Raw genomic sequence first — 57671 nt, 5'->3', positions numbered from 1 at the left:
CGGAGAAGGAGGTCCGTTTCTTATGGACTCGCAAGACCCGCAGCAAGATCCGCAAGACCCGCGACAGGATCCCCAGGATCCGCGGGACCCGCAGTCGTCCGATGCGCGGCCCGTTCTCGAAGCGCCCGACATCGCCCGCGTACTGACCCGCATCGCCCACGAGATCGTCGAACGCGCCAAGGGCGCCGACGACGTGGTGCTCCTCGGCATTCCGACCCGGGGCGTCTTCCTCGCCCAGCGGCTCGCCGCCAAGCTCGCGGAGATCACCGACCGCAAGATCCCGGTCGGCTCGCTCGACATCACCATGTACCGCGACGACCTGCGCATGCACCCGCCGCGTGCGCTGGCCCGCACCGAGATCCCCGGTGACGGCATCGACGGCCGTCTGGTCGTCCTCGTCGACGACGTGCTCTTCTCCGGCCGGACGATCCGCGCGGCCCTCGACGCGCTGAACGACATCGGCCGCCCGCGCGCCGTCCAGCTCGCGGTCCTCGTCGACCGGGGCCACCGCGAACTGCCCATCCGCGCCGACTACGTCGGCAAGAACCTCCCCACGTCGCTGCGGGAGACGGTCAAGGTCCAGCTCGCCGAGGAAGACGGTCGGGACACCGTCCTGCTCGGTGCGAAGCGGACCGCCCAGCAGTAGCACGCGCGCGTGCGGCCCCGTGCCGTACGTCCCTTCGCGATGCCCCTGACTGCCCGTAATCTCCCGAACTGCCTTACGGAGCCTGAAAGATGCAGCGTCATCTCATCTCGGCCGCCGACCTCACCCGTGACGACGCCGTCCTGATCCTCGACACCGCCGAGGAGATGGCCCGGGTCGCCGACCGGCCGATCAAGAAACTGCCGACCCTGCGCGGCCGTACCGTCGTCAACCTCTTCTTCGAGGACTCCACCCGCACCCGGATCTCCTTCGAGGCCGCCGAGAAGCGCCTCTCCGCGGACGTCATCAACTTCACCGCCAAGGGATCGAGCGTGTCCAAGGGCGAGTCCCTCAAGGACACCGCCCAGACGCTGGAGGCCATGGGGGTCGACGCCGTCGTCATCCGGCACGGCGCCTCGGGGGCCCCGTACCGCCTGGCGACCTCCGGCTGGATCGACGCCGCCGTGATCAACGCCGGGGACGGCACCCACCAGCACCCCACCCAGGCCCTGCTGGACGCCTTCACCATGCGCCGCCGCCTCGTCGGCCGGGACGCCGGACTCGGCCAGGACCTGTCCGGCAAGCGGATCACGATCGTCGGCGACGTCCTGCACAGCCGGGTCGCCCGCTCCAACGTGGACCTGCTGCACACCCTCGGCGCCCAGGTCACCCTCGTCGCCCCGCCCACCCTCGTACCGGTCGGCGTCGAGACCTGGCCCTGCGAGATCTCGTACGACCTCGACAGCACGCTCGCCAAGTCCGACGCGGTGATGATGCTGCGGGTGCAGCGGGAGCGGATGAACGCGGCGTTCTTCCCGACCGAGCGCGAGTACTCGCGGCGCTACGGCCTCGACGGCGACCGCATGGCGCGGATGCCCGAGCACGCCATCGTGATGCACCCCGGCCCGATGGTCCGCGGCATGGAGATCACCGCGGAGGTCGCCGACTCCGACCGCTGCACCGTCGTCGAGCAGGTCGCCAACGGCGTCTCCATCCGGATGGCCGTGCTGTACCTGCTGCTGGGCGGGAACGAGCCCGCCGTCACCCACACCCGCACCACCGAGGAGAAGTAAGACGATGAGCAAGATCCTGATCCGTGGTGCGAAGGTGCTGGGCGGCGAGCCGCAGGACGTCCTGATCGACGGCGAGATCATCGCGGAGATCGGTGTCGGGCTCTCCGACGAGGACGCCGTGGTCGTCGAGGCCGACGGCAAGGTGCTCCTGCCGGGCCTGGTCGACCTGCACACCCATCTGCGGGAGCCCGGCCGCGAGGACTCCGAGACCGTGCTGACCGGCACGCGCGCGGCGGCCTCCGGCGGCTTCACGGCCGTCTTCGCCATGGCCAACACCTTCCCCGTCGCCGACACCGCCGGTGTGGTCGAGCAGGTCTACCGGCTCGGCCAGGAGCACGGGTACTGCGATGTGCAGCCCATCGGCGCCGTCACCGTCGGCCTGGAGGGCAAGAAGCTCGCCGAGCTGGGCGCCATGCACGAGTCGGCGGCGGGCGTGACCGTCTTCTCCGACGACGGCAAGTGCGTCGACGACGCCGTGATGATGCGACGGGCCCTGGAGTACGTGAAGGCCTTCGGCGGCGTCGTCGCCCAGCACGCGCAGGAGCCCCGGCTGACTGAGGGCGCCCAGATGAACGAGGGCGTCGTCTCCGCCGAGCTGGGCCTCGGCGGCTGGCCGGCGGTGGCCGAAGAATCGATCATCGCCCGGGATGTCCTGCTCGCCGAGCACGTCGGCTCCCGTGTCCACATCTGCCACCTCTCGACCGCCGGGTCGGTGGAGATCGTCCGCTGGGCGAAGTCCCGGGGCATCGACGTCACCGCCGAGGTCACCCCGCACCACCTCCTCCTCACCGACGAACTGGTGCGCTCGTACAACCCGGTCTACAAGGTCAACCCGCCGCTGCGCACCGAGCGCGATGTGCTGGCGCTGCGCGAGGCGCTCGCCGACGGCACGATCGACATCGTCGCCACCGACCACGCCCCGCACCCGCACGAGGACAAGGACTGCGAGTGGGCCGCGGCCGCCATGGGCATGGTCGGCCTGGAGACGGCGCTGTCCGTGGTCCAGGAGACGATGGTCGAGACCGGTCTGCTCGACTGGGCGGGCGTCGCGGACCGCATGTCCGTCAAGCCGGCCGAGATCGGCCGGGCGGCCGGTCACGGACGTCCCGTCTCGGCAGGTGAGCCCGCCAACCTCACGCTCGTCGACACGGCATACCGTGGGTCGGTGGATCCCGCGGGCTTCGCCTCGCGCAGCCGCAACACCCCCTACGAGGGCCGCGAGCTGCCGGGCCGTGTCACGCACACGTGGCTGCGGGGCAAGGCCACGCTCGTCGACGGGAAGCTCACGTGACACCTCTCATTCTGTTGGCCGCCGAGAAGGAATCGGCCGAGGTCACCGACTGGGCCGCGCGGATCGGCTGGGTCGTCGGACTCGCCCTCTTCGTCGCCCTCGTCTACTGGCTGATGCGCGAGGGCTGGAAGTGGCGCGGCACGCTCCAGAGCGACCTGCCGGAGCTTCCCACCGCGCCGGACCAGCCCGGTGAAGTCAGACTGGGCATGAGCGGCCGGTACCACGGCTCCACCACCGCCGGGCAGTGGCTCGACCGGATCGTGGCGCACGGCCTGGGCACCCGCAGCCGGGTCGAGCTGACGCTGACGGACGCGGGCCTGGACGTCGTACGCCCGGGCGCCACGGACTTCTTCGTCCCCCTCGCGGCCCTGCGCGAGGCCCGGCTCGACAAGGGCATCGCCGGCAAGGTCCTCACCGAGGGCGGACTGCTGGTCGTCACCTGGGAGCACGGCGGCAGGCTGCTCGACTCCGGATTCCGCTCCGACCGCGCGGCCGAGCACAACGAGTGGGTCGCGACCCTGAACCAGATGATCAACAAGACGGAAACGGAAGGCGCACGATGACGACCTCCACCCGGGGAGCCACCAGGGTTCCCGCCGTACTCGTCCTGGAGGACGGCCGGATGTTCCGCGGCCGTGCCTACGGGGCCGTGGGGGTGACCTTCGGCGAGGCCGTGTTCTCCACCGGGATGACCGGCTACCAGGAGACCCTCACCGACCCGTCGTACCACCGCCAGGTCGTCGTCATGACCGCCCCGCACATCGGCAACACGGGCGTCAACGACGAGGACCCCGAGTCGAAGAAGATCTGGGTCTCCGGATACGTGGTCCGCGACCCCGCGCGCGTGCCCTCCAACTGGCGCTCCCGGCGCTCCCTGGACGACGAACTGCGCGCCCAGGGCGTCGTCGGCATCAGCGGCATCGACACCCGCGCCCTCACCCGCCACCTCCGTGAGCGCGGCGCCATGCGCGTCGGCATCTTCTCCGGCAACGCGCTGCCCGACGAGGGCATCATGCTCACCGAGGTCCGCGAGGCCCCCGAGATGAAGGGCGCGAACCTCTCCGCCGAGGTCGCCACCAAGGAGACGTACGTCGTCCCCGCCATCGGCACCAAGAAGTTCACCGTCGCCGCCGTCGACCTCGGCATCAAGGGCATGACCCCGCACCGCATGGCCGAGCGCGGCATCGAGGTGCACGTACTGCCCGCCACGGCCACGGCCGAGGACGTGTACGCCGTCAACCCCGACGGCGTGTTCTTCTCCAACGGCCCCGGCGACCCGGCCACCGCAGACCACCCCGTCTCCGTCATGCGGGCGGTCCTGGAGCGCGGCACCCCGCTCTTCGGCATCTGCTTCGGCAACCAGATCCTGGGCCGCGCGCTCGGCTTCGGCACCTACAAGCTGAAGTACGGCCACCGGGGCATCAACCAGCCGGTGCAGGACCGTACGACCGGCAAGGTCGAGGTCACCGCGCACAACCACGGCTTCGCCGTCGACGCCCCGCTCGACCAGGTCTCCGAGACCCCCTACGGCCGCGCCGAGGTCTCCCACGTCTGCCTCAACGACAACGTGGTGGAAGGGCTCCGGCTCCTCGACCGGCCGGCCTTCAGCGTCCAGTACCACCCCGAAGCGGCAGCGGGCCCGCACGACGCCGCCTACCTGTTCGACCGCTTCGTATCCCTGATGGAGGGCCAGCGTGCCTAAGCGCACCGATATCCAGTCCGTCCTGGTCATCGGCTCCGGCCCGATCGTCATCGGCCAGGCCGCCGAGTTCGACTACTCCGGCACCCAGGCGTGCCGCGTCCTGCGCGCCGAGGGCCTGCGCGTGATCCTCGTGAACTCCAACCCGGCGACGATCATGACCGACCCGGAGATCGCCGACGCCACGTACGTCGAGCCGATCACCCCGGAGTTCGTCGAGAAGATCATCGCCAAGGAGCGCCCGGACACCCTCCTGCCGACCCTCGGCGGTCAGACGGCTCTCAACACGGCCATCTCGCTGCACGAGGCCGGGACGCTGGAGAAGTACGGCGTCGAGCTGATCGGCGCCAATGTCGAGGCCATCAACAAGGGCGAGGACCGCGACCTCTTCAAGGACGTCGTCGAGGCCGTCCGCGCCAAGATCGGGCACGGCGAGTCCGCCCGCTCGGTCATCTGCCACTCCATGGACGACGTGCTCGCGGGCGTCGAGACGCTCGGCGGCTACCCCGTCGTCGTCCGCCCCTCCTTCACCATGGGCGGCGCCGGCTCCGGCTTCGCGCACGACGAGGAGGAGCTGCGCCGCATCGCGGGCCAGGGCCTGACCCTCTCGCCGACCACCGAGGTGCTCCTGGAGGAGTCCATCCTCGGCTGGAAGGAGTACGAGCTGGAGCTGATGCGCGACAAGAACGACAACGTCGTGGTCGTCTGCTCCATCGAGAACTTCGACCCCATGGGCGTCCACACCGGCGACTCGATCACGGTCGCGCCCTCGATGACGCTCACCGACCGCGAGTACCAGATCCTGCGGGACATCGGCATCGCCGTCATCCGCGAGGTCGGTGTCGACACCGGCGGCTGCAACATCCAGTTCGCGGTGAACCCCGAGGACGGTCGCGTGATCGTCATCGAGATGAACCCGCGTGTGTCGCGGTCGTCGGCGCTCGCCTCCAAGGCGACCGGCTTCCCGATCGCCAAGATCGCCGCGAAGCTGGCCGTCGGCTACACGCTCGACGAGATCCCGAACGACATCACCGAGCAGACCCCGGCCTCCTTCGAGCCGACGCTCGACTACGTCGTCGTGAAGGCCCCGCGTTTCGCCTTCGAGAAGTTCCCGTCCGCCGACTCCTCCCTGACCACGACCATGAAGTCGGTCGGCGAGGCCATGGCGATCGGCCGCAACTTCACCGAAGCGCTGCAGAAGGCGCTGCGGTCGCTGGAGAAGAAGGGCAGCCAGTTCACGTTCGTCGGCGAGCCCGGCGACAAGGCGGAACTGCTGCGCGAGGCCGTCCGGCCCACCGACGGCCGCATCAACACCGTCATGCAGGCCGTCCGCGCGGGCGCCACGCCCGAGGAGGTCTTCGAGGCCACCAAGATCGACCCGTGGTTCGTCGACCAGCTCTTCCTGATCAAGGAGATCGCCGACGAGCTGGCCGCCGCCGACAAGCTCGACCCCGACCTGCTCGCCGAGGCCAAGCGGCACGGCTTCTCCGACCAGCAGATCGGTGAGATCCGCGGACTGCGCGAGGACGTCGTCCGCGAGGTCCGGCACGCGCTGGGCGTGCGCCCGGTGTACAAGACGGTCGACACGTGCGCCGCCGAGTTCGCGGCGAAGACGCCGTACTTCTACTCCTCGTACGACGAGGAGACCGAGGTGGCCGCGCGCGAGAAGCCCGCCGTGATCATCCTGGGCTCCGGCCCGAACCGCATCGGCCAGGGCATCGAGTTCGACTACTCCTGCGTCCACGCCTCCTTCGCGCTCAGCGACGCGGGCTACGAGACCGTGATGGTCAACTGCAACCCGGAGACCGTCTCCACGGACTACGACACCTCCGACCGTCTGTACTTCGAGCCGCTGACCCTCGAAGACGTGCTGGAGATCGTCCACGCCGAGTCGCTGGCCGGCCCGATCGCGGGCGTCGTCGTCCAGCTCGGCGGCCAGACCCCGCTGGGCCTGTCGCAGGCGCTCAAGGACAACGGCGTCCCGGTCGTGGGCACCCCTCCGGAGGCCATCCACGCCGCCGAGGACCGAGGCGCCTTCGGCCAGGTCCTCGCCGAGGCCGGGCTCCCCGCGCCGAAGCACGGCACGGCGACCACCTTCGCCGGCGCCAAGGCCATCGCCGACGAGATCGGCTACCCGGTCCTGGTCCGTCCGTCGTACGTCCTCGGCGGACGCGGCATGGAGATCGTGTACGACGAGGCCCGCCTGGAGTCGTACATCGCCGAGTCGACCGAGATCAGCCCCTCCCGGCCGGTCCTCGTCGACCGCTTCCTCGACGACGCGATCGAGATCGACGTCGACGCCCTGTACGACGGCCACGAGCTCTACCTCGGCGGTGTGATGGAGCACATCGAGGAGGCCGGTATCCACTCCGGAGACTCGGCGTGCGCGCTGCCCCCGATCACCCTCGGCGGCTTCGACATCAAGCGCCTGCGCGCCTCCACCGAGGCCATCGCCAAGGGCGTCGGGGTACGCGGTCTGATCAACATCCAGTTCGCGATGGCCGGGGACATCCTCTACGTCCTCGAAGCCAACCCGCGCGCCTCCCGCACGGTCCCCTTCACCTCGAAGGCGACCGCGGTACCGCTGGCCAAGGCCGCCGCCAGGATCTCGCTCGGCGCCACCATCGCCGAACTGCGGGCGGAGGGGCTGCTTCCGGCGAACGGCGACGGCGGTGAGCTGCCGCTCGACGCGCCGATCTCCGTCAAGGAGGCCGTCATGCCGTGGTCGCGCTTCCGCGACATCCACGGGCGCGGCGTCGACACCATCCTCGGTCCGGAGATGCGCTCCACCGGCGAGGTCATGGGCATCGACTCGGTCTTCGGCACGGCGTACGCCAAGTCGCAGGCCGGCGCGTACGGGCCGCTGCCGACCAAGGGGCGCGCGTTCATCTCGGTCGCCAACCGCGACAAGCGTTCGATGATCTTCCCGGCCCGTGAGCTGGTCGCCCACGGCTTCGAACTGCTCGCCACGTCCGGCACGGCCGAGGTGCTCAGGCGCAACGGCATCAACGCCACCGTCGTCCGCAAGCAGTCCGAGGGCACCGGCCCGAACGGTGAGAAGACCATCGTCCAGCTCATCCACGACGGCGAGGTCGACCTCATCGTCAACACCCCGTACGGCACCGGTGGCCGCCTCGACGGCTACGACATCCGTACGGCGGCCGTGGCCCGGTCCGTGCCGTGCCTGACGACCGTCCAGGCGCTCGCCGCGGCCGTCCAGGGCATCGACGCGCTCAACCACGGCGACGTGGGCGTCCGTTCACTGCAGGAACACGCGGAACACCTGATCGCGGCCCGCGACTAGCAGCCCAGAGGGGGACACCGGAAACGGTGTCCCCCTCCGCATGAGGCTCACCGAGGCTCCAAGAGGACACTGACTCATGTACAAGTTTTTCTTCCGTCTGGTTTTCAAACGGATGGACCCGGAGGAGGCCCACTACCTGGCCTTCCGCTGGATCCGCCTCGCCGCCCGCGTCCCCGTCCTGCGCACCTTCGTCGCGGCCGCCCTGGCACCCCGCTACGAGGAACTGCGCACCGAGGCGTTCGGACTGCGCATGCACGGCCCGTTCGGGCTGGCCGCCGGCTTCGACAAGAACGCCGTCGCGATCGACGGGATGTCGATGCTCGGCTTCGACCACATCGAGATCGGCACGGTGACGGGCGAGGCCCAGCCCGGCAACCCCAAGAAGCGGCTGTTCCGGCTGGTCCCCGACCGCGCGCTGATCAACCGCATGGGCTTCAACAACGAGGGCTCGCTCGCCGTCGCCGCCCGCCTGGCCTCCCGTACGCCCGTCTTCAGGACGGTCGTGGGCGTCAACATCGGCAAGACCAAGGTCGTCCCGGAGGAGGAGGCCGCCGGGGACTACGTGAAGTCCACCGAGCGCCTCGCGCCCTACGCCGACTACCTGGTCGTCAACGTCTCCTCGCCCAACACGCCCGGGCTGCGCAACCTCCAGGCCACGGAGGCGCTGCGCCCGCTGCTGACGGCCGTCCGTGAGGCCGCCGACCGCACGGTCCGCACGCGCCGCGTCCCGCTGCTGGTGAAGATCGCGCCGGACCTCGCCGACGAGGACGTCGACGCCGTCGCCGACCTCGCCGTGGAACTCGGCCTGGACGGAATCATCGCCACGAACACCACCATCGCGCGCGAGGGACTCGGTCTGACATCCGAACCCTCCCTGGTGAAGGAGACCGGCGGTCTCTCCGGCGCCCCGGTCAGGGACCGCTCCCTGGCGGTCCTGCGCCGCCTCTACGCGCGCGTGGGCGACCGGATCACCCTGGTGGGCGTAGGAGGCATCGGGGACGCCGAGGACGCCTGGCAGCGCATCCTGGCGGGCGCCACGCTGGTCCAGGGCTACAGCGCCTTCGTCTACGAGGGCCCCTTCTGGGCGCGCGCCGTCCACAAGGGCCTCGCCGCCCGCCTCCGTACGAGCCCGTACGCCACCCTCGCCGACGCGGTCGGCGCCGATGTGAGGAAGACCGTATGACCGAGTCCTTCGGCGCGCGGCTGCGCCGTGCCATGGACGAGCGCGGGCCGCTCTGCGTCGGCATCGACCCGCACTCCTCCCTGCTCACCGACTGGGGCCTGAACGACGACATCGCCGGCCTGGAGCGCTTCAGCCGCACGGTCGTGGAGGCGCTGGCGGACCGGGTGGCCGTCCTTAAGCCGCAGAGCGCGTTCTTCGAGCGGTTCGGCTCGCGCGGTATCGCCGTACTGGAGAAGTCCGTCCAGGAGGCGCGTGCGGCGGGCGCGCTGGTCGTCATGGACGCCAAGCGCGGTGACATCGGCTCCACCATGGCCGCCTACGCCGAGACCTTCCTGCACAAGGACGCGCCCCTGTTCTCGGACGCGCTGACGGTCTCGCCCTATCTGGGCTACGGCTCCCTGAAGCCCGCCGTGGACCTGGCCCGCGAGAACGGCGCCGGACTGTTCGTGCTGGCGCTCACCTCCAACCCGGAGGGCGGCGAGGTGCAGCACGCGGTGCGCGCCGACGGGCGGAACGTCGGCGCGACCATCCTGGCGCACCTGGCCGCCGAGAACGCGGGGGAGGAGCCCCTGGGGTCCTTCGGCGCCGTCGTCGGCGCCACGCTGGGTGACCTCTCGTCGTACGACCTGGACATCGACGGACCTCTCCTCGCGCCCGGGATCGGTGCCCAGGGGGCGACGCCGGCCGATCTCCCGGCGGTCTTCGGTGCCGCCGTGCGCAATGTGGTCCCGAACGTCAGTCGGGGTGTCCTTCGTCACGGTCCCGGCATCGTCGCTCTGCGTGACGCCTCGGATCGTTTCGCGAACCAGATCCGCACCGCTACGGCGTAGCCCGAGACCTCCGATGAGTGCCCGAGGGGCGGGAACCGGACGGCTTGAGTCTGAATACATTCTCAAATCCGGGCCGATATGCCGGTAATGTCCGACTCCAGGGAGGCTGACCAGGACTTTTCCGCTGTTCTCGCTGACTCTGGCGGACTTGGCCGCTAGTCTCCGAGCAGGGTGAACGGGCAAGCGTGTTGCTCGTGGCTCCCCAGGTGTGGGGCGACTAGGTTCCTCACCGGTCCGTATCCGACAGTTCGACATCCGAGGTGACGTAGGCGTGGCTCTTCCGCCCCTTACCCCTGAACAGCGCGCAGCCGCGCTCGAAAAGGCCGCCGCGGCTCGCCGGGAGCGGGCCGAGGTCAAGAATCGACTCAAGCACTCCGGCGCCTCCCTGCATGAGGTCATCAAGCAGGGCCAGGAGAACGACGTCATCGGCAAGATGAAGGTCTCCGCGCTGCTCGAGTCCCTGCCGGGCGTGGGCAAAGTCCGCGCCAAGCAGATCATGGAGCGACTCGGCATCTCCGAGAGCCGTCGTGTACGCGGCCTCGGTTCCAACCAGATCGCTTCCCTGGAGCGTGAGTTCGGCAGCACCGGTTCCTGATCCCCGGGTCCTCCGGGTAGGGAGTCCCGGGCAGTCCGGGATTGCTGGAATAATCGCTGCATGAGTGAACGTCCGCGGCTGACCGTGCTCTCCGGCCCCTCCGGGGTCGGCAAGAGCACGGTCGTCGCCCATATGCGCAAGGCACACCCCGAGGTCTGGCTCTCGGTGTCGGCGACGACCCGCAAGCCGCGCCCCGGCGAACAGCACGGAGTCCACTACTTCTTCGTCACCGACGAGGAGATGGACAAGCTGATCGCCAACGGCGAACTGCTGGAGTGGGCCGAGTTCGCCGGTAACCGCTACGGCACTCCCCGGGCCGCCGTGCTCGAACGCCTGGAGCGGGGCGAGCCGGTCCTGCTGGAGATCGACCTCCAGGGCGCACGGCAGGTCCGCGAGACCATGCCGGACGCCCAGCTGGTGTTCCTGGCTCCGCCCTCCTGGGAGGAGCTGGTGCGCAGGCTCACCGGGCGGGGCACCGAACCGCCCGAGGTGATCGAACGCCGTCTGGAGGCGGCCAAGATCGAGCTGGCGGCCGAGCCGGAGTTCGACGTGACCTTGGTCAACACCTCCGTCGAGGACGTGGCCCGCGAGCTGCTAGCCTTGATGGATGTTGTGTGATCACGGCCTCTGTCCGTTTTCTGTGATCACGACCGATCTTTTCCCATCCATCGGAAGGTAGAGCGTGTCCTCTTCCATCTCCGCGCCCGAGGGCATCATCAACCCGCCGATCGACGAGCTCCTCGAGGCAACCGACTCGAAGTACAGCCTCGTGATCTACGCGGCCAAGCGTGCTCGCCAGATCAACGCGTACTACTCGCAGCTCGGCGAGGGTCTCCTCGAGTACGTCGGTCCTCTCGTCGACACCCACGTGCACGAGAAGCCGCTCTCGATCGCCCTGCGCGAGATCAACGCGGGTCTGCTGACGTCCGAGGCCGTCGAGGGCCCCGCGTAAGTCATATCTGCAGATCGCGGTAGGTTTTTCCACAGGCCCGGCAGTGCTCCTGCCGGGCCTGTGGTGTGTCATGGAGTCGGACGTGTACGGAGTCGGACGTTTTCCGAGTGCGGGGAGGCACAGTGGGCAAGCCGAAGGTCGTTCTGGGGGTCAGCGGTGGGATCGCCGCCTACAAGGCGTGCGAGCTGCTGCGCCGGCTGACCGAGTCCGGGCATGACGTGAGGGTCGTGCCGACCGACGCCGCGCTGCACTTCGTCGGCGCCGCCACCTGGTCCGCGCTCTCCGGCAACCCGGTCTCCACCGAGGTCTGGGAGAGCGTCCACGAGGTGCCGCACGTCCGCATCGGACAGGAGGCCGACCTCGTGGTCGTGGCCCCGGCGACCGCCGACATGCTGGCCAAGGCCGCCCACGGCCTCGCCGACGACCTCCTCACCAACACCCTCCTCACCGCCCGCTGCCCCGTCGTCTTCGCCCCCGCCATGCACACCGAGATGTGGGAACACCCGGCCACCCAGGAGAACGTGGCGACGCTGCGCCGCCGGGGCGCACTCGTCATCGACCCCGCCGTGGGCCGGCTGACCGGCGTCGACACCGGCAAAGGACGCCTGCCGGACCCCGCGGAGATCTTCGAGATCTGCCGCCGGGTGCTGGCCCGGGGCGTCACCGAGCCCGACCTCGCCGGCCGGCACGTCGTCGTCACCGCGGGCGGCACCCGCGAACCCCTCGACCCGGTCCGCTTCCTCGGCAACCGCTCCTCCGGCAAACAGGGCTACGCCCTCGCCCGTACGGCCGCCGCGCGGGGCGCCCGGGTCACACTGATCGAGGCCAACACCGGACTGCCGGACCCCGCCGGCGTGGACGTCGTCCGGATCGGCACGGCGGTCCAGCTGCGCGAGGCGGTGCTCAAGGCGGCACCGGACGCCGACGTCGTGGTGATGGCGGCCGCCGTGGCGGACTTCCGACCCCGGACGTACGTATCCGGCAAGATCAAGAAAAAGGACGGTCAGGAGCCCGAGCCGATCGTCCTGGTGCGTAATCCGGACATCCTCGCGGAGATCTCGGCGGACCGTCCCCGGCCGGGTCAGGTGGTCGTCGGTTTCGCCGCCGAGACCGACGACGTCCTCGCCAACGGCCGCGCCAAGCTGGCACGCAAGGGATGCGATCTGCTGGTGGTGAACGAGGTGGGGGAGCGCAAGACCTTCGGCTCCGAGGAGAACGAGGCCGTGGTGCTGGGAGCCGACGGCAGCGAGACCCCGGTGCCGTACGGCCCGAAGGAAGCCCTGGCCGAAACGGTGTGGGACCTGGTCGCGAACCGGCTCGACTGACAGTGCCATTCGCGTCACGTCTCGCTCGAACCTCGCACATTGGGGCGTGGCGACCCTGGCGGACAGCGACGGCCATTGGGCAGAATGCACGTGCCGCAGGTCACAGGGCTCCCGAGAGGCGAGACAGGTGACCCGGTGGCGGAGCCCGACCGATAAACTGTTCTCGGACGACGCCGGGCGCAGCCCCCGAGCACGTCCGCCAATGATCAGCCAGCAGCCGCTGCAACCCCAGGGAGCGTTGTGTCCCGTCGTCTGTTCACCTCGGAGTCTGTGACCGAGGGTCACCCCGACAAGATCGCTGACCAGATCAGCGATGCCATTCTCGATGCGCTCCTGCGCGAGGACCCCACGTCCCGTGTCGCAGTGGAGACGCTCATCACGACCGGCCTGGTGCACGTGGCCGGAGAGGTCACGACCAAGGCGTACGCGCCGATCGCCCAGCTGGTGCGCGACACCATCCTGGACATCGGCTACGACTCGTCGAAGAAGGGCTTCGACGGCGCCTCCTGCGGTGTGTCGGTGTCGATCGGCGCGCAGTCCCCCGACATCGCGCAGGGTGTGGACACGGCCTACGAGTCCCGGGTCGAGGGTGACGAGGACGAGCTGGACCGCCAGGGCGCGGGCGACCAGGGCCTGATGTTCGGCTACGCCTCGGACGAGACGCCGACGCTGATGCCGCTCCCGATCTTCCTGGCCCACCGCCTGTCGAAGCGCCTGTCCGAGGTCCGCAAGAACGGCACCATCCCCTACCTCCGTCCCGACGGCAAGACCCAGGTCACCATCGAGTACGACGGCGACAAGGCGGTCCGTCTGGACACGGTCGTCGTCTCCTCGCAGCACGCGAGCGACATCGATCTGGAGTCCCTCCTGGCCCCCGACATCCGCGAGTTCGTCGTGGAGCCGGAGCTGAAGGCCCTCCTGGACGACGGCATCAAGCTGGACACCGAGGGCTACCGCCTGCTGGTCAACCCGACCGGCCGCTTCGAGATCGGTGGCCCGATGGGCGACGCCGGACTCACCGGCCGCAAGATCATCATCGACACCTACGGCGGTATGGCCCGCCACGGTGGCGGCGCCTTCTCCGGCAAGGACCCGTCCAAGGTCGACCGCTCCGCCGCGTACGCGATGCGCTGGGTCGCCAAGAACGTCGTCGCGGCCGGTCTCGCCTCGCGCTGCGAGGTCCAGGTGGCGTACGCCATCGGCAAGGCCGAGCCCGTCGGACTCTTCGTCGAGACCTTCGGCACGGCCAAGGTCGACACCGACCGGATCGAGAAGGCCATCGACGAGGTCTTCGACCTCCGTCCGGCCGCCATCATCCGCGACCTCGACCTGCTCCGGCCCATCTACGGCCAGACCGCCGCGTACGGTCACTTCGGCCGGGAGCTCCCCGAGTTCACCTGGGAGCGCACGGACCGCGTCGAGGCGCTGCGCAAGGCCGCGGGGCTGTAAGGCCCGCGACTCCTCGGTTCTTCTTCGACGAGGCCCGGTGTCCCTTGTGGGGCGCCGGGCCTCGTCGTGTTGTTCCGCTGTTCCGCTGTGCTTTCGGGCGGCGCCGGTTGTCAGTGGCGTTTGGAAGAATGCAGGCGTGAGCAGCGAGGACGGGACCAGGGGCGGCGGCGCGGCGGGAGACGCGGCGCCGGAGCAGCTCGCGCTCGTCCGGGAGGCGGTGCGGAAGGCCAAGGTGCCCCGGGCCAAGCCGCGGACCTGGCGGGGGGCGGCGCTGGCGAAGGAGCTGCCGGTCGCCCGGGTGCTGGTCGACAAGGGCGTACTGCATCTCGACCGGTACTTCGACTACGCGGTGCCGGAGGAGCTGGACGCCGTCGCCCAGCCCGGGGTCCGGGTCCGGGTGCGGTTCGGGGCCGGGGGGCGGAATGTCAGGGGAGGACGGCGGGAGGGCGGCTCGCTGATCGACGGGTTCCTCGTCGAGCGGGTCGCCGAATCGGACTACTCCGGCCCCTTGGCCGCGCTCGCACAGGTCGTGTCGCCGGAACCGGTGCTGGGCCCCGAACTGCTGGGGCTGGCACGGGCGGTGGCGGACCGGTACGCGGGGAGCCTCGCGGACGTACTGCAACTGGCCGTTCCGCCCCGGCACGCTCGGGCGGAGGCCGTGGAGATGGGCGAGCCCGCGCCGCCTCCGCAGGCGCCCGAGCCCGGGTCGTGGCTGCGGTACGGGCGCGGTGAGGGCTTCCTGCGGGCGCTGGCCGACGGGGGTGCGCCTCGGGCCGTGTGGACCGCGTTGCCGGGGCCGGAGTGGGCCGAGGAGATCGCGCGGGCCGTGCGGGCGACGCTGGCCTCCGGGCGGGGGGCACTCGTCGTCGTACCGGCCGGGCGGCCCGCCGCTCGGGTCGACGAGGCGCTCAGGGAGTCGCTGGGGGAGGGGCGGCACGCGCTGCTGACCGCCGACGCAGGACAGGAGCGGCGGTATCGCGAGTGGCTGGCCGTGCGGCGGGGGGCCGTACGGGCTGTGGTCGGGACCCGGGCGGCCATGTTCGCGCCGGTGCGGGACCTGGGGCTGGTCGTCGTCTGGGACGACGGCGACGCCAGTCACAGTGACGACAACGCTCCCTTCCCGCATGTGCGGGAGGTACTGGAGCTGCGGGCGTCCCGGGACAAGTGCGGGTTTCTGCTGGGGAGTTGGAGCTGCACGGTCGAGGCCGCGCAGCTCGTCGAGAGTGGCTGGGCCGCGCCGATCGTGGCCGGGCGGGAGCAGGTACGGGCCGCCGCGCCGCTGGTGCGGACCGTGGGGGACGGGGACCTGGCGCGCGACGAGGCGGCTCGGGCGGCGCGGCTGCCCAGCCTCGCCTGGCAGGTGGCCAGGGAAGGCCTCAGGGACGGGCCGGTGCTCGTGCAGGTGCCTCGGCGGGGGTATGTGCCCCGGATGGCCTGCGCGCGGTGCCGGGAGCCCGCGCGGTGCCGGCACTGCGCCGGACCGTTGGAGGCACGGGACGGCGCCGGGGCCCTGCTGTGCGGGTGGTGCGGGCGCGAGGAGGCCGGCTGGCACTGCCCCGAGTGCGGGGGCCACCGGCTCCGGGCGCAGATCGTGGGGGCGCGGCGGACCGCCGAGGAACTGGGGCGGGCCTTTCCCGCCGTGCCCGTGCGGACCTCCGGGCGGGAGCATGTGCTGGACACCGTGCCCGGGACGCCCGCGCTGGTGGTCAGCACGCCGGGGGCCGAGCCGGTCGCCGAGGGAGGGTACGCGGCGGCTCTGCTGCTCGACGGATGGGCCATGCTCGGCCGGCCCGATCTGCGGGCCGGGGAGGACGCGCTGCGGCGGTGGATCGGCGCCGCAGCGCTCGTACGGAACCAGGGGGTGGGCGGCACGGTCGTCGTGGTGGCCGAGCCGACCCTGCGGCCCGTGCAGGCGCTCGTGCGGTGGGATCCGGTGGGGCACGCCGTGCGGGAACTCGCCGAGCGGGCCGAGCTGGGGTTTCCGCCGGTCTCACGGATGGCGGCCGTGTCCGGGCCGGCCCAGGCGGTCGTCGATTTTCTGGGCGCGGTCGAACTGCCGTCCGACGCGGAGGTGTTGGGGCCCGTGCCCATGACCGCTCCGGCGTCCGGGGGCGGTGCCGGGTCCGCCGCGGATGCGGCGAGGGCGCGACGGGCCGGGGCGCCGGTGGCGGGGGAGCCGTGGGAGCGGGCGTTGATCCGGGTGCCGCCGGGGAGCGGGGCGGCGCTGGCCGGCGCGTTGAAGAGCGCTCAGGCGGCGCGGATGGCGCGGGGCGTGAGTGAGGGGGCGCGGGTGCGGATCCGGGTGGATCCGTCGGACATCGGGTGAGTCGCCCGGGGCGCGTACTGCATGCCGGCCGGGCGGCTACGGTGTGCGGCTGCCTCCCGGTCGGACACCGGGAGGCAGCCAGGAGCAGGTGGGGGAGTGGGTCGGGAGCCGGTCAGCCGTTGCGCGGGCCGGGGAAGGCCGTGGGTCTGACGTCGTCACGGAGGGTGGGGCTGCCCGCTGTGGGCTGGGTCGGCATGTGCGCGGGCATCGGGGCGGGCAGCGGTGACGGCATCGCGGCCGGCATCGAGCGGGCCGCGGGGACCGTGGGGATGCCGGTGCCGACGTTGACGGTGCGGGTGCCCTGGGGGTCTCCCGTGCGCTCCGCCTCCGCCGCGGCCTGGGCGGCGGCGCGGCGGGCGCCGTAACGGCGGTGTACGGCCTGTTTGGTCACTCCGAGGGCCGAGCCCACCGCGTCCCACGAGAAACCGAGTGAGCGGTCGAAGTCCACGGCGGCCGTGACCAGGGTCTCGACACTGTCCCGCAGCTCCTGGGCGAGACGGACGGTCGGGGCGGGTGCGCGTCCGTAGACGACGAAGCCCGTGGAGGGGCCGGAGCGGCGCGGGCGGTAGACGTTGCCCAACTGGGCGGTGAGGGTGCGCAGTGCGTCCACCTGCCGGCGGACCCGCTCGATGTCCCGCACCAGCAAGTGCAGGCTGGCCCGAGCCTGGGCGTCGTGGGTTGCGTGGTCGGCCATGAACAAGCCTCTCGAACCGGCGTTGAAAAGGGGATGTGCCGCGATTGCGGCCCGTAGCAGTCAACTCTTTCTTGACCAACGCGAATTCGCTCCGCTGGTCACGGTGTGGGGGCGTGGCGGCATATGCGCGGGGCGCGCGGGGTGGGGTGCGCCCCCGCTGCCGCTGGGCTTCTACGAGGGTCTTCCACCCGCGCACCGCCCGTGCGGGTCGGCCGACAAGTACGGGTCTCCCGTGGGGGTGCTCCGCCGTCGGCGGCTGCGGGCTGCGTTGGCTGCGGGGGGGGAAAATCGGGCGGCGGTGGTGGGGTGGGGCGTGGAACATAGACTGGTGCGTTGTCCCGCGTTGTCATGTGCGGGCGTAGGAGTTTCCGTCCGAGAGGCCGTCAGTCATCCATGAAGCTTGTCTTCGCCGGTACCCCAGAGGTCGCTGTTCCCGCCTTGGACGCGTTGATCGCGTCGGGGAGGCATGAGGTGGCCGCGGTCGTCACGCGGCCGGACGCGCCGGCGGGGCGGGGGCGGCGGCTGGTCGCGAGCCCGGTGGCGCAGCGGGCGGAGGAGGCCGGCATCGAGGTGCTGAAGCCGCACCGGCCCCGGGACGAGGAGTTCCTCACGCGGCTGCGGGAGATCGCGCCCGACTGCTGCCCGGTCGTCGCGTACGGGGCGCTGCTGCCCCGGGTCGCCCTCGACGTCCCCGCCCACGGCTGGGTCAATCTGCACTTCTCCCTGCTGCCCGCCTGGCGGGGCGCCGCTCCCGTACAGCACTCGATCATGGCGGGGGACGAGATCACCGGGGCGTCCACCTTCCTGATCGAGGAGGGGCTCGACTCCGGGCCCGTGTACGGGACCGTCACCGAGGTGATCCGGCCGACGGACACCAGCGGTGATCTGCTGACCCGGCTCGCCTTCGCGGGGTCCGGGCTGCTCGCCGCCACGATGGACGGGATCGAGGACGGCACCCTGAAGGCCGTGCCTCAGCCCGCCGACGGCATCACCCTCGCGCCGAAGATCACCGTGGACGACGCCCGGATCGACTGGGCCGCGCCCGCGCTGCGTGTCGACCGGGTGGTCCGGGGCTGCACGCCCGCGCCGGGTGCCTGGACCACGTTCCGCGGTGAGCGGCTGAAGCTCGTCCATGTCGTGCCGGTGCCCGAGCGGACCGGTCTCGCCCCGGGCGCGCTCGATGTCGGCAAGAACAACGTGTACGTCGGGACCGGGTCGTACGCCGTGGAGCTGCTCTGGGTGCAGGCACAGGGCAAGAAGCCGATGCGGGCCGCCGACTGGGCGCGTGGGGTGCGTATCGACTCCGGCGAGTCCGTCGGCGACTGATCGGGGGAGCGGGGGCCGGCCCCGATCCGACCTCCATCCGACCGACCCCGGTTCGATTCTGATCCGACCCTGATCCGATCACGGTCCGACCTCATCGCCACCCTGCCCACAGGTCCACCCACCCTGGTCCACAGGCCCACCCACCCGGCCCACCCGGCCGACGCCCGGCGGCACGCGCCCGCGGGCGTACGCTGGGCTTGGCATCTCGTCCCGTATCCGGAGCACCTTTTTCGTGAGTGAGCAGTCCCGTCGTCCGCACAAGCCGGGCAAGCCGTACCGCCGTCCTCAGAAGGACCCCGTCCGTATGCTCGCCTTCGAGGCGCTGCGGGCCGTGGACGAACGGGACGCGTACGCGAACCTCGTCCTGCCGCCGCTGCTGCGCAGGGCGCGGGAGAAGGAAGGGCCCGACAAGTTCGACGGCCGGGACGCGGCGCTGGCCACCGAGTTGGTGTACGGGACGCTGCGCCGGCAGGGAACCTACGACGCGGTCATCGCCGCATGCGTGGACCGGCCCTTGCGCGAGGTCGACCCGCCGGTGCTCGATGTGCTCAGCCTCGGGGCGCACCAACTGCTGGGGACACGGATCCCCACCCATGCCGCGGTGTCCGCCTCGGTCGACCTCGCACGCGTGGTGCTCGGGGACGGGCGGGCCAAGTTCGTGAACGCCGTGCTCCGCAAGATCGCGCAGCACGACCTGGACGGCTGGCTGGAGCGGGTCGCGCCGCCCTACGACGACGATCCGGAGGACCACCTCGCCGTCGTGCACTCGCATCCCCGCTGGGTCGTCTCCGCGCTCTGGGACTCCCTCGGCGGCGGGCGCGCCGGCATCGAGGATCTGTTGGAGGCCGACAACGAGCGGCCCGAGGTCACCCTCGTCGCCCGGCCCGGACGGTCCACCGCCGAGGAGCTGCTCCGGGAGGAGGCCGCGGTGGCGGGGCGCTGGTCGCCGTACGCCGTGCGGCTCTCCGAAGGCGGGGAGCCGGGTGCGGTGGACGCCGTACGGGAGGGCCGCGCCGGTGTGCAGGACGAGGGCAGCCAGCTCGTGGCGCTCGCCCTCGCCAACGCCCCGGTGGAGGGTCCCGACAAGGCGTGGCTCGACGGGTGTGCCGGGCCCGGGGGCAAGGCCGCGCTGCTCGCCGCCCTCGCCGCCGAGCGCGGGGCCGTCCTGCTCGCGTCCGAGAAGCAGCCGCACCGGGCGGGGCTGGTCGCGAAGGCGCTGCACGGCAACCCCGGGCCGTACCAGGTGATCGCCGCCGACGGGACCCGTCCGCCCTGGCGGCCCGGCGCGTTCGACCGGGTGCTGATGGACGTGCCCTGTACGGGGCTGGGGGCCCTGCGGCGGCGCCCCGAGGCCCGCTGGCGGCGGCGGCCCGAGGACCTGGAGGGGTTCGCCCCGCTCCAGCGCGCGCTGCTGCGGACCGCGCTGGAGTCCGTACGGGTCGGCGGTGTCGTCGGCTACGCGACCTGCTCGCCGCACCTCGCCGAGACCCGCGCGGTCGTCGACGACGTGCTCAAGCAGTACGGCGACGGGGCCGACCTCATCGACGCGCGGCCCCTGCTGGAGGGTGTACCGGCGCTGGGCGAGGGCCCCGACGTACAGCTGTGGCCGCATCTGCACGGGACGGACGCCATGTATCTGGCCCTCATCCGCCGGGTCGCGTAACGGCTCAGCGTCAGCCGCCCGGTCCCGCGGAGGTTCCGGCCGGTTCCTTCGGCGGGGGCGGTGGCGGCGCGCCGCCGTCCTCGTGGGCCAGTCGGTGGGGCCACCACACCTTTGGTCCGACGTCCAGGAACAGGGCCGTGACCAGTACGGACCGCACGATGAAGGTGTCCAGGAGGACGCCCAGGGCCACCGCGAAGCCGATCTCGGCGAAGGCGACCATGGGGAGCGTGCCCAGGGCGGCGAAGGTGCCCGCGAGGACCAGACCGGCCGAGGTGATCACCGCGCCCGTCGTCGCGAGGCCCGTCACCACGGCCTTGCGGGTGCCCTGGTGGGCGGCCTCCTCGCGGATACGGGTGGTCAGGAAGATGTTGTAGTCGATGCCCAGGGCGACCAGGAAGACGAAGACGAAGAGCGGGAAGTCGGTCGACTCGCCCGCGTAGTCGAAGATGTGTCTGAACGCGAGCGCGCTGATGCCCAGCGCGGCGGCGAAGGACAGGATCACCGTCCCGATCAGCAGGAGCGGGGCGATCAGGGCGCGGAGCAGGGCACAGAGGATCAGCAGGACCACGAGCAGCACCAACGGGATGATCAGGATGTTGTCGTGGGTCGTCGCCTCGTCCATGTCCAGCAGGGCGGCCGTACCGCCGCCCACCTGGGCGTCCGCGTCCGGCACGTCGTGCACCGCGTCCCGGACCCGCTCCACGGTCTGCTTGGCGGCCTCGCTGTCGGCGGGGTCGGACATGGTGGCCTCGAAGAGGACCTGGCCCTCGTGGGCCGGTTTCGTGCCGGGCGGCAGGCCCAGCGAGTCCGGTACGACGCCTTCCGTGTCGGCGACCGCGCGGCCCACCTCCCGGGCCTGTGCCTGATTGCTGATGATCACCAGGGGGTCGCCGCTGCCCGCCGGGAAGTAGGTCGCGGAGACCTTCTGGCCGACGATCGAGTCCGGTTCGCCGGTGAAGGCGTCCGCGTTGCTGATGCCCTCCGCGCGGAGCTGGATCAGGCCCAGCGAGCAGAGGGCGAGGGCCGCTGCCGTGGCGACCCAGACCGTACGCGGCCGGCGGGAGAAACGGCGGCCCATCCGGGCCCACACACCGCTCTCGGTCGGATCGGGGGTGCCGAGGTGCGGGATCACCGGCCAGAAGATCCAGCGGCCGAAGATCACCAGCAGGGCGGGGAACAGCGTCATCATCGCGAGGAGGGCGACCGCGACGCCGATGGCCGCCACCGGGCCGAGCCCGCTCGTCGAGTTCATCTCGGCGGCCAGCAGCACCAGCATGCTCAGCACGACCGTCGCGCCGGACGCCAGCACCGCCGGGCCCGCCCGGTGCAGGGCGAGAGCCATCGCCTCGTGGCGGTCCTCGTGACGGCGCAACTCCTCGCGGTAGCGGGCCACGAGCAGCAGGGCGTAGTCGGTGCCCGCGCCGAACACGAGGACGGTGAGGATGCCCGCGCTCTGGCCGTTCACGGTCAAACCGGCGTGTTCCGCCAGCAGATAGATCAGGGCCTGGGCCGTGAACAGGGCGGCGATGACCGCGAGAAGGGGGACCAGGATGAGCGTCGGACTGCGGTAGGTGAGCAGGAGCATCACGATGACGACGGCCATCGCCGACATCAGCAGGGTGGAGTCGATGCCCTCGAAGGCCTCGGAGAAGTCGGCGGACGTACCGCCCGGACCCGTGATGTGCACCGCGAGCCCGTCGCCGCCCTCCCCCACATCGTCCCGGATCGAGTCGACCGCAGGCGCGATCCGCTCCCAGCCCTTCTCGTCCATGGTGATCGGCACATAGACCTGGGCGGCCCTCGGGTCGACCGCGCGGTCGTAGACGGGGCCCCGGGTCTGGGATCCGATGATCCCGTGGTCGGTGAGCCGCTTGAGCTCCCGCACGTCCTCCTCGATCATCGTCCGGTCCTCGGCGGTGAGGCCGCTCTCCCGGGCGTAGACGACGACCGCGGGGATCTGCTCCGGCCGGAAGCCCTCGGAGATCTCCAGGACCTGGGTCGACTCGGCCGAGCCCGGCAGCCAGGAGGAGGCGTCGTTGTCCTGCGCGTCGGTGAGCTTCGTCGCGAACGGCGCGACCACGAAGAGCACCACCAGCCACAGCCCCAGCACGATCCACTTGGCACGCCGCCCGCAGACGAGATGACCGATGCCCCGGTTTCCTGTCATGCCGACCTCCAGAACCGCGCCCCGTAAGGGACGCGGGGCAGTGACATACGCGGCTCCGCCGCGTGGGCGCGGGCGACCACAGACGGCCCGCGGCCGAGATACCACCGTTCCCACCCGAGACCGATGCCCACAACCCCCGGAGGGCATGGCAGTCTTGGCCCATGGCCGCGCAGATCAACCCAAGCATCCTGTCCGCCGACTTCGCCCGTCTCGCCGACGAGGCGAAGGCGGTCGAAGGCGCCGACTGGCTTCATGTGGACGTGATGGACAACCATTTCGTCCCGAACCTCACGCTCGGTGTGCCGGTCGTAGAGTCCCTGGCCCGTGCGACGGAGACGCCGCTGGACTGCCATCTGATGATCGAGGCCCCCGATCGGTGGGCGCCCCAGTACGTGGAAGCGGGTGCCGGTTCGGTCACCTTCCATGTCGAGGCGGCCGCCGCACCGGTGCGGCTCGCCCGCGAGATCCGGGCCAAGGGAGCCAGGGCCTCCATGGCGCTCAGGCCGGCGACGCCGATCGAGCCTTACGAGGACCTGCTGCCCGAACTCGACATGGTGCTGATCATGACGGTCGAACCGGGCTTCGGAGGCCAGGCCTTTCTCGACATCATGCTCCCGAAGATCCGCCGGACCCGCGAGTTGATCAGCAAGCACGGCCTCGACCTGTGGCTCCAGGTCGACGGCGGCGTCGCCGCCTCCACCATCGAGCGCTGCGCCGAGGCGGGCGCCGACGTCTTCGTCGCCGGCTCCGCGGTGTACGGGGCCGAGGACCCGGCCGCGGCGGTGCGCGCGCTGCGGGCTCAGGCCGAGGCCGCGACGGCAACCGCCGACTGGGTCTGCGGCCACTGAAGTACGGGGCGTACGGCCGTGCGAACGCGGAGGCGAGCGGGGCGCGTCGTGCGACCACAGGGCCAAGGGAACGTGAACGACGTTCCTTCCGGCTGATCGAAAACGTCGGATCTGCAAGGATGAACGACGTATCCATGTGTGAAGAGCAGTGAGGAGATGACCGTGTCGGGTATGTCGGCGGGCCGGTCAGCCATGCGGATGGGACCCGCTGAGCTGGTTCAGGCGGCGGCCATGGCCCGCCGTTTCTACCTCGAGGGCAAGTCCAAGATCCAGATCGCCGAGGAGTTCGGCGTGAGCCGCTTCAAGGTGGCCCGGGTCCTGGAGACCGCCCTCGAACGGGATCTCGTACGGATCGAGATCCGCGTCCCCGCGGAACTGGACGCGGAGCGCTCCGACGCGCTGCGCGCCCGCTACGGCCTGCGGCACGCGGTGGTCGTCGAGTCGCCGGCCGATGCCGAGGAGTCGCCCGACCCCGAGAACCTCGGCGAGGTCGCCGCGGACCTGCTCGGCGAACTGGTCAACGAGGGCGACATCCTCGGCCTCGCCTGGGGCCGCTCCACCATCCACATGGCGGCCGCCCTGGACCGGCTGCCGCCCTGCACGGTGGTGCAGCTGACGGGCGTGTACGACGCCGGGACGGCCGAACGCGGCTCGGTCGAGGCGGTACGGCGGGCCGCGCAGGTGTCGGGCGGCGACGCCCACCCCATCTACGCGCCGATGCTGCTGCCGGACGCGGCCACCGCGGCCGCCCTGCGCAACCAGACCGGGATCGCCCGGGCCTTCGAGTACTTCGACAAGGTCACGGTCGCCTGTGTCTCCATCGGCTCCTGGGAGGCCGGCATCTCCACGGTGCACGACATGCTCAGCGACGAGGAGCGCGGCCACTACGCCTCCCTCGGGGTCGCCGCCGAGATGTCCGCGCACCTCTTCGACGCCGACGGCCGCCGGGTCGGGCGCGACCTCGGCGAGCGGTGCATCACGGTCAAGGCCGACCAGCTCCGCCGTATCCCCGAGGTCGTCGCGATCGCGGGCGGGCAGCGGAAGGCTGCCGCGATCGATGCCGTGCTGCGGTCGGGGCTGGTGACCAGCCTCGTCACCGACACCTCCGCGGCGGACTATCTGCTGATGGCCGGGCAGACGCCGCGGCCGACGCTGAACCGGGCGGACCCGGACGGGGCGTAGCGCTCCGCGGGGTGGCCGGGGGAGCGTCTGCCGGGTTGGGGTAGGAGGGCGGCCGCGGGTGCGTGGGGGTTGCTCGCGCAGTTCCCCGCGCCCCTTCGGGCCGCGCACCCCGCGTCTCGATCGAGAGGGGTACGGAATGGCTGACGACACACTCGCGGAAGTGCTGGCCGCCGGTGGCTGGGCGTATGTCGGGCTGGAGCTCGGGGGTGTCACCGACAAGCCCGGGTTCATGGAGCGCTGTGTCCGTGCCTTCGAGCTGCCCGAGTACTTCGGGCGTAACTGGGACGCCCTCGCGGACTGCCTCACCGATCTGTCGTGGGCGCCGCCCGTCCGGGGCCGGCTGGTCGAGGTCACCGGCTGGCAGGAGTACGCGGGGGCCGAGCCGGACGACTGGAACATCGCGCGGGAGGTGTTCGCCCAGGCCGTCGACCACTGGGACGGCACCGGCACCGAGCTGCGGATCGCGCTCGCTCTCGGAGGATCCTCCTAGGCCGCCCACCGTCCCTCTGGACGATCTGTCGGGGCCGCTCATACCCGCCGACATGGGACAATGAGGTACGTGCTCTTCCCCCTGACGGTCCTGTCAGGGGGTCACCTCTGATCGACTGGGATGTGCGGCACGTGCGTTTCCTCAATGACATCCAGCCCGCGTACGACCTGACGTACGACGACGTCTTCATGGTCCCGAGCCGTAGCGCCGTCGGATCGCGGCAGGGCGTGGACCTGGCCTCCCCGGACGGCACGGGCACCACCATCCCGCTCGTCGTCGCCAACATGACCGCCATCGCCGGCCGCCGTATGGCCGAGACGGTCGCGCGCCGCGGTGGCCTGGTCGTCATCCCGCAGGACATCCCGAACGAGGTCGTCACCGACGTCATCTCCTGGGTGAAGAGCCGCCACCTCGTCCTCGACACCCCGATCGTGCTGAACCCGCACCAGACGGTCGCCGACGCGCTGGCCCTGCTGCCGAAGCGGGCGCACAACGCGGGCGTCGTCGTCGACGAGGCGCTCCGGCCCGTCGGTGTCGTCACCGACGCGGATCTGACCGGCGTCGACCGCTTCACCCAGCTCGAAGTCGTCATGTCCCGGGACCTGTTGCTCCTGGACGCCGACATCGACCCGCGCGAGGCCTTCAACCGCCTCGACGCCGCCAACCGCCGGTACGCGCCCGCCGTCGACAAGGACGGCCGTCTCGCCGGCATCCTCACCCGCAAGGGCGCCCTGCGCGCCACGCTGTACACCCCGGCCGCCGACGCGCGGGGCAGGCTCCGTGTCGCCGCCGCCGTCGGGGTCAACGGCGACTTCGTGGCCAAGGCCAAGGAGCTGCTCGACGCGGGCGTCGACACGCTCGTCATCGACACCGCGCACGGCCACCAGGAGTCGATGATCAACGCGATCAAGCTGGTGCGGGACCTCGACCCCCGGGTGCCGATCGTGGCCGGCAACATCGTCGCCGCCGAGGGCGTCCGGGATCTGATCGAGGCGGGCGCGGACATCGTCAAGGTCGGTGTCGGACCCGGCGCGATGTGCACGACGCGCATGATGACCGGGGTCGGGCGGCCGCAGTTCTCCGCCGTGCTGGAGTGCGCGGCCGAGGCGAAGAAGTACGGCAAGCACGTGTGGGCCGACGGGGGTGTGCGCCACCCCCGTGATGTCGCCATGGCGCTGGCGGCGGGCGCGTCGAACGTCATGATCGGGTCGTGGTTCGCGGGGACGTACGAGTCGCCGGGGGACCTTCAGCAGGATGCCAATGGGCGGCTGTACAAGGAGTCGTTCGGGATGGCGTCCGCGCGGGCGGTGCGCAACCGTACGAGCGAGGAGTCGGCGTACGACCGGGCACGGAAGGCGTTGTTCGAGGAGGGCATCTCGACGTCGCGGATGTTCCTGGATCCGGCCCGGCCCGGGGTCGAGGATCTGATCGACTCCGTCATCGCGGGAGTGCGGTCGTCCTGCACGTACGCGGGGGCGGGGTCCTTGGAGGAGTTCGCGGAGCGGGCTGTCGTGGGGGTTCAGAGTGCGGCCGGGTATGCGGAAGGTAAGCCTCTGCACGCGAGTTGGAGCTAGGAGCGAGCGCCTGAGAGCTCGGGGGGAACTGTGAGTCGGCGGGTGCGGGTTCGTCGTGGTTGCTCGCGCGGTTCCCCGCGCCCCTGAGGATGCTGCGGTTCCCCTTTTGTCTGAAGGTGCGCAACAGCCTGAACGGGCCGTGCAACGAAGGTGCGCCCCTGGGCGATGTACGCAACGATCTTGCGGTGATGCGCAAGGTTGCCGCATTACGCTCGTGAAGCTCTGGCTCATAGGGTCAGGCGCTGTACGTGGCGTGGCGGGGACCTCCTGCACGGTGGCCCCCTGGTTGGTCGGTGCTGTCGGTCCTCACCCGCCTGACCGGCAGCTATGAAGGAGCCACGCGTGCTCGACCAAGGCGCACCCCCGCAGCATGAGAATCGGCCGCCCCCGGCGTCCGGAGGCGTCGGGGCGCTGATGCGCCGCAAGCCCGTGGAACGCCTGGTCGCCGAGGGCGGCCAGGGCGAGGGCGGGTCGCTGCGGCGGTCCCTCGGGCTGTGGCAGCTGACGATGATCAGCATCGGCGCCACCCTCGGCACCGGCATCTTCGTCGTCCTCGGCGAGGCCGTCCCCAAGGCCGGGCCCGCCGTCACCCTCTCCTTCGTGATCGCCGGCCTCACCGCGCTGTTCTCCGCCCTGTCGTACGCGGAGCTGGCCGGCACCATCCCGGTCTCCGGGTCCTCGTACTCGTATGCGTACGCAACGATGGGCGAGCTGATCGCCTGGATCTGCGGCTGGTGTCTGGTCCTGGAGTACGGCGTGTCCGTGTCGGCCGTCGCGGTCGGCTGGGGCGAGTACCTCAACGAGCTGCTGGACGGGACGATCGGCGTGACCATTCCGGCCGCGCTGTCCGCGCCGCCCGGCGACGGGGGCATCTTCAACCTGCCCGCCCTCATCGTCGTGATGCTCGCGATGGCGTTCCTGCTGGGCGGCGCCCGTGAGTCCGCCCGGGCCAACACGATCATGGTCGTGGTGAAGATCGCCGCCCTGCTGCTCTTCTGCCTCATCGGCCTCCAGGGCTTCCGGTCCGGCAACTACGAGAACTTCATGCCGCTCGGCATGGCGGGCGTCAGCGCGGCCGGGGCGACGCTCTTCTTCTCGTACATCGGGTTCGACGCGGCCTCGACCGCCGGTGAGGAGGCGAAGAACGCGCAGCGTGATCTGCCGCGCGCGATCATGCTGTCGCTGGTCATCGTCACCGCGCTGTACGTGCTGGTCGCCGCCGTGGCGATCGGGGCGCGGCCCTGGGAGCGGTTCGGTGAGTCCGAGGCCGCGCTCGCCGGGATCATGAAGGACGTCACCGGGGACGCGTTCTGGGGGACGCTGCTGGCGGCCGGGGCCGTCATCGCCATCGCGAGCGTCGTGCTGACCGTGCTGTACGGGCAGACCCGCATCCTGTTCGCCATGTCCCGGGACGGGCTCGTGCCCAAGGTCTTCTCCCGTGTGCACCCGAAGACCGGGACGCCCCGCGTCAACACCGTGATCGTGTCGCTGTTCTGCGGTGTGCTCGCCGCCGCCATTCCGCTGGGGCAGCTCGCGGACGCGACGAGCATCGGTACGTTGTTCGCGTTCGCGCTGGTCAATGTGGCCGTCGTGGTGCTGCGGCGGACCCGGCCGGACATGCCCCGGACGTTCCGGGTGCCATTGTCGCCGGTGCTGCCCGCGCTGGGATTCGCGTTCTGCGTCTGGATGATGGGCAGCCTCGACTCCATCACCTGGGTCGTCTTCGGGGTCTGGATGGCCGTCGGGCTCGTGTTCTACTTCAGTTACGGCTATCGACGCTCGCGTCTCGCGGCCCCTTCGACCTCTTTGACTCCTTCATCTCCCTCATCTCCTTCATCTCCCTCATCTTCCTCAGCTCCGTCGACTCCAGAGAAGTGATCCACCCGCAGTGCTGAACGATCTCGACGAACGCATCGTGCACGCCCTCGCCGAGGACGCCCGCCGCTCCTACGCCGACATCGGCCAACTCGTCGGGCTCTCCGCGCCCGCGGTCAAACGGCGGGTGGACCGGCTGAGGGCCACCGGGGCGATCACCGGATTCACGGTTCGGGTGGATCCCGCCGCGCTCGGGTGGGAGACCGAGGGGTTCGTCGAGATCTACTGCCGGCGGAACACGTCGCCGGAGACGATCCAGCGGGGGCTGGAGCGGTATCAGGAGGTCGTCGCGGCGTCCACGGTCACGGGGGAGGCGGACGCGGTCGTGCAGGTGTTCGCCTCGGACATGCGGCACTTCGAGCGGGTGCTTGAGCGGATCGCCGGGGAGCCGTTCGTCGAGCGGACGAAGTCCGTGCTTGTGCTGTCGCCCTTGCTGCGGCGGTTCTCTTCCGGGTCGCCCGCCTGATAGCTCGGGGCGGTCCGTTTGTTCTGCGGGTGCGGGTTCGTGGGGGCTTGACGCGCAGTTCCCCGCGCCCCTTTGTTGCTGATCGGCGGCTGAGAAGGCGCCCCGGTCGCCTACCATCGGTGTCATGACCTGGCGACATTGATCCACCAGCCGTGCCTCCCGAGGGCCGCCTCGGACGCCGTATCTCCGACGTCCGCATCGCCCTTTCGGGAAGGCCTCATGACTCTTTCACCTGCGCGTGTGCCCGGTGTCGGGACCGGTGGTGTCCGGCGGCTCACGGCCACGCTGTACGGATACGCGTTCCTCGACGACTTCGTGCTGCTCTATCCGGTGTACGCGCTGCTGTTCAGCGACACCGGACTGTCGCTCTGGCAGATCTCCTCACTGTTCGCCCTGTGGTCCGTCACCGGGATCGTGCTTGAGGTGCCGTCCGGTGCCTGGGCCGATGCCGTCTCCCGGCGGTTGCTGCTGTGGGTGGGGCCGCTGCTCACCGCCGCCGGCTTCGCCCTCTGGGTGATCGTCCCGTCGTACTGGGCCTTCGCCCTCGGCTTCGTCCTCTGGGGTGTACGCGGCGCGCTCGGCTCCGGCGCGCTGGAGGCGCTGGTCTACGACGAACTGGACCGGCTCGGTGCGGCCGACCGGTACGCGCGTGTCATCGGCCGGGCCCAGGCGGTCGGCATGGTCGCCGTGATGGCGGCGATGGGGCTGGCGGGGCCGGTCCTGGAATTCGGCGGCTACCCCGCTGTGGGCGCGGCCAGTGTGCTCGTCTGTGTGCTGACCGCGGTGGTCGCCACCAGATTTCCCGAGCATCGCAAGGCCGTGGACCCGGGGGAGGAACCGGCCTCCACCCTCGCCACCCTGCGGGCCGGGCTCGCCGAGGTGCGCCGGGACCGGTCCGTGCGCGGGGCCCTGCTGCTCGTTCCGGCCGTCGGCGCGGTCTGGGGCGCGCTCGACGAGTACACGCCGCTGCTGGTCCGGGACACCGGGGTGGCCGAGCAGACGGTTCCCTATCTGCTGCTGGTCATCTGGGTCGGACCGGCGATCGGCAGCCTGCTGACCGGAGTGGCGGAGCGGTTGCGCATGGCCGGACTGGGGGTGGTGCTGGCGGGCTCGGCGTTCGCGCTGGCCGTGGGGGCGCTGATGGGGACACCCGTCGGAATCGGGCTGGTGGCCCTCGCCTTCGGTGGGTTCCAGCTGGTCAACGTGCTCGCTGACGCACGGCTCCAGGACCGGATCGAGGGGGCTCGGCGGGCGACGCTCACGTCCGTGGCGAGTATGGGGACGGAGCTGGCGACGGTCGCTGTCTTCGCCGCGTACGCCATGATCGGGGCGTCCTCTGATCATGGGACCGTGTTCGCCGTGTTCGCGGTGCCCTATCTGGTGACAGCGGGTGTACTGCTGGTGCGGAGGGGCGCCTAGTGGGGGTGGGGCGTGGGGGACGTGGGCGGCTGCGGGTCTGGTGTGGCTTGTCGCGCAGTTCCCCGCGCCCCCTGAGGGGCGCGGGTGGTGCCCTCTGTCAGGCGTGCAACGAATCGTCGTGTGGGCCGCTTCGGACGCAATGAATCGTCCATCGGTGCGCAATGGCCGCCGCTTGTTCGGGGCGGCGCGGCGGCCGTACCGTCTATCTGGCCCCCAAACCCCCTTTGTCCCGGTGAGGAACACGCATGCGTACCGCCCTGCTCCAGAGCTCCGGTCGGCCCGGTTCGGTCGTCGGGAATCTGAAGGTGCTCGACGAGGCCGCGGGGCGCGCCGCCGACGCCGGGGCCGGGCTGGTGGTGGCGCCGGAGATGTTCCTGACGGGGTACGCGATCGGCGATGACATCGCGCGGCTCGCCGAGGCCGCCGACGGCGACGCGGCCGACGCGGTCGCCGAGATCGCGGGGCGGCACGGGGTCGCGATCACGTACGGGTACCCGGAGCGCGCCGGTGAGGCGGTCTTCAACTCGGCGCAGCTCGTCTCCGCCGACGGCGTCCGGCTGGCCAACTACCGCAAGACCCATCTCTTCGGCTGCTTCGAGCGCGACCACTTCACGCCGGGCGAGCGGTCCGTCGTCCAGGCCGAGCTGGACGGGCTCCGCGTCGGGATCCTGATCTGCTACGACGTGGAGTTCCCGGAGAACGTCCGCGCCCACGCCCTCGCCGGCACCGACCTGCTCGTCGTCCCCACGGCCCAGATGCACCCGTTCCAGTTCGTCGCCGAGTCGATGATCCCGGTGCGGGCCTTCGAGAACCAGATGTACGTCGCGTACGTCAACCGGGTCGGCCGCGAAGGGGAGTTCGAGTTCGTCGGGCTGTCCACGCTGGCCGGGCCCGACGGGATCGCGCGCACCCGCGCCGGGCGCGAGGACGACCTCGTGCTCGCCGATGTCGACCCCGCCTTCCTCGCGGCCTCGCGCGAGGCGAACCCGTACCTCCAGGACCGCCGTCCCGGGCTCTACGGGTCCCTCGTCTGAGACCCGCCCCCACTCCCCAACACCCCCGTACACCCTTTCCGCAAGGAGTCCGTACCCCATGACGTCCACCGTGCCCAACGCCATCGAGCACGCAGACGAGCAGCAGTCGCCGATCACCATGTTCGGCCCGGACTTCCCGTACGCGTACGACGACTTCCTGGCCCACCCCGCCGGGCTGGGCCAGATTCCGGCCACCGAGCACGGCACCGAGGTCGCGGTCATCGGCGGTGGGCTGTCCGGGATCGTGGCGGCTTACGAGCTGATGAAGATGGGGCTCAAGCCCGTCGTGTACGAGGCCGACCAGATCGGCGGGCGGCTGCGGACCGTGGGGTTCGAGGGGGGCGATCCGTCGCTCACCGCCGAGATGGGGGCGATGCGCTTTCCGCCGTCCTCCACCGCGCTCCAGCACTACATCGACCTGGCGGGTCTGGAGACCCGGCCCTTCCCCAACCCCCTCGCGGAGGCCACGCCCTCGACCGTCGTCGACCTCAAGGGCGAGTCGCACTACGCCGAGACGATCGACGACCTGCCGCAGGTGTACCGGGACGTCGCCGCCGCCTGGAACGCCTGTCTCGAAGAGGGCGCCGACTTCTCCGACATGAACCGGGCGCTGCGTGAGCGGGATGTGCCGCGCATCCGGGAGATCTGGGCGAAGCTCGTCGAGCGGCTCGACAACCAGACCTTCTACGGTTTCCTCTGCGACTCCGAGGCCTTCAAGTCCTTCCGGCACCGCGAGATCTTCGGCCAGGTCGGGTTCGGCACCGGTGGCTGGGACACCGACTTCCCCAACTCGATCCTGGAGATCCTGCGGGTCGTCTACACCGAGGCCGACGACCACCACCGCGGCATCGTCGGCGGCAGCCAGCAGCTCCCGCTGCGGCTCTGGGAGCGCGAGCCGGAGAAGATCGTGCACTGGCCGTACGGGACGTCCCTGAAGTCGCTGCACGCCGACGGCGAGCCGCGGCCCGCCGTGACCCGGCTGCACCGCACGGCGGGCAACCGGATCACCGTGACCGACGCCGACGGTGACATCCGTACGTACCAGGCGGCGATCTTCACCGCACAGTCCTGGATGCTGTTGTCGAAGATCGCCTGCGACGACTCGCTCTTCCCGATCGACCACTGGACGGCCATCGAGCGGACCCACTACATGGAGAGCTCCAAGCTCTTCGTCCCCGTCGACCGGCCCTTCTGGCTCGACAAGGACGAGGAGACCGGCCGTGACGTCATGTCGATGACGCTCACCGACCGGATGACACGCGGGACCTACCTCCTCGACGACGGTCCGGACAAGCCCGCCGTCATCTGCCTCTCCTACACCTGGTGCGACGACAGCCTGAAGTGGCTGCCGCTGTCCGCGAACGAGCGGATGGAGGTCATGCTGAAGTCGCTCGGCGAGATCTACCCGAACGTCGACATCAGGGGCCATGTCATCGGCAACCCGGTGACCGTCTCCTGGGAGAACGAGCCCTACTTCATGGGCGCGTTCAAGGCGAACCTCCCCGGCCACTACCGCTACCAGCGGCGCCTGTTCACACACTTCATGCAGGACCGGCTGCCCGAGGACAAGCGGGGCATCTTCCTCGCCGGCGACGACGTCTCCTGGACGGCCGGCTGGGCCGAGGGCGCGATCCAGACCGCGCTCAACGCGGTCTGGGGTGTCATGCACCACTTCGGGGGCGCCACCGACGCGACCAACCCCGGGCCCGGGGACGTCTACGACGAGATCGCGCCCGTCGAACTCCCGGAGGACTAGGGCTCGTTCGGCCGGCCCGGGACCTGTCGTCCGCCGGAGCTACACCCCGGCCGCCCGTGCCGAGGCGTACACCTCGGCGGCCACGTCCTTGAGCTCCTCGGCGTCCCGCAGGCCGTACTGCAGGTCGAGGAATATCTCGTCGAGGCCGATCGCGGCGTGCGCGGCCAGGTCCTCGGCGAGCTGGTCGGCGTTGCCCTGGAAGGGGTGGCGGTCGGCGGCGTCGTAGGCCTTCGTCTGGTACTGCACATTGATGCGCAGCACCGAGCGGAGCGGTCTGATGCGGCGGCGCTCGGCGGCCAGGTCGCGCAACTGCCGCCACTGCGCGGCCAGTTCCTCGACGCCCAGACCCACCGGCAGCCAGCCGTCGGCGTGGTCGACGAGCCGGCGCCGGGCGCGCGCGGTGCTCCCGGAGAGCAGGATGGGGATCGGTCGACGGGGCTTGGGCCCGACCACGGCGGAGGTGATCTTCGTGAGCCTTCCGTCGTACGACACCGGGTCCGGGCCCCAGACCGCCCGGCACACCCCGATCAGCTCCTCCAGCACCTGGCCGCGCTCCTCGAAGGGCCGGACGGCCGCCGCCGCGTACTCGTCGAGGGACCAGCCCGTGCCGAGCCCCGCGACGACCCGGCCGCCGCTCGCCGCGTCCAGTGAGGCCAGGGACTTGGCGAGCTGGAACGGAACGTGCAGCGGGGCGATCAGGCTGGTGCCCAGCCGGGCCCGCTGGGTGGCCGCCGCGGCGAGGGTGAGGGTGACGAGGGGCTCGGCCACATGCCGGTAGTGGTCCGGCCAGGGCAGGCCCTCCAGGCCGTAGAGGCCCTGCGTCGGTGGCTCCGGGAACAGGGCCCGTTCGAAGACCCACAGGCTGTCGTAGCCGATGTCCTCGGCCGTACGCGCCACGTCGGGCACGTCCTTTCCGATGTCGTACTGCCGCATCTGGGGAAGGGCGAGCCCGAGCCGTAACGCCATGCCGTGTGCTCCTCGTCGAGGGATCTTCTCAAGTCGAACGTATTACGTTCACACGGGAGGGCGGGAGGCGGCTCACTCGGGCAGCGGGGTCAGCAGCATGCGGCCCGCGAGGCCGACCGCCGCGTCCAGCCGGTGGGCGAACTCCTCGGCGAGATCGGGCAGTCCGCGCAGGGCCCACAGGGTGCGGGCGGCCGACCAGGTGGCCTCACGGGCGCGTTCCAGGCTCCAGGCGCTGAGCAGATGCGTGAGCGGATCGGCGATCTGGAGAAGATCGGGACCCGGCATCAACTCCTCGCGGATACGTTCCTCCAGCGAGACGAGGACATCGCCCACCTGCTCGAACTCATCCTCCAGATCGGCGGGTTCGCAGCCGAGCGTACGACAGGTGTCCACGACGGCCAGCGCGAGATCGTGCCCGATGTGCGCATTGATGCCGCAGAGGGCGAACTGCAGCGGCCGTACACCGGGATGACGCCGGAACTGCAGCAACGGCCGCCAGCAGGCGGGGGCGCGGCCGCCCTCGGCGACCCGCAGATACCGCTCGGCGAAGAGCACGTCCAGGGTCGTCGCGGCCTCGGCGTCCGGGAAGCGGCCGGCGTCCAGCCGGTGGGCGACGACCTCCGTGACGGCGAGGTAGACGCGGTTGAAGACGGCGATCCCGTCCCGCTCGGGGAGGACCGCGTCGAGGGCGCGCATCCGGGAGACGACGGTGTCTACTGCGTCCGTGGACGAGTCCACGGAACTGGTGAAATGTTCCAACTGCGCCATAAGGGGCAGGGTCCCAGGCCTACGCTGACACCGGTGCCGCCGTGCCCGAGGCGTCCCCGGAACGGGGTAACGCGGGTCCGGCGGGAAGTGCCGGAGTGCCGACGGAGCGCTGTCCGGGGAGCAAGGGGGGAGCACCACGTGTCAGGCTTACGCGCCCAGCGTCTGGCCGCACGCCGAGCCGAACGCAGGCGGGCGGCGAGGCGCGGCGCCATGGTGGCCGCGGCATCGTTCGTGGCCGTCGTCGGTACCGTCACCGGGATGGTGGCCGCGATGGGCGGTGAGAGAGGCGCGGACGAGGCCCGGCCGCTGACGAGCCGCTCGGAGGGACTCCGGTCCGAGCCGTTCGACTCGTTCGCCCCGTTCGATCCGGCCGCGTCGGACGGCCCGACCGCGGGTTCGCCCTCACCGTCGCGCACCTCGCCCCCGCCGGCGCCCTCGAAGTCGCCCGAACCCTCCGGGAAGGCCGGTGTGCGGCCCTCGGCGGAGCGGACGGAGGCGCGGACGGAATCCGGACCCGGACCTGGCCTCGGCTCCGGCGGCCTGTACCGCCACCCCGACTCCCAGGTGCTGGACTGGGTCCGGGACAACCCGGACGACCCGCGCAGCACCGCCATCGAGACCGGTATTGCCGACCGCCCGGCCGCCGTCTGGTTCACCGACCCCAGCCCGGCCACCGTCACCTCCCAGGTCGCGGCGGTCGCCTCCGGGGGCGCCGCGCGGGGGAAGGTGCCGGTCCTCGTGGCGTACGCGATCCCCGACCGGGACTGCGGAGGGGCCTCGCAGGGCGGGGCGTCGAGCCTGGACGCGTACGACGCCTGGATCGACGCGTTCGCCGCCGGGCTCGGCTCGGACGACGTCATCGTGATCCTGGAGCCGGACGCGATCGCCCAGTCCGACTGTCTCTCCGCCGGCACCCGCGCCGACCGCTTCGCCTCGCTCGCCCGCGCCGGCCGCGTCATCAAGGCGGCCAACCGCGACGCCCGTGTCTACTACGACGCCGGGCACTCGGAATGGAACGTGCCGGCCAAGCAGGCCGCGCTCCTCCGCCGGGCGGGCGCCGGCTCACCCGACGGCTCCGACGGCGTCTTCAGCAACGTGTCCAACTTCAACCGCACCGAGGCCGAGGTCGCCTACACCCGCCGTGTCCTCGACGCCCTCGGCGGTCCCGCGGGCCTCGGCGCCGTCATCGACACCAGCCGCAACGGCAACGGCGCCCCGAAGGACGGCGAGTGGTGCGACCCCGCCGGCCGCGGCCTCGGCCGCCCACCGACCCTCACCACCGGCGAGCCCCGCATCGACGCCTACCTGTGGGTGAAACTCCCGGGCGAGTCCGACGGCTGCCGGGGGCGCGCGGGGGCGTTCTCACCGGGGTACGCGTACGAGCTGGCGCGGGGGTGAGGGGCGGCGGGCGCCGGCGCGAGCGGGGCGGCCCGGTGGGCCGGTCGGGTCAGCGCTTCGGGTCCGGGATCGCCACGTCCGGGCGGGTGATCCGCGGGCGGTCCCGGTCGCTGGTGCGCAGGACGCCCGCGAAGGCGACCAGGCCGCAGGCCAGCACGGTCACCAGGCCGAACGACACGACCAGACTGGTCAGCTGAGCCAGACCGCCGATCGCGCTCGGCGCCACCAGCCCGGAGGTGTACGTGATGGTCGCGACGCCGGCGATGGCCTGGCTGGGGTTCGGCCCGCTGCGGCCGGCGGCGGCGAAGCAGAGCGGGACGACGACCGCGATACCGAGGCCCATCAGCGCGAACCCGGCCATCGCGACCGCCGGCTGGTCCGCGAAGACGATGAGGATCCCGCCGAGCGCGGCCAGGACCCCGCTCGCCCGTACCGTACGGACCGAGCCGAAGCGGTTCACCACCGCGTCGCCCGCGAGCCGGGCCACCGCCATGGTCAGCATGAACCCGGTGGTGCACGCCGCCGCGAGCCCGGCCGAGGTCTCCAGCTGGTCCCGCAGATAGACCGCCGACCAGTCCAGCGCCGCTCCCTCCGCGAACACCGCGCAGAACCCGACCGCGCCGATCAGCAGCGCCGACTTCGGCGGCAGCGCGAACCGGGGCGGCGGCTCCTCGTCCTCGGTGGGCCTGAGATCCAGGACCCACTGACAGGCGACCAGACCGAGAGCGGTGAGGACGGCGGCCGCCAGCGCGTGGTGCAGCCGGGCGTCCGCGCCCAGGTGGGCGGCGAGGGTGCCGCCCGCCGAGCCGACGAGGGCGCCCGCGCTCCACATGCCGTGCAGCCCGGACATGATCGACTTCCCGAGGCGGTTCTCGACCTCGACGCCGAGCGCGTTCATCGCGACATCCGCCATGCCCGCCGACGCGCCGTACACGAACAGCCCGAAACAGAGCGTCCAGAGGTTAGGCGCCAGCGACGGCAGGATCAGCGCGAGCGTCCACAGGGAGAGCAGTCCGCGCAGCGCGGCCCGGGCGCCGAAGCGGTGGCTGATCCGGCCCGCGAGCGGCATCGCCAGGGACGCGCCGATCGCCGGGAAGGCGAGCGCGAGGCCCAGTTGACCCGCGCTGACGCCGGCATGGTCCTGGATCCACGGCACGCGGGTCGCGAACGAGCCGGTGACGGCGCCGTGCACCGCGAACACGGCCGCCACGGCGTACCGTGCCCGCCTCACCTCGCGCTGCTCGTAGACCACCGCGCTCATTCTCCGCCCTCCCTCGAATTCCCGGGTGCCCCAGGACTTCGGTTCCCCGCCGCCGCCGGGCCACCCCCGACTCTTCCCCGGCGCCGCCGTAAACTATCAGGAACCCTGCCTGATAGATAGGGAGCGTGCGCCCGAGGCCCACCGGCCGTACGGCGCCGCAGATCTGGGAGGATCCCGGCATGCCCGCATCACCCAGCACCGCCAGAGCCATCAACGACCGGCTCGCCCTGCGGCTGTTGCAGCAGGAAGGGCCGCTGACGGCCGGGCAGTTGAAGCAGCTCACCGGTCTGTCCCGGCCCACGGTCGCCGACCTCGTGGAGCGCCTCACGGCCGCCGGACTGATCGACGTCGTGGGGGAGTCGGGGGAGCAGCGGCGGGGCCCCAACGCCCGCCTCTACGGCATCGTCGCCGACCGGGCGCACCTCGCGGCCCTCGATGTGCGCACCGAGGGCGTCACGGTCGTCGTCGCCGACCTGCTCGGTACGGAGCTGGCGCGGGCCTCTGTCCCCATCGCGGACGACACCGGCACGGGACCCGCGGTGGAGCAGGCGGTCACCCTGGTGGAGCGTGCCGCGAAGGAGGCCGGTGCCGACCGGCTGCACACGGTCGCCGTCGGCGCCCCCGGTCTGATCGACCCGGCCACCGGCGAACTCCGCGACTCCAGCGGCCTTCCCGAATGGCACCGCCGCCTGGTCGCCGCCCTCGGCGAACGGCTCCCCGCCCGCGTCCTCGTCGAGAACGAGACCAACCTCGCCGCCCTGGCCGAACAGCGGGACGGCGCCGCCCGCGACCGCGACACCTTCGTGCTCCTCTGGCTCGGCCTCGGTACCGGCGCCGCCGTCGTCCTCGACGGCCACCTCCGCCGGGGCGCCTCCGGCGGCACGGGCGAGATCGGCTTCCTCCCGGTTCCGGGCACGACCACGGCTCCCTCGGCCACCGACTGCGAGGGCGGCTTCCACTCCCTGGGCGGCGCGGCGGCGGTGACGGCGCTGGCCACCGCCCACGGCGTCACGGCCGACCCGACGACGAACGAACCGCACGCGGCGACGCTGGTACGGGCAGCGGCGGCCGGGCTGTCGGTGAACGGCACAGTCACCTCGGCGCGCCCCTCAGCGGACGGCACAGTCACCTCGGCGCACCCTTCGAAGGGACACGCCCCCGCTGCCGCCCCCCACGCCCGCTTTCTCGACGCCCTCGCCGACCGCGTGGCCATAGGCGTCGCCTCCGTCGTCGCCGTGCTCGACCCCGGCTGCGTGGTCCTCGGGGGTGAGGTCGGTCAGGCCGGCGGGGAGGAACTCGCCGGGAGGGTGGGGGAGCGGCTGGCGACCATGTCGCCGTTGCCGACCGAGGTCCGGGCCAGTGGCCTCGGCGGGGCCGCCGTACTGCGCGGCGCGCTGCTCATGGCCCGGGAGGCGGCCCAGGACGACCTGTTCGCACCGCCCGCGCGATAGCGCGAGCCGGTCGGGCCGGGACAGCGCGAGCCGGTCGGGCCGGACGCTCCGCGTCCCTCCCGACGGTGCCTCGCACCGCCGGGCGCCGCCCCCCGCCCCTCACGCCTTCCCCCGGCCGCCGAACCGCGCCTCCAGGTACTCCCCGAACGTCCCCTTCCCCACGGCCCGCCCCGGCGTGAGGTGGCCGCCGTCGCGAAAGCCCCGGTACGCCTTGCCGAACAGCGGGACGTTCAGCAGCGGGCGGCGGCGGCCGGTGGCCTTCAGGTAGGCGCGGGCCAGCTGGGGGAAGGGCAGGATCTCGGGGCCGCCCAGGTCCTCGACACGGCCGGCGGGGGCGCCCGCGGCCAGCTCCGCCAGACGCTCGGCGACCTCGGTGACGGCCACGGGCTGGTCGCTCACCCCGGCGGGGAGCAACATGACCGGCGGCTTGGACAGGCCTTGGAAGAGCATCACCAGGAGGTCGTGGAACTGGGTCGCGCGCAGGATCGTCCAGCCCAGCCCCGACTCCTCGACCAGCCGCTCGACGGCCAGCTTGGACCGGTAGTAGCCGAACGGCACCCGGTCCACGCCGACGATCGAGATGTAGACCAGATGTCGTACCCCGGCCCGTCGCGCCGCCGCGATCAGGTTCTCCGCCGCCTTCTTGTCGTCCCCGCGCGGCGACGTCGCGCAGTGCACGATCGTCTCCAGCCCCGCCACGGCCGTGTCCAGCCCCTCCCCGCCCGCGACGAGATCGACGGCGTACGGACGCGTGTGCCGGCTGAGCACCCGCACCTCGTGTCCGTCCGCCCGCAGCCGCTCGGTGAGGGGCCGGCCGAGGACACCGGTGCCGCCGGTCACCAGGATCGTGCTCATGCTGTCCATCCCCTTCGTGTGCCGGACGCCCCCGGCTGGAAACGCCCTACAGCGGTGACGACGGGACCGCCGCCGTGGAATGCGACAACCGCGGCGTGGAAGCTGACAGCCACCGCGTGGAAGGTGACGACCACCGCGTGGAAGGCGATCACGTCCGGCGCCCGGTCACGCTCCGGTCAGCTGTCGCCCCGCGAACTCCAGCTTGTCCGGGTTCAGCACGGCCCGCACGTCCGTCACGACACCGCCCCGGAACGCGAAGGACACGGTGAACACGAGGGTTTCCCCGGCCCGTGCGAGCAGCGCGGGGGAACCGTTGACCTCGGCCAGGGTGAAGTCCAGGCCGACCGCCCACTTCGCCCAGCCCCCGACCAGCAGCCGCAGCACCTTCTCGCGCCCCTCGACGGGCCGCAGCGCCGCGCTGACCTTGCCCCCGCCGTCGGACCACCAGACCACGTCCTCGGCGAGGATCTTCTCCAGCCCGGCCATGTCGCCCTGCTCGGCCGCCGCGAGGAAGGATTCCACCAGCCCGGACCGCCGCTCCGGCGTCGGCTCGAACCGTGCCTCCGGCACCGCCACCCGCCCGGCAGCCCGCCGGTACAGCTGACGGCAGTTGGCCTCGGTCAGATCCAGCACGCCGGCGATCTCCCGGTAGCCGTACGCGAAGGCCTCCCGCAGCACGTACACGGCCCGCTCGGTCGGGGTGAGCCGCTCCAGCAGGACCAGCAGCGCGAGCGAGACCGCCTCGCGCTGCTCGGCCGACTCCAGTGGGCCGAGCGTGCCGTCGGAGGTGAGGACCGGCTCCGGCAGCCACGTCCCCGTGTACCGCTCACGGCGGGCCCGCGCGGAGGTCAGCCGGGTGAGACAGAGGTTGGTGACGACCTTGGCCAGCCAGGCGGCGGGATGCTCGATGGCCGTACGGTCCGCGCCGCTGAAGCGGAGATACGTGTCCTGCACGGCGTCCTCGGCGTCCGCCGCGGAGCCCAGCAGACGGTAGGCCAGACCGAACAGGCGGGGGCGGTGCGGTTCGAACTCGTCGGCGGTGGTGGTCGTCGTCACGCCCCCACCTTTCCAGAGCGCACGCCCGCGCTCGCCCGGAGGCCGCCGGGAGACGGACGAGTGGGACCCGGCGACGGGGCAAGGGCCGTCGTCACCGCCGCCGGGCCGTTCGAGGCGGGTACCGCGACCGCAGACTTTAAAAGGACTAGACCAAGCTGGTCAATGGGCCCGACCCCTTCGAGTGGGGCCGCCGCGGCGGAAGTTGACCCATGGTCAGTGATAGCCGAAACCCGTCGGCCCCCGCTGGGGAAGTCCAGGGACACGGCCTGTGAGCCACCCCACAGTGCTCACCCGCATGGGTGCCGATCGGGCGTGGCACACTGGCCCTGTACCAGAAGCAGCGCACTCCGGGGTCGGTGAAAGTCCGAACCGGCGGTTACAGTCCGCGACCCGGTCGCTTCCAGCGGCCGGTTGACCAGGTGAAATTCCTGGACCGACGGTTAAAGTCCGGATGGGAGGCAGTGCGCGGCGGGCGGGCATTCGTGCGTGCCGCCGTCTGTTCTCGGTCTGCCCCGCCAGGGGTGGGTCCGCCACACGGCGTCGCTCCCTGTGCCGCTGTCCGCTCATGTCTGTCGTCTTCGACAGCCCCGGAGTCCGTGCCCGAATGAGGCAGGAGGACCCGGGAAGTGTTCACCGGAATCGTCGAAGAGCTGGGTGAGGTCACCGCCGTCGAGAAGCTCGGCGACTCCTCCCGCTTCCGTCTGCGCGGCCCCGTCGTCACCGAGGGCGCGCGCCACGGTGACTCCATCGCCGTCAACGGCGTCTGTCTCACCGTCGTGGAGCACGAGGACGACTGGTTCACCGCCGACGTCATGGCGGAGACCCTCGAACGCTCCAGCCTCGGCGCCCTCACCACCGGCTCCCGCGTCAACCTCGAACGCCCCATGGCCGTCGGCGAGCGCCTCGGCGGCCACATCGTGCAGGGCCATGTCGACGGCACGGGCGAGGTCATCGAGCGCAAGCCCTCCGAGAACTGGGAGATCGTCAAGATCTCGCTCCCCGCCGACCTCACCCGGTACGTCGTCGAGAAGGGCTCCATCACCGTCGACGGCATCAGCCTCACCGTCGTCGACGCCGGCCCCGACTACTTCACGGTCAGCCTCATCCCGACCACCCTCGACCTGACCACGCTCGGCCGCAAGCAGCCCGGCGACCCGGTCAACCTGGAAGTCGACGTCATCGCCAAGTACGTCGAGCGACTGCTCGGCGCCCAGGGGACGGCGAACACGCGAGGGGCGGAGCGGTGAACTCGCTGAACACCGTCGCCTTCACCGCCTTCGGCCAGCAGATCCTCTGGTCGGACATGATCGGCAACATCCTCGGTCTGATCGCCCTCGCCCTCGGCGCGATCCGCTCCCTGTGGAACTGGCCCGTGCAGTTCCTCTCCGGCCTCGTCCTCTTCGGCGCCTTCGTGGGCCACCTGACCGGCAGCGCCGGCAAGCAGGTCATCGTCATGGCCGTCGCCGCGTACGGCTGGTGGCAGTGGAACCGTACGAAGAAGCAGGCGGCGGACGGCGCCATCGCCCCGCGCTTCGCCACCTGGCGCGAGCGCGGCTACCTGATCGCCGGCGCCGTGCTCGGCACCCTCGCCGTCGGCGCCCTCTTCACCGCGTTCCCCACCCTGTCCTGGGACCCCTGGCCGGACGCCTACATCTTCACCGGCACCATCGTCGCCATGTACGCCCAGGCGCGCGGCATGGTCGAGTTCTGGTTCGCCTGGCTGCTCGTCGACCTGGTCGGCGTCCCGCTCAACTTCGCCAACGGCTACGCGTTCTCCGGATTCGTCTACATCATCTACGGCGCGCTCGTCCTGTGGGGCATGCGCGACTGGTGGCTGCGCTCCCGCAAGCCCGCCCTGGAAGGAGCCCCGGCATGACCACGGCGCCGATCCTCTACAGCACCGACGGCATCGAGAACTTCGGACTCGACCCGATCGAACAGGCCATCGCCGACATCGCGGCCGGCCGCCCGGTCGTGGTCGTCGACGACGAGGACCGCGAGAATGAGGGCGACCTCGTCATCGCCGCCGAGAAGGCCACCCCCGAGATCATCGCCTTCATGATGAGCGAGTGCCGGGGCATGATCTGCGCCCCCATGGAGGGCGACGAACTGGACCGGCTCGAACTGCCGCAGATGGTGCAGCAGAACACCGAGTCCATGCGCACCGCCTTCACCGTCACGGTCGACGCGGCCCCGCGGCACGGCGTCACCACCGGCATCTCCGCCTCCGACCGCGCCACCACCCTCCAGCTCCTGGCGAGCGGCACGGCCGAGCCCGGCGACTTCGTCCGCCCCGGCCACATCTTCCCGCTGCGCGCCCGCTCCGGCGGAGTCCTCGTGCGCGACGGCCACACCGAGGCCGCCGTCGACCTCGCCCGCCTCGCGGGCCTGCGCCCGGCCGGCGCGATCGTCGAGATCGCCGGCGAGGACGGCCGTATGCTGCGCCTTCCCGAGCTGATCCCGTTCGCCCGCAAGCACGGCCTGACGATCATCTCCATCGAGGACCTGATCGCCTACCGCCGTTCCTCCGAGCCCACCGTCAGGCGCGAGGCGAAGACCCGACTGCCCACCGCCTTCGGCGACTTCACCGCGTACGGCTACCGCTCCACCGTCGACGGCGTCGAACACGTCGCCCTCGTCCACGGCGAGATCGGCGACGGCGAGGACGTCCTCGTGCGCGTCCACTCCGAATGCCTCACCGGCGACATCTTCCACTCCCTGCGCTGCGACTGCGGCCCCCAGCTCCAGACCTCCCTCGAACGCATCGCCGCCGAGGGCCGGGGCGTGGTCGTCTATCTGCGCGGCCACGAGGGACGCGGCATCGGACTGCTGTCCAAGCTGCGCGCCTACGAACTCCAGGAACGCGGCCGCGACACCCTCGACGCCAACCTGGAGCTGGGCCTGCCCGCGGACGCCCGGGACTACGGCGCCGGCGCGCAGATCCTCCAGGACCTGGGCGTCCACAGCCTCCGGCTGATGACCAACAACCCCGAGAAGACCGACGCCCTCGTCCGGCACGGCCTCACCGTCACCGACCGCGAGCCGATGCCGGTCCGCGCGGGCGAGCACAACCTCCGCTATCTGCGCACCAAGCGCGACCGGATGGGCCACGACCTGCCCTGGCTGGACACGACCACCGCGACCACCTGCGGCAACCAGTGACCTTGTGACAACCACAGCACGAACAGCACGACCAGCACGATCAGCACGTACAAGATTCAGGAACCAAGGAGCAACGTGAGCGGCAAGGGCGCACCCGAACTGTCCGTACGCAACTGCGGCGACCTGCGCGTCGCGGTCATCGCGGCCCAGTGGCACGAGAAGGTGATGGACGGTCTCGTCGAGGGCGCCCTGCGCGCCCTGCGCGACCTGGGCATCGACGAGCCCACCCTCCTGCGCGTCCCCGGCAGCTGGGAACTCCCGGTCGTCGCCAAGGTCCTCGCGGGCCGAGGCTACGACGCCATCGTCGCCCTCGGCGTCGTCATCCGCGGCGGCACCCCCCACTTCGAGTACGTGTGCCAGGGCGTCACCCAGGGCCTCACCCAGGTCTCCGTCGAAACCGGTGTCCCCATCGGCTTCGGCGTGCTGACCTGCGACACCGAGGAACAGGCCCTGGACCGCGCGGGCATCGAGGGCTCGAACGAGGACAAGGGCCACGAGGCGGTGACGGCGGCCGTGGCGACGGCGGCCACCCTCCGCTCAGTATCCGAACCCTGGCGCTGAGACACCGGCGGTTGCGCGTAGGCTGAGCCTCACCATGTCCAAGAAGACGTTCGAGGAGCTCTTCACCGAGCTCCAGCAGAAGGCCGCCACCGGCGACCCCGCCACTTCCCGCACCGCAGAACTGGTCGGGAAGGGCGTCCATGCCATCGGCAAGAAGGTCGTCGAAGAGGCCGCCGAAGTCTGGATGGCCGCCGAGTACGAGGGCAAGGAAGCGGCAGCCGAGGAGATCTCGCAGCTGCTCTACCACGTCCAGGTGATGATGGTCGCCCGCGGCATCTCCCTGGACGACGTGTACGCCCACCTGTAAGCCAGCCCGTTCCGTACGATCCCCTCTCATCTCACGCGAAGGAAGCCGACCTCATGCTGCGCATCGCCGTCCCCAACAAGGGTTCCCTGTCCGGACCTGCGGGGGAGATGCTGCATGAGGCCGGCTACCAGCAGCGCCGGGAGTCCAAGGAGCTGCGGATCGTCGACCCGGTCAACGAGGTGGAGTTCTTCTACCTCCGCCCTCGCGACATCGCGATCTACGTCTCCTCCGGCCGCCTCGACATCGGCATCACCGGCCGTGACCTGCTGATCGACTCCGGTGCCAACGCCGAGGAGATCCTGCCGCTCGGCTTCGCCCGCTCCACGTTCCGCTTCGCCTCGAAGCCGGGCGCGGCGACCGGTGTCGCGGACCTCAAGGGCAAGACGGTCGCCACCTCCTACGAGGGAATCGTCGCCAAGCACCTCGCCGACCACGGCATCGACGCCTCCGTCGTCCACCTCGACGGCGCCGTCGAGACCGCGATCGAGTTGGGTGTCGCCGAGGTCATCGCCGACGTCGTCGAGACCGGCACCTCGCTGCGGAACGCCGGCCTGGAGGTCTTCGGCGACCCGATCATGAAGTCCGAGGCCGTCGTCATCCGCCGCGTCGGCGCCGGCACGTCCGCGGAGAACGCGGAGAACGCGGAGAACCCGGAGAACGCGGAGAACGCGGAGGACTCGGAGAACGAGGCCAAGGTGCAGCAGTTCCTGCGCCGCCTCCAGGGCGTCCTCGTGGCCAGGACCTACGTGATGATGGACTACGACTGCCGCGTCGAGCAGTTGGAGAAGGCCGTCGCGCTCACGCCGGGCCTGGAGTCCCCGACCGTCTCCCCGCTGCACAACGAGGGCTGGGTCGCCGTGCGCGCCATGGTCCCGGCCAAGGAGGCCCAGCGGATCATGGACGACCTGTACGACATCGGCGCCCGGGCCATCCTGACCACCGCCATCCACGCCTGCCGCCTCTGACGGCCGGGGAGTCGTACGCCATGCCGGACCAGTCCGCCCTGCCCGCTCTCCCCGCCCTGCCGGTCACTTTTCGGCCGGGCCGCACCCGGGCCGTGCTGCTCACCGCCGCGGGTGCGATCTTCGTGGTCATCACGGTGGTCGCACTGCTGCTGCCCACGCTCGGCCCGGGGGAGCGGCTGAGCTTCGTCTTCACGGCGGCCATGCTCGCCGGGGTGCTGTGGATGCTGTCCCGGCCCAAGGTGGTCGCCGACGAATCCGGTGTGACCGTGGTCAACATCACGGCGCGGCGGCAGCTGGGCTGGGCGGAGATCGTGCAGGTGAACCTGCGGGTCGGCGACCCCTGGGTCTTCCTCGACCTCACCGACGGCACCAGCCTGCCCGCGCTCGGCATCCAGCCGGGCATCGCCAAGCAGCGCGCCATCGAGGACGCCAGGACCCTCCGGGCGCTGGTCGAGGCCCGGTCGGTCGCCGAGCCCGAGCGGCGTCAGGACTGACCCCGAGCGGGAACCCGGGCAAGATCAGGGCCGACTCGGGGCCGCCGCCCCTGCCGCACCGGCCCATGTCTTGATTAATCTGTTGGCGGAGGCGTTTTCGTCGCGCCTCCGCCTCTGCCGTTCCGTCCCCCGGAAGGCGGAGGCTCCCTGCTATTCGAGGAGTGACTCCTTCCAGCGATGGACGGATCGTCCTGTAGTACCTGCGCCGCCCCCTCCCGACATATCGAGGCGGCGGCATGACCATCCCCCTGCTCCTTCTCGGAGCCGCGTTCCTGCTGATCCTCGCCAACGGCTTCTTCGTGGCGGCCGAGTTCGGCCTCGTGACGGTCGAACGGCCGGAGGCCGAGAAGGCCGCCGCCGAGGGCGACCGCCGGGCCCTCAAGGTGGTGGGCGCGCTCAAGGAGCTGTCCTTCCAGCTCTCCGGCACCCAGCTCGGCATCACCATCACCTCCCTCGTCGTCGGCATGCTCGCCGAACCGGCGCTCGCGGAGATACTCCACGGCCCCTTCACCGCCATCGGCATACCCGAAGGCGCCGTGTCCGGGGTGTCCGTGGTCGTCGGCATGCTGCTGGCCTCGGCCGTGCAGATGGTGATCGGCGAACTGGTCCCCAAGAACTGGGCGGTGTCGAAGCCCATGCAGGTCGCCCGCTTCGTCGCGGGCCCCCAGCACGTCTTCTCCCGTCTCTTCCGCCCGGTCATCGCCGCTCTCAACGCGGTCGCCAACCGTCTGGTCCGCGCCTTCGGCGTGGAGCCCACCGACGAGCTGGCCTCCGCCCGCACCCCCGGCGAACTGGTCTCCCTCGCCCGGCACTCGGCCCAGGCCGGCGCCCTGGAACAGGACACGGCCGACCTCTTCGTCCGCACCCTCTCCCTGGGCGACCTGACCGCGGAGAACGTGATGACCCCCCGCGTCAAGGTCAGCGCCCTGCAGTCCACGGCCACCGCCGAGGACGTGGTCAATCTGACCCGCGCCACCGGCCTCTCCCGCTTCCCCGTCTACCGCGAGCGGATCGACGAGATCGTCGGCATGGTCCACCTCAAGGACGCCCTCGCGATCCCGGCCCACGACCGGCTGCACACCCCGGTCGGCCGTATCGCCAAGTCCCCGCTGCTGGTCCCCGAGACGCTTCCCGTGCAGCCGCTCCTGGCCCGGCTGCGCAGCGAGCAGCCCATCGCCGTCGTCGTCGACGAGTACGGCGGTACGGCCGGGGTGGTGACCCTGGAGGACATCGTCGAGGAACTGGTCGGCGAGGTGCGCGACGAGCACGACGGGCACGACCTGCCCGAACTCGCCGCCGCCCCGCCCGAGGACGGCCGCCCCGCCTGGGACGTCGACGGCAGCTGCCGGGTCGACGTGCTCCAGCGCATCGGCCTCGACGTCCCCGAGGGCCCGTACGAGACGGTCGCCGGCCTCGTCGCAGACCTCCTCGGCCGTATCCCCGCGCCGGGCGACAGGACGGAACTGCCCGGCTGGCGGCTCGCCGTACGCCAGGTCGGGCACTACCGGGCGGAGCGCGTACGCCTCGTACGGACCGCCCCCGCCGCTGTCGTGGAGGCGGCCCGATGAGCGTGCTCCAACTCCTGTTCGCCCTGCTCCTCGTGCTCGCCAACGGCTTCTTCGTCGGCGCCGAGTTCGCCCTCGTCTCCGTCCGTCGCAGCCAGATCGAACCCCTGGGGACCGCGCGGGCCCGCCAGGTCCTCTACGGCCTGGAGAACCTGCCGCAGATGATGGCGGCGGCCCAGTTCGGCATCACCGTCTGCTCGCTGACGCTGGGCGCGGTGGCCGAGCCGACCGTGGCGAAGCTCCTGGAGCCGGTCTTCGAGGCGATCCACCTGCCGCACGGCATGATCCACCCCCTGGGCTATGTGATCGCGCTCGCCGTCGTGGTCTTCCTCCACCTCGTCATCGGCGAGATGCTGCCGAAGAACCTGGCGATGGCCGCGCCCGAGAAGACCGCGCTGTGGCTGAGCCCGGCGCTCGTGGCCTTCGCCCGTCTCTGCAAGCCGGTCACCGCGGGCCTCGGTGCCTGCGCCCGGGTCGTCCTGAGGCTCTTCCACGTCGAGCCCAAGGACGAGGTCGAGGCGGTCTTCACCAGTGTCCAGCTGGTGCGGCTGGTGGAGGACTCCGGCCAGGCCGGGCTGCTCGACCCCGAGGAGCAGGAACGCCTGGAGGACGCGCTGGAGCTGGGCTCCCGCCCGGTGACGGACGTCCTGCTGAAGCGCGACTCCCTGGTGACGGTGGGCCCGTCGGTGACCCCCGCCCAGGTGGTGGCCCTCACCGCGCGCACGGGCTACTCCCGTTTCCCGGTGGTCGCGGAGAACGGCGCCTTCATGGGCCGCTACCTCCATGTCAAGGACGTCCTCGACCTGGAGGACTCCGACCGCGCCGTCCCCCAGCAGGTCTGGCGCCCCATGACCACCCTCCGCGCGGAGCTGCCACTGGACGACGCGCTGACCGTCATGCGGCGTGCGGCCACCCATCTGGCCCAGGTGGCGGACGCCTCCGGCAAGGTCCTTGGCCTCGTCGCCCTGGAGGACGTCCTGGAACTCCTGGTCGGCGAGGTCCGCGACCCGGCCCACCGAGAGATCCACCCGGTCCGAGTGACGGAGCCACGCGGCAGCGAAACCCCGGAGGAGGCCTTGGCCAGCTGACCCAAGCCGGGGGCTGCGCCCCCGGACCCCCGCGGCCGATTTGTCGGCTGCGGCTGGGTGGGGCTCCTCGCGCAGTTCCCCGCACCCCTAAGAGGGGCCTACGGCCTTCCTTCCAGGGGCGCGGGGAACCGCGCGAACGGGGTCCGGGGCGGAGCCCCGAAGTCTGTGACGGGGGGCCGAAGGGGCGCGCAGCCCCTGGAGGATGGGACGGGTAGGGGCGGCGGGGGCGAAGAAATCACAGTGCCGAAGAACCCCCCGGCCCCCGCCCCGACAACACCTCCCCATACGCCTGCATCAGATCCGGCAGCCGCAACGTCGACAAGTCATCCCGCGTGGGAATCGACGGATACCCCGACAGCCGTAGATCCCGATACGCGCAGCTCTTCTCGTACAGCGTCCGCAAGAACCGCCCGTTCCCCAACTCGTCGATCCACCCCTGATCGACGACATGCCCGGAGACCGACCGCAACTCGTCGAGCGCCTCCTCGTCCCACACGTCCCCGTTCTCCGCCGCGAGCACCTCCCCGATCGAGGTCAGCTCCAACGGCCGGTAGGACGGAAAGTCCACGCGTGTCGTGAACCGCGACGACAGCCCGGGATTCGCCGCCAGCAGCCGGTCCATCCCCTCCGGATACCCCGCGAGGATCACCACCAGATGATCCCGGTTGTCCTCGGCCCGCTTCAGCAGCACCTGAAGCGCCTCGTCCCCGTACGCGTCGCCCTTGCCGTACCCGGAGTTGGACAGCGAGTACGCCTCGTCCACGAAGAGCACGCCACCGATCGCCGAGTCGATCAGCTCGTTGGCCTTCACCGCGGTCTGCCCGAGGTACTCGCCCACGAGATCCGCGCGCTGCGCCTCGACGAGATGGTCGCCGCCCAGCAGCCCGAGCGCGTAGAAGACCCGGCCCAGTATTCGCGCCACGGTCGTCTTCCCGGTCCCGGACGGCCCGGAGAAGACGAAGTGCCGCTTGGGCGGCTGGACGGGCAACCCCTGCCCGGCCCGCAGCCGCGCCATGTTCAGCTGTGCGGACAACGCCTTGACCTGCCGCTTCACCGGCTCGAGCCCGACCATCCGCTCCAGCTCCGCGAGCGCCTCCTCCAGCAGCTCCGGATCCGTCGGCCCGGCCGGCAGGGACAGCGGCTCCACCGGCACCACGGACTTCTCCCGGACGAAGGTGTCGGCGGCCTCGGGCGGCAGCCCGGCCGACGGCGGCAGCCCGGGATCGGAGACCTTCAGATCCCGTCCCTCGGGGTCGAAGAACGGCTCCAGCCCGTCGCCGTCGAGCACGTCCTGCCCGATCCCGGCGAGCGCGATCGCCGCGAAGTCGCTCGCGTCGTCGTCGTACCCGTCCCCCTCGGCGATCGCCGCGAGCCGCGCGGAGGTGTCCATGAAGGCGGGGTCGACCCGGTGCACGGCCCGGTACAGGGGCATCGCGGCGGCGCTGCGCCCGGTGCCCTCGTGGGCCCGCGCCAGCCAGTAGCGCAGTTCCTTGCGCTGCGGCTGCTCGCTGCGGCAGCGCATCAGCGCGGCGGAGAGCAGCGGCTCGGCCTGCCCGTAGGTCTCCAGCCGGACCCGGGCCATCCCGCCGAACAGGCCCGCCTCGATTCCCAGCAGCGGATCGTCGAGCAGTGGATCCGTGTGCCGGACCAGCTGCTCCCAGTCCTTGACGAGGTAGGCGCGGCAGGCGTGCAGAAAGCGCACCTGGTGGTCCGCGTCGACCGGCGGCAGTCCCGCGAGCGCCCGGTCCAGCTCGGGCACATGGCGCCCGTCCAGCCAGTGCGAGGCGTGGGCGAGGAGCAGATCACGCGGGCTCTCCAGCACCGGCTGTACCCACCAGCCCAGCCAGTACCAGGAGTTGAGGGTGCGCCGGTGCCGTGAGCGCTGCTCCCCGAAGCGCTCCCGGTGCCGGAACATCCGCAGCAGCGCGGTCGTCGTGTCCACGCGCAACGCGTGCAGCCCGAGCCAGCCGTCGGCCATCCCCGGATCCATCCGCACCGCGGCGCGGAACTCCTCCTCCGCCTGCGGATAGGCGCCCATCGTGTAGGCGTCCACGCCTCGCAGCCAGGCGAGGTCGGCCGGGGCCTCGGGGCCCCGCGAGCCGAAGTCCATCACGTCCCCCACAAACCGTGCCCCCGCTGGAAACCGAACGGGCCGGTGCCCGTCGGCAGCCTTCGTCGAACCGCTGTGCCGCGGACGGGAGTTGCGTCGGTGCGTTGCTGCAGCCGTCCGAAGGTCGCACCTTGGGCATCGTACCTGCGGGTCGGTCGCCCTTCGAAGGGTGCCGCAGCCCTCGTCTTACGAGGTGGGAGCAGACGGGGCGCATTGCGGACGGTGACCGAGGGTGAAGGAATCGTGTCCCAGGGGATCCGGAAAAGCCGGAAGAGGACAGAACGAAGCCCCCGATCACGGGGGAACAACCGGGGGCTTCGCGACTCTGGGCGGTAACCAATGACCGCACATTCAGAACGTAAGACCTGTACGGCCCCCCGGTCAAGCCGAGTTGAGGCACTCAGGGAACTTCTCGGACGGCCGCCTTCACAAGTTCAGCACATTGCCGATGGGTCGTCACCCTGAGTGAGATGCGGCTCCGATCCGGGAGTCGTCGCAGGTCCCGTGAGCACCTCGTACCCCCTGATTCCCGGCCGAATCAGAAGATCGGCGAACGGCCGAGAAGGATCCTCGGCGAAATGCCGACGCTCCGCCCGGACCCAGCCGGCCCAGAACTCACTCTGCTCCGCCCCGTCCCGCGCCCGCCCCCGCGCCCATGCCTCCTCCTCGGACAACTCCATCCACATCAGCCGCGCCAGCCACGGACGCAGCGCACGCCGGCCCGCGCCGACCCCCTCGACGACGATCACGGGCGCCGACGGCAGGACGCGCGCGGGGCCGAAACCGCGCGCACGCCAGTCGTACGGGGCATAGCGCGCGCTCCGGCCGCAGCGCAGAGGCTCGATCACCTGGGCCAGCAGACGGTCGGTCCACGCGAACAGTTCCTCGTGCGTGGCGATGTCGTCGAGGTGCAGCACCGGGGCGCCGCCGAGCGCGTCGGCCAGCCGCCCGGCGAAGGTGCTCTTCCCGGAGCCCGCGTGCCCGTCGACGCCGACCAGCCGGACCGGCCCGCAGGAGGGCGGCAGCTGGCGGAGCCGGGAGGCGAGGTCGTCGACGGCGGGGTCCGCGGGGGCGGGTGAGGCGTGCATACGTGGATTGAACACCGTGCCGGGCGACCCCGGCGCACGCCAGTGGTGTCGACCAATATCGGTGGGCGCGCCGGGATGCGAGGTGCTGGCAGAAGTCCTTACCCGGCGTCCATAGTGGGCGAACAGCCGTGCGTCTGAACCGTTCCATCCGGATCACTGGGGGTCTCCCACAGATGACGAGCCTTTCCGAGCCGTCCCGCAGGATTGTCCTGACCGCAGCCGTCGCCACCGTCGCCGCGGCGGCGGGAGGAACAGCGAGCCAGGCGGTCGCCGACACCAAGAGCGGCCGGCGCCGAGCACCCGCCAGGCCCGCGCGGGCGCCGCAACGCCTCGTGGACAACCGCGCCTGGACCTCGTACACCGACTGGTGCTCCGGCAGTGCCCAGGGCACCCGGGCACAGGCGGGGGTGCGGCCGGGGCTGGTGATCGACGCGCCGCTTGGCACCACCGACTACACCGACCCGCACACCGGCCGGACGGCCGCCTGGGAGTACGCGACCTGGACGTCCCCCGTCCACCGGCTCACCGTGCCCGCCGTCGAGGCCATCGCGTCCTGGAACGCGCGCACCCCGGACGGCACCTGGATCCAGATCGAGCTGAAGGGCACGTACTCCGACGGCACGGACACGCCCTGGTACGTCCTCGGCCGGTGGGCGGCCGGCGACCAGGACATCAGACGGACCTCCGTCGACGGCCAGGAGGACGGCAAGAGCAGCATCTGGACCGACACCTTCGCCATCGACGACCCCGCCACGGGCCTGCGCCTCGCCTCGTACCGGCTGCGCCTGACGCTGTACCGCACGCCCGGCACCCGGATCACCCCCACGGTGTGGCGGCTCGGCGCGATGGGCTCAGACGTGCCCGACCGCTTCACCGTCCCGGCCTCCACGCCCGGGCTCGCGCGGGAGCTGAACGTCCCGCGCTACTCGCAGGAGACCCACAAAGGCCAGTACCCCGAGTACGACAACGGGGGCGAGGCCTGGTGCAGCCCGACGTCGTCGCAGATGATCATAGAGTTCTGGGGCCGGAAGCCCAGCGCCGCGGAGCTGGCGTGGGTGAACCCGGCGTACGCGGACCCGCAGGTGTGCCACGCGGCGCGGTTCACCTTCGACTACCAGTACGAGGGCTGCGGCAACTGGCCCTTCAACGCCGCGTACGCCGCCACCTACAAGGACATCCAGGGCGTGGTGACCCGGTTGGGCTCGCTCACCGACCTGGAGACGCTGATCGCGGCGGGCATCCCGGCGATCACCTCCCAGTCGTTCCTCGCGGAGGAGCTGACGGGGGCGGGCTACGGCACGGCCGGGCATCTGATGACGGTGATCGGCTTCACCGCCGACGGCGACGTCATCGCCAACGACCCGAACTCGCCGACCAACGAGGCGGTGCGCCGCGTCTACCGGCGGCGCGAGTGGGAGAACATCTGGCTGCGGACCAAGCGCTACAACGCCGCCGGCAAGATCGTCTCCGGCACCGGTGGCGTCTGCTATCTGTACTTCCCGGCGCGGCCCACGGCCCGCCAGCGCGCGGCGCTCGCGGCGGTGGGCGTCGTCTGACGGAACGCTTCGGATCGGCGCGGCCCTCGGGAGACCGGGGGCCGCGCCGTCGTGTGACCAAGCTCTCGGTCGCGAACCGCCCATGCGGTGGCAAGGTGGACGGAACGACGGGGAGCCCACCGCACACCGATCACACCAGCGAGCTGCCATGACCGCGACCTCCGCCACCGCCACCCGCGCCCGTGTCCGCACGGGCGGCCCCCAGGACGACGGCCCGAAGATCGTCGAACACCTGGCGGGCTGGATCCTGGTCGTGGTCGTCGCGATGCTGGTGACCCAGCTGGGTCTGCTGTGACCTGATCCGCCGGTCGATTCTGTCGATCAGAGTCGAACAAGCTGGTGGTGAGGGTCTGCCATACTGCGGTTGTCCCGCTGGCAGTTGGAGACCAGGACCGAAATTGAATAGTAGTCAACAGCGTGGTGTCGAGCCGCCGCGGGCCCGCGGCACCGACCGTTCGTTGGCACGCCGTGCCGAACTCATCTCCATCGGGCGCAAGTTGTTCGCCGACACGTCGTACGACACCCTGTCGATGGACGACATCGCGCGCCAGGCACACGTGGCCAAGGGACTGATCTACTACTACTTCAAGTCCAAGCGTGGCTACTACCTCGCGATCGTCGAGGACTCGGTCGCCGATCTGATCACGTTCGCGGCGAGCGGCCTCCAACTGCCGCCCGTGGAGCGGGTGCACCGGACCATAGAGTGCTATCTGCGCTACGCGGAGGACAACCAGGCCGCCTACCGCACGATCGTCAGCGGCGGCGTCGGCTTCGACGCCCAGGTGCACGCCATCCGGGACGGCGTCCGCGAGGCGATCGTCGCCACCATCGCCGAGGGCGCGTACGGCAGGAGCGACATCGAACCGGTGGCCCGGATGGGCCTGTTCGGCTGGGTGTGCGCCGTCGAGGGCGCCACCCTCGACTGGATCGACCGCCCGGAACTGCCCCGCGACACCATGCGCGATCTGCTCGTCAAGATGCTCGGCGGCTCACTGCGCGCCATCGAGGAACTCGCCCCGGCCTACCTCGCGCCGGGGCCCGCCCGCCGGGACACCTGACCGCCACGGCCGCCGGCCTCCGGGAAACGCACTCGGGGTGGGGGTCCGCCGACCGACCCCCACCCCGAGTCCCCCGTCGCGGCGGCTACTTGATCGCCTTGATCAGCTCACCGTCCGGCGTGTCACCGCTCAGCTCCCAGAAGAAGGTGCCGCCGAGGCCCTGCGCGTTCTTGTAGGCCATCTTCCCCTTGATGGTCCGCGGGGTGTCGTAACTCCACCAGTCGTCACCGCACTTGGCGTACGCGGTGCCGCCGACGATCCCGTTCGCCGGGCAGATCTTCTTGAGCACCTTGTAGTCCTCGTAGCCCGCCTCGTACGTCCCCGCAGCCGGGCCGGTCGCGGTGCCGCCGGGCGCAGACTGCGTGACACCCGTCCAGCCGCGCCCGTAGAAGCCGATGCCGAGCAGCAGCTTGGAGGACGGGATGCCGAGGCTCTTCAGCTTGTGGATGGTGGCGGCGCTGTTGAAGTGCTTGTCGGCGATGCCCGGGTACGGGTACAGCGGCGAGTGCGGGGCGGTGGTCGCGTCCCACGAGCCGAAGTAGTCGTACGTCATCGGGTTGTACCAGTCGACGTACTTCGCGGCACCCGCGTAGTCCGCCGCGTCGATCTTGCCGCCGGGCTTGGCGTCGGCCGTGATCGCCGCGGTGACCAGCTCCTTCTTGCCGAATCGTTTGCGCAGGGCGGCCATCACGTCCTCGAAGGCCTCGCTGCCGCTGGTGTCGCAGGTGAGGCCGCAGGCGTTGGGGTACTCCCAGTCGATGTCGATGCCGTCGAAGACGTCCTTCCACTTCGAGTTCTCGACGAGGTCGTAGCAGGAGTCCGCGAAGGCCTGCGGGTCCTTCGCCGCCTCACCGAAGCCGCCGGACCAGGTCCAGCCGCCGAAGGACCAGACGATCTTGAGGTTCGGGTGCAGCTTCTTCAGCTTGCGCAGCTGGTTGAAGTTGCCGCTCAGCGGCTGGTCCGCGGTGTCGGCGACGCCGTCCACGGACTCCTCGGCGGTGAAGGGCTTGTCGGTGTCCGCCCAGGCGTCACCGAGCGCGCACTTGCCGTCGACGACGTTGCCGAAGGCGTAGTTGATGTGGGTGAGCTTCTTCGCCGAGCCGGACGTCTCGATGTTCTTGACGAAGTACTGGCGGCCGTAGATGCCCCAGTCGATGAAGTAGCCGACGACCTTCGACTTGGCCGTCCCGGCCGGGTGGTGCCCGGGGGCGGACTCCGCGGGCGTGGCGGTCGCGGTGCCCGCTCCGGCGAGGAGCCCGGCGCCCAGGGCGGCGCAACACGTGGCGGCGAGAAGGGGCCTGACGGGGACGCGGGGGCTGTGCGGTCTGCGCATCGTGACTCCGGAGGGAGGGAGCATGGCGGGGAGGGTGCTGCCTGGACCTGCTGTGCCGATTGGCATGAACGCGGTGGCGCGTTGTGGGGGAGACCGTAGAGGACTAGACCACTTGGGTCAATGGTTCGGACCAATTCCGACGGGGTGTGGCGGGCCGTCGAATGTGTCCCAATAAACGTTCGTTAACTGGTGACGCGCTGCTCCGGATCGGGCATACTCCAAGCGCCACCGCCGCTGATCAGCGGCTTCCGTGATCCGGAGGAGGACCATCGGCTGTGGCACGTGAGACCCGGCGGCACCCACTACATCCCCGGTGCGTGTCCGCCGCAGTGCCCGACAGGGAGGAGAGCGACGCCATGCCCGACCGCGCCCCGCAGCCGGTGGACCGTCAACTGCCCACGGAAGAGGCCCGGGATCTGCTCTCGCTCGTCCGTGAGATCGCGCAGCGGGAGATCGCCCCGCACGCGGCCGAGGAGGAGGACGCCGGCCGCTTCCCGCGCGAACTCTTCGGCCTGCTCTCGGAGTCGGGACTGCTCGGTCTGCCGTACGAAACGGAACACGGCGGCGGCGACCAGCCGTACGAGGTCTATCTCCAGGTCCTGGAAGAGCTGGCCATGGCCCGCCTCACCGTCGGCCTCGGTGTCAGCGTCCACACCCTCGCCTGCCACGCACTCGCCAACTACGGCACCAAGGAGCAGCAGGTCGAACATCTGCCGGCGATGCTCGGCGGCGGTCTGCTCGGCGCGTACTGCCTCTCCGAGCCCGCGTCCGGCTCGGACGCCGCGTCCCTGCGGACCAAGGCCGTGCGGGACGGCGACCACTGGGTGATCACCGGCACCAAGGCCTGGATCACCCATGGCGGCATCGCCGACTTCTACACGGTCATGGCCCGCACCGGCGCCGAGGGCTCCCGGGGCATCACGGCCTTCCTGGTGCCCGGTGACGCCGAGGGGCTGAGCGCGGCCGCGCCCGAGAAGAAGATGGGCATGAAGGGCTCACCCACCGCGCAGCTCCACTTCGACGGGGTGCGCGTCGCCGACAGCCGGCGCATCGGCGAGGAGGGCCAGGGCTTCGCGATCGCCCTGTCCGCGCTCGACTCCGGGCGGCTCGGCATCGCGGCCTGCGCGATCGGCGTGGCCCAGGCGGCACTGGACGAGGCGGTCGCCTACGCCACCGGGCGGCAGCAGTTCGGGCGGCCGATCTCCGACTTCCAGGGGCTGCGTTTCATGCTCGCGGACATGGCGACCCAGATAGAGGCGGGCCGTGCGCTCTACCTCTCCGCCGCCCGGCTGCGCGACGCGGGCAGGCCGTTCTCCAAGCAGGCGGCCATGGCGAAGCTGCTGTGCACCGATGCCGCGATGAAGGTCACCACGGACGCGGTGCAGATCCTCGGCGGGTACGGCTACACGGCGGACTTCGCCGCCGAGCGGTACATGCGCGAGGCCAAGGTGCTCCAGATCGTCGA

At 71.2% G+C, this 57671-nt stretch carries 50 protein-coding genes and 1 riboswitch (1 of these 51 only partly in view); of the genes, 40 read left to right on the top strand and 10 right to left on the bottom strand.

From position 1 onward, the window contains the following. Positions 1-22 precede the first annotated feature (22 nt). The 14 genes from pyrR to ABT147_RS13815 all read left to right on the top strand — a co-directional run bounded on the left by pyrR (position 23) and on the right by ABT147_RS13815 (position 16670). Entirely contained in the window at positions 23-646 is a 624-nt protein-coding gene (gene pyrR, locus ABT147_RS13880; protein WP_351405396.1) for a bifunctional pyr operon transcriptional regulator/uracil phosphoribosyltransferase PyrR, read from the top strand. An 89-nt stretch (positions 647-735) separates the two neighbouring features. Then, positions 736-1716, top strand: a complete 981-nt coding sequence (locus ABT147_RS13875; RefSeq protein ID WP_351405394.1) for an aspartate carbamoyltransferase catalytic subunit — start codon at positions 736-738, stop codon at positions 1714-1716. 4 nt (positions 1717-1720) lie between these two features. After that, complete coding sequence (locus tag ABT147_RS13870) at positions 1721-3007, top strand: dihydroorotase (RefSeq protein ID WP_351405392.1); 1287 nt, start codon at positions 1721-1723, stop codon at positions 3005-3007. Continuing rightward, positions 3004-3570, top strand: a complete 567-nt coding sequence (locus ABT147_RS13865; RefSeq protein WP_351405390.1) for a PH-like domain-containing protein — start codon at positions 3004-3006, stop codon at positions 3568-3570. Before ABT147_RS13870 ends, ABT147_RS13865 begins: the two co-directional genes overlap by 4 nt. Continuing rightward, complete coding sequence (gene carA / locus ABT147_RS13860) at positions 3567-4709, top strand: glutamine-hydrolyzing carbamoyl-phosphate synthase small subunit (RefSeq protein WP_351405388.1); 1143 nt, start codon at positions 3567-3569, stop codon at positions 4707-4709. Before ABT147_RS13865 ends, carA begins: the two co-directional genes overlap by 4 nt. Then, the gene (gene carB, locus ABT147_RS13855) at positions 4702-8010 is read left to right on the top strand and encodes a carbamoyl-phosphate synthase large subunit (RefSeq protein WP_351405386.1); all 3309 of its coding nucleotides are present in this window, start codon (positions 4702-4704) and stop codon (positions 8008-8010) included. Before carA ends, carB begins: the two co-directional genes overlap by 8 nt. A gap of 76 nt (positions 8011-8086) precedes the next feature. Further along, complete coding sequence (locus tag ABT147_RS13850) at positions 8087-9193, top strand: quinone-dependent dihydroorotate dehydrogenase (protein ID WP_351405383.1); 1107 nt, start codon at positions 8087-8089, stop codon at positions 9191-9193. Continuing rightward, positions 9190-10023: an orotidine-5'-phosphate decarboxylase gene (gene pyrF, locus ABT147_RS13845; protein WP_351405381.1), complete on the top strand. Its 834-nt coding sequence runs from the start codon at positions 9190-9192 to the stop codon at positions 10021-10023. The genes ABT147_RS13850 and pyrF overlap by 4 nt, the downstream gene beginning before the upstream one ends. A 271-nt stretch (positions 10024-10294) precedes the next feature. Further along, the gene (locus ABT147_RS13840) at positions 10295-10618 is read left to right on the top strand and encodes an integration host factor (RefSeq protein WP_003977346.1); all 324 of its coding nucleotides are present in this window, start codon (positions 10295-10297) and stop codon (positions 10616-10618) included. A 60-nt stretch (positions 10619-10678) separates the two neighbouring features. Continuing rightward, entirely contained in the window at positions 10679-11236 is a 558-nt protein-coding gene (gmk, locus tag ABT147_RS13835; RefSeq protein ID WP_351405379.1) for a guanylate kinase, read from the top strand. 64 nt (positions 11237-11300) lie between these two features. After that, on the top strand, positions 11301-11570 hold the full coding sequence (rpoZ, locus tag ABT147_RS13830) for a DNA-directed RNA polymerase subunit omega (protein WP_005485492.1): 270 nt from the start codon (positions 11301-11303) through the stop codon (positions 11568-11570). A 122-nt stretch (positions 11571-11692) separates the two neighbouring features. Continuing rightward, positions 11693-12895 (top strand): bifunctional phosphopantothenoylcysteine decarboxylase/phosphopantothenate--cysteine ligase CoaBC, encoded by a 1203-nt coding sequence (gene coaBC / locus ABT147_RS13825; RefSeq protein ID WP_351405376.1) that lies wholly within the window; start codon positions 11693-11695, stop codon positions 12893-12895. Positions 12896-13135: 240 nt separating this feature from the next. Then, the gene (gene metK, locus ABT147_RS13820; protein WP_351405374.1) at positions 13136-14344 is read left to right on the top strand and encodes a methionine adenosyltransferase; all 1209 of its coding nucleotides are present in this window, start codon (positions 13136-13138) and stop codon (positions 14342-14344) included. A gap of 136 nt (positions 14345-14480) precedes the next feature. Further along, positions 14481-16670, top strand: a complete 2190-nt coding sequence (locus ABT147_RS13815; protein WP_351405371.1) for a primosomal protein N' — start codon at positions 14481-14483, stop codon at positions 16668-16670. 112 nt (positions 16671-16782) lie between these two features. Here the strand turns inward: ABT147_RS13815 and ABT147_RS13810 are convergent, their stop codons facing one another. Then, a complete protein-coding gene (locus tag ABT147_RS13810) occupies positions 16783-17364 on the bottom strand; it encodes a hypothetical protein (RefSeq protein ID WP_351405370.1) in 582 nt (193 codons plus the stop codon). 393 nt (positions 17365-17757) lie between these two features. On the opposite strand from ABT147_RS13810, the gene fmt reads away from it, so the two are divergent. After that, positions 17758-18690, top strand: a complete 933-nt coding sequence (gene fmt, locus ABT147_RS13805; RefSeq protein ID WP_351405368.1) for a methionyl-tRNA formyltransferase — start codon at positions 17758-17760, stop codon at positions 18688-18690. Positions 18691-18922: 232 nt separating this feature from the next. Further along, positions 18923-20353 (top strand): RsmB/NOP family class I SAM-dependent RNA methyltransferase, encoded by a 1431-nt coding sequence (locus ABT147_RS13800; RefSeq protein ID WP_351405366.1) that lies wholly within the window; start codon positions 18923-18925, stop codon positions 20351-20353. A gap of 10 nt (positions 20354-20363) precedes the next feature. Here the strand turns inward: ABT147_RS13800 and ABT147_RS13795 are convergent, their stop codons facing one another. Next, positions 20364-22520 carry an MMPL family transporter gene (locus ABT147_RS13795; protein ID WP_351405364.1) on the bottom strand — a complete coding sequence of 719 codons (2157 nt, stop codon included), beginning with the start codon at positions 22518-22520 and terminating at the stop codon, positions 20364-20366. A gap of 161 nt (positions 22521-22681) precedes the next feature. On the opposite strand from ABT147_RS13795, the gene rpe reads away from it, so the two are divergent. The 9 genes from rpe (at position 22682) to ABT147_RS13750 (ending at position 33164) form a co-directional block, all read left to right on the top strand. After that, positions 22682-23368 (top strand): ribulose-phosphate 3-epimerase, encoded by a 687-nt coding sequence (rpe, locus tag ABT147_RS13790; RefSeq protein WP_351405362.1) that lies wholly within the window; start codon positions 22682-22684, stop codon positions 23366-23368. 138 nt (positions 23369-23506) lie between these two features. Next, positions 23507-24550 (top strand): sugar-binding transcriptional regulator, encoded by a 1044-nt coding sequence (locus tag ABT147_RS13785; protein WP_351405360.1) that lies wholly within the window; start codon positions 23507-23509, stop codon positions 24548-24550. Positions 24551-24686: 136 nt separating this feature from the next. After that, positions 24687-25040, top strand: coding sequence for a barstar family protein (locus ABT147_RS13780; protein WP_351405358.1), 354 nt, complete (start codon positions 24687-24689; stop codon positions 25038-25040). 131 nt (positions 25041-25171) lie between these two features. Continuing rightward, entirely contained in the window at positions 25172-26614 is a 1443-nt protein-coding gene (locus ABT147_RS13775) for a GuaB1 family IMP dehydrogenase-related protein (RefSeq protein ID WP_351405356.1), read from the top strand. 342 nt (positions 26615-26956) lie between these two features. Next, a complete protein-coding gene (locus ABT147_RS13770) occupies positions 26957-28492 on the top strand; it encodes an amino acid permease (protein ID WP_351405354.1) in 1536 nt (511 codons plus the stop codon). A 10-nt stretch (positions 28493-28502) separates the two neighbouring features. Beyond that, entirely contained in the window at positions 28503-28955 is a 453-nt protein-coding gene (locus ABT147_RS13765) for an Lrp/AsnC family transcriptional regulator (protein WP_302002159.1), read from the top strand. Between the two features lie 219 nt (positions 28956-29174). Then, positions 29175-30374, top strand: coding sequence for an MFS transporter (locus tag ABT147_RS13760; protein WP_351405351.1), 1200 nt, complete (start codon positions 29175-29177; stop codon positions 30372-30374). 245 nt (positions 30375-30619) lie between these two features. After that, positions 30620-31408, top strand: coding sequence for a carbon-nitrogen hydrolase family protein (locus tag ABT147_RS13755; RefSeq protein WP_351405350.1), 789 nt, complete (start codon positions 30620-30622; stop codon positions 31406-31408). A gap of 58 nt (positions 31409-31466) precedes the next feature. Then, positions 31467-33164 carry a flavin monoamine oxidase family protein gene (locus ABT147_RS13750; protein WP_351405348.1) on the top strand — a complete coding sequence of 566 codons (1698 nt, stop codon included), beginning with the start codon at positions 31467-31469 and terminating at the stop codon, positions 33162-33164. A gap of 39 nt (positions 33165-33203) precedes the next feature. Here ABT147_RS13750 and ABT147_RS13745 read toward each other — a convergent pair whose 3' ends face one another. Further along, positions 33204-34130 (bottom strand): LLM class F420-dependent oxidoreductase, encoded by a 927-nt coding sequence (locus tag ABT147_RS13745; protein WP_351405346.1) that lies wholly within the window; start codon positions 34128-34130, stop codon positions 33204-33206. Between the two features lie 72 nt (positions 34131-34202). Then, positions 34203-34898, bottom strand: coding sequence for a DUF5995 family protein (locus ABT147_RS13740; protein ID WP_351405344.1), 696 nt, complete (start codon positions 34896-34898; stop codon positions 34203-34205). 210 nt (positions 34899-35108) lie between these two features. Between ABT147_RS13740 and ABT147_RS13735 the strand changes: the two genes are divergently transcribed. Then, on the top strand, positions 35109-36296 hold the full coding sequence (locus ABT147_RS13735) for a glycoside hydrolase family 6 protein (RefSeq protein WP_351405618.1): 1188 nt from the start codon (positions 35109-35111) through the stop codon (positions 36294-36296). A gap of 49 nt (positions 36297-36345) precedes the next feature. On the opposite strand, the gene ABT147_RS13730 is transcribed toward ABT147_RS13735, so the two are convergent. Next, positions 36346-37557: an MFS transporter gene (locus ABT147_RS13730; protein ID WP_351405342.1), complete on the bottom strand. Its 1212-nt coding sequence runs from the start codon at positions 37555-37557 to the stop codon at positions 36346-36348. Between the two features lie 179 nt (positions 37558-37736). On the opposite strand from ABT147_RS13730, the gene ABT147_RS13725 reads away from it, so the two are divergent. After that, entirely contained in the window at positions 37737-39008 is a 1272-nt protein-coding gene (locus ABT147_RS13725; RefSeq protein WP_351405340.1) for an ROK family transcriptional regulator, read from the top strand. Positions 39009-39107: 99 nt separating this feature from the next. Here the strand turns inward: ABT147_RS13725 and ABT147_RS13720 are convergent, their stop codons facing one another. Further along, entirely contained in the window at positions 39108-39863 is a 756-nt protein-coding gene (locus ABT147_RS13720; RefSeq protein ID WP_351405338.1) for an SDR family oxidoreductase, read from the bottom strand. 165 nt (positions 39864-40028) lie between these two features. After that, positions 40029-40919 (bottom strand): RNA polymerase sigma-70 factor, encoded by an 891-nt coding sequence (locus tag ABT147_RS13715; protein WP_351405336.1) that lies wholly within the window; start codon positions 40917-40919, stop codon positions 40029-40031. A 338-nt stretch (positions 40920-41257) separates the two neighbouring features. Then, a riboswitch (FMN riboswitch) is annotated at positions 41258-41388 on the top strand. Positions 41389-41545: 157 nt separating this feature from the next. On the opposite strand from ABT147_RS13715, the gene ABT147_RS13710 reads away from it, so the two are divergent. The 9 genes from ABT147_RS13710 to ABT147_RS13670 all read left to right on the top strand — a co-directional run bounded on the left by ABT147_RS13710 (position 41546) and on the right by ABT147_RS13670 (position 49061). Beyond that, complete coding sequence (locus tag ABT147_RS13710; RefSeq protein WP_351405334.1) at positions 41546-42166, top strand: riboflavin synthase; 621 nt, start codon at positions 41546-41548, stop codon at positions 42164-42166. After that, positions 42163-42795 (top strand): nicotinamide mononucleotide transporter family protein, encoded by a 633-nt coding sequence (locus ABT147_RS13705; protein WP_351405332.1) that lies wholly within the window; start codon positions 42163-42165, stop codon positions 42793-42795. The genes ABT147_RS13710 and ABT147_RS13705 overlap by 4 nt, the downstream gene beginning before the upstream one ends. Then, on the top strand, positions 42792-44081 hold the full coding sequence (locus ABT147_RS13700) for a bifunctional 3,4-dihydroxy-2-butanone-4-phosphate synthase/GTP cyclohydrolase II (protein WP_351405330.1): 1290 nt from the start codon (positions 42792-42794) through the stop codon (positions 44079-44081). The genes ABT147_RS13705 and ABT147_RS13700 overlap by 4 nt, the downstream gene beginning before the upstream one ends. A 75-nt stretch (positions 44082-44156) precedes the next feature. Next, complete coding sequence (gene ribH / locus ABT147_RS13695) at positions 44157-44642, top strand: 6,7-dimethyl-8-ribityllumazine synthase (RefSeq protein ID WP_351405328.1); 486 nt, start codon at positions 44157-44159, stop codon at positions 44640-44642. A 34-nt stretch (positions 44643-44676) separates the two neighbouring features. Continuing rightward, positions 44677-44949 (top strand): phosphoribosyl-ATP diphosphatase, encoded by a 273-nt coding sequence (locus ABT147_RS13690; protein WP_086760055.1) that lies wholly within the window; start codon positions 44677-44679, stop codon positions 44947-44949. 53 nt (positions 44950-45002) lie between these two features. Beyond that, complete coding sequence (gene hisG / locus ABT147_RS13685) at positions 45003-45914, top strand: ATP phosphoribosyltransferase (RefSeq protein WP_351405325.1); 912 nt, start codon at positions 45003-45005, stop codon at positions 45912-45914. Between the two features lie 20 nt (positions 45915-45934). Beyond that, positions 45935-46408 (top strand): PH domain-containing protein, encoded by a 474-nt coding sequence (locus ABT147_RS13680; RefSeq protein WP_351405323.1) that lies wholly within the window; start codon positions 45935-45937, stop codon positions 46406-46408. A gap of 236 nt (positions 46409-46644) precedes the next feature. Then, complete coding sequence (locus ABT147_RS13675) at positions 46645-47976, top strand: hemolysin family protein (protein WP_351405320.1); 1332 nt, start codon at positions 46645-46647, stop codon at positions 47974-47976. Next, positions 47973-49061, top strand: a complete 1089-nt coding sequence (locus ABT147_RS13670) for a hemolysin family protein (RefSeq protein ID WP_351405318.1) — start codon at positions 47973-47975, stop codon at positions 49059-49061. The genes ABT147_RS13675 and ABT147_RS13670 overlap by 4 nt, the downstream gene beginning before the upstream one ends. 235 nt (positions 49062-49296) lie before the next feature. Here ABT147_RS13670 and ABT147_RS13665 read toward each other — a convergent pair whose 3' ends face one another. Next, positions 49297-51171, bottom strand: coding sequence for an AAA family ATPase (locus tag ABT147_RS13665; RefSeq protein ID WP_351405316.1), 1875 nt, complete (start codon positions 51169-51171; stop codon positions 49297-49299). A gap of 434 nt (positions 51172-51605) precedes the next feature. Then, positions 51606-52259, bottom strand: coding sequence for a uridine kinase family protein (locus ABT147_RS13660; protein WP_351405314.1), 654 nt, complete (start codon positions 52257-52259; stop codon positions 51606-51608). Between the two features lie 173 nt (positions 52260-52432). On the opposite strand from ABT147_RS13660, the gene ABT147_RS13655 reads away from it, so the two are divergent. From ABT147_RS13655 to ABT147_RS13645, 3 genes are all read left to right on the top strand, one after another. Further along, positions 52433-53815 carry a C39 family peptidase gene (locus ABT147_RS13655; protein WP_351405311.1) on the top strand — a complete coding sequence of 461 codons (1383 nt, stop codon included), beginning with the start codon at positions 52433-52435 and terminating at the stop codon, positions 53813-53815. Between the two features lie 148 nt (positions 53816-53963). Further along, the gene (locus tag ABT147_RS13650; protein WP_351405309.1) at positions 53964-54110 is read left to right on the top strand and encodes an SCO1431 family membrane protein; all 147 of its coding nucleotides are present in this window, start codon (positions 53964-53966) and stop codon (positions 54108-54110) included. 103 nt (positions 54111-54213) lie between these two features. Next, positions 54214-54873, top strand: coding sequence for a TetR/AcrR family transcriptional regulator (locus ABT147_RS13645; protein WP_351405307.1), 660 nt, complete (start codon positions 54214-54216; stop codon positions 54871-54873). Between the two features lie 85 nt (positions 54874-54958). Here the strand turns inward: ABT147_RS13645 and ABT147_RS13640 are convergent, their stop codons facing one another. Further along, complete coding sequence (locus ABT147_RS13640) at positions 54959-56206, bottom strand: glycoside hydrolase family 18 protein (RefSeq protein WP_351405616.1); 1248 nt, start codon at positions 56204-56206, stop codon at positions 54959-54961. Between the two features lie 356 nt (positions 56207-56562). On the opposite strand from ABT147_RS13640, the gene ABT147_RS13635 reads away from it, so the two are divergent. Beyond that, a protein-coding gene (locus ABT147_RS13635; protein ID WP_351405614.1) for an acyl-CoA dehydrogenase family protein crosses the window boundary here: on the top strand, positions 56563-57671 show its 5' portion. 64 nt of this gene lie beyond the right edge of the window; 1109 of the gene's 1173 nt are visible here — the first part of the coding sequence; the start codon lies at positions 56563-56565; the stop codon falls past the right edge of the window.

The organism is Streptomyces sp. NPDC001868, assembly GCF_040297125.1.
Lineage (GTDB): Bacteria > Actinomycetota > Actinomycetes > Streptomycetales > Streptomycetaceae > Streptomyces.
The sequence above is the reverse complement of the archived record's forward strand: the minus strand, read 5'-3'. Positions and strand labels throughout refer to the sequence as shown.

Bases quoted from the DNA above. Each gene is read 5' to 3' on its own strand.
- pyrR (WP_351405396.1), top strand. From the start codon at position 23: ATGGACTCGCAAGACCCGCAGCAAGATCCGCAAGACCCGCGACAGGAT.
- ABT147_RS13875 (WP_351405394.1), top strand. From the start codon at position 736: ATGCAGCGTCATCTCATCTCGGCCGCCGACCTCACCCGTGACGACGCC.
- ABT147_RS13870 (WP_351405392.1), top strand. From the start codon at position 1,721: ATGAGCAAGATCCTGATCCGTGGTGCGAAGGTGCTGGGCGGCGAGCCG.
- carA (WP_351405388.1), top strand. From the start codon at position 3,567: ATGACGACCTCCACCCGGGGAGCCACCAGGGTTCCCGCCGTACTCGTC.
- ABT147_RS13850 (WP_351405383.1), top strand. From the start codon at position 8,087: ATGTACAAGTTTTTCTTCCGTCTGGTTTTCAAACGGATGGACCCGGAG.
- pyrF (WP_351405381.1), top strand. From the start codon at position 9,190: ATGACCGAGTCCTTCGGCGCGCGGCTGCGCCGTGCCATGGACGAGCGC.
- gmk (WP_351405379.1), top strand. From the start codon at position 10,679: ATGAGTGAACGTCCGCGGCTGACCGTGCTCTCCGGCCCCTCCGGGGTC.
- ABT147_RS13810 (WP_351405370.1), bottom strand. From the start codon at position 17,364: ATGGCCGACCACGCAACCCACGACGCCCAGGCTCGGGCCAGCCTGCAC.
- fmt (WP_351405368.1), top strand. From the start codon at position 17,758: ATGAAGCTTGTCTTCGCCGGTACCCCAGAGGTCGCTGTTCCCGCCTTG.
- ABT147_RS13795 (WP_351405364.1), bottom strand. From the start codon at position 22,520: ATGACAGGAAACCGGGGCATCGGTCATCTCGTCTGCGGGCGGCGTGCC.
- rpe (WP_351405362.1), top strand. From the start codon at position 22,682: ATGGCCGCGCAGATCAACCCAAGCATCCTGTCCGCCGACTTCGCCCGT.
- ABT147_RS13780 (WP_351405358.1), top strand. From the start codon at position 24,687: ATGGCTGACGACACACTCGCGGAAGTGCTGGCCGCCGGTGGCTGGGCG.
- ABT147_RS13760 (WP_351405351.1), top strand. From the start codon at position 29,175: ATGACTCTTTCACCTGCGCGTGTGCCCGGTGTCGGGACCGGTGGTGTC.
- ABT147_RS13755 (WP_351405350.1), top strand. From the start codon at position 30,620: ATGCGTACCGCCCTGCTCCAGAGCTCCGGTCGGCCCGGTTCGGTCGTC.
- ABT147_RS13750 (WP_351405348.1), top strand. From the start codon at position 31,467: ATGACGTCCACCGTGCCCAACGCCATCGAGCACGCAGACGAGCAGCAG.
- ABT147_RS13745 (WP_351405346.1), bottom strand. From the start codon at position 34,130: ATGGCGTTACGGCTCGGGCTCGCCCTTCCCCAGATGCGGCAGTACGAC.
- ABT147_RS13740 (WP_351405344.1), bottom strand. From the start codon at position 34,898: ATGGCGCAGTTGGAACATTTCACCAGTTCCGTGGACTCGTCCACGGAC.
- ABT147_RS13735 (WP_351405618.1), top strand. From the start codon at position 35,109: ATGGTGGCCGCGGCATCGTTCGTGGCCGTCGTCGGTACCGTCACCGGG.
- ABT147_RS13730 (WP_351405342.1), bottom strand. From the start codon at position 37,557: ATGAGCGCGGTGGTCTACGAGCAGCGCGAGGTGAGGCGGGCACGGTAC.
- ABT147_RS13725 (WP_351405340.1), top strand. From the start codon at position 37,737: ATGCCCGCATCACCCAGCACCGCCAGAGCCATCAACGACCGGCTCGCC.
- ABT147_RS13720 (WP_351405338.1), bottom strand. From the start codon at position 39,863: ATGAGCACGATCCTGGTGACCGGCGGCACCGGTGTCCTCGGCCGGCCC.
- ABT147_RS13700 (WP_351405330.1), top strand. From the start codon at position 42,792: ATGACCACGGCGCCGATCCTCTACAGCACCGACGGCATCGAGAACTTC.
- ABT147_RS13690 (WP_086760055.1), top strand. From the start codon at position 44,677: ATGTCCAAGAAGACGTTCGAGGAGCTCTTCACCGAGCTCCAGCAGAAG.
- hisG (WP_351405325.1), top strand. From the start codon at position 45,003: ATGCTGCGCATCGCCGTCCCCAACAAGGGTTCCCTGTCCGGACCTGCG.
- ABT147_RS13680 (WP_351405323.1), top strand. From the start codon at position 45,935: ATGCCGGACCAGTCCGCCCTGCCCGCTCTCCCCGCCCTGCCGGTCACT.
- ABT147_RS13675 (WP_351405320.1), top strand. From the start codon at position 46,645: ATGACCATCCCCCTGCTCCTTCTCGGAGCCGCGTTCCTGCTGATCCTC.
- ABT147_RS13670 (WP_351405318.1), top strand. From the start codon at position 47,973: ATGAGCGTGCTCCAACTCCTGTTCGCCCTGCTCCTCGTGCTCGCCAAC.
- ABT147_RS13665 (WP_351405316.1), bottom strand. From the start codon at position 51,171: ATGGACTTCGGCTCGCGGGGCCCCGAGGCCCCGGCCGACCTCGCCTGG.
- ABT147_RS13660 (WP_351405314.1), bottom strand. From the start codon at position 52,259: ATGCACGCCTCACCCGCCCCCGCGGACCCCGCCGTCGACGACCTCGCC.
- ABT147_RS13655 (WP_351405311.1), top strand. From the start codon at position 52,433: ATGACGAGCCTTTCCGAGCCGTCCCGCAGGATTGTCCTGACCGCAGCC.
- ABT147_RS13650 (WP_351405309.1), top strand. From the start codon at position 53,964: ATGACCGCGACCTCCGCCACCGCCACCCGCGCCCGTGTCCGCACGGGC.
- ABT147_RS13640 (WP_351405616.1), bottom strand. From the start codon at position 56,206: ATGCGCAGACCGCACAGCCCCCGCGTCCCCGTCAGGCCCCTTCTCGCC.